The organism is Chryseobacterium sp. HNCC26DJ241 (assembly GCF_057180505.1).
Genome location: NZ_JBXUGL010000006.1, coordinates 1 through 57,671 on the forward strand (window position 1 = coordinate 1; position 57,671 = coordinate 57,671).

Below are 57,671 nucleotides of genomic sequence, written 5' to 3' on the forward strand. Positions count from 1 at the left end.
GAACAACACCAAATATTTCTACCGGGCGGATGGTGTAAAAATTAAGAAAACATTTACGTTAAACAATGCAACGGGAAGTACCGTAATCGACACCGATTATTTGGACGGCTTCCAATACGGCACCGAAAGTACGGCAATTGTTCAGGCGCTCAGACAAACGGATGACACCACGCTCAGTGCCAGAACAGCAGGTGAAGAGGAGGCTTTCAGAGCGGTGGAAGAAGCCAATGCCGTACCGCAAACACAAGCCAGTCAGGTATTGCAGTTTTTCCCCACTGCGGAAGGATTTTATGATTTTAAGAAAAAGCAGTATATTTATCAGTACAAAGACCACCTTGGAAATGTGAGACAGAGTTATACTAAAAATACAGCCACCAATACTATAGACATTTTAGACCGAAACGACTATTATCCTTTCGGGATGAATTTCTACAGCTACTATGGTTCTGCGTATGATGCAAAGGGAACGGCTTTCAACTACAAGTATAACGGTAAAGAACTGCAAGAGACGGGAATGTATGATTACGGAGCAAGGATGTATATGGCGGATGTGGGACGGTGGTTTAATATAGATCCACTCGCTGAAATCTATCGTCGTCATAGTCCTTATAATTATGCTGTGAACAATCCAATAATGTTTACTGATCCTGATGGAATGCAAATTAATCCAGCTAATCAAAAAGAATGGGATGGATTGAAAGAATCTGTAACTTCTAAACGAGACGAATTACAAAAAGATGTTGATAAAATAAATCAAAAAGCTAAAGATAAAGGATGGGATGCCAAAACTCTGGCTTCAAAAATGGGAGACAAGCAGGACAGATTAAATAGCCTTAATCAATCTCTAAGCAATATGTCTACATTAGAATCAAGTGATCAGATGTATGGTTTGAATAAAATAGAAGGAAATGAAGGAGTTACGACATATGATATGAGCACAGATCAAATAAATATAGGTTACACTAATGATGCTAATTTTGTTCACGAAATGACACACGCTTCTCAATTTGAAACGGGAGATATTGGATTTAGTGAAAGCGGTGGTTCTGTAGCTCAAGATTTAGATGATGAAGCGGCAGCTTATAGAGCACAAGCCGCATTCGATCCATCTTCAATCGGAGGCACATCTATAAGTAATATAAACAATAATTGGTTAACTACTTTACGCAATTCTTCTGGTCAGCAAGTTTACGGAGTTGGTGGGACATCTAACTCTGGATTATTTGGAGTTACTATAAATTCAACTGTAGGTCAGCTCAGATTAGCATATCCGGCTGTAAAAGAATCTATGAAAAATTTAGATCAAACTATGAAATTGAGAGAGTTACAAGGAGTAAAATATAAAAGGTAAATTATGAAACAATTAATATTTAATTTAATGATTGGTGTTTTCTTATTTTCTTGTAATGCTCAAAATAATATTACATTAGGAGAAAAATATCAATCTATTGAAAAACCTTCAGAATATATTTTATACTTAAAAAAAGATTCCACATTCTCTTATAATATTGGGTTTAATGGGAGTTTAATTGCTAAATGTAAGGGAAAATGGGCTTATGATAAAGTTGAAGATTCTATTAAATTGTATTGTGAAAAAGAATCTGCATTAGAAAGTTTGACTAACACTTATATGTCTAATAGAATCAACACTTTTAAGATTATAGAAAAAGGCAAGAAATTAAAGAATAGAAAAATAATTTTAAAAGTAGAATAAATTCAGATAAATAAATAACCCTTGCAAAATTGTGAGGGTTTTATGCTATAAAGCGACAATATTTTTAATTTTTACGGTTTTAATGAAGTTGTCATGAAATTTGACCATATAAGGACTTACAGTAACAACGGTTTTGTACAGCCTCTTTTGTTTATTCTTTGAATAAAATTTAACATTATTTTTAAAAGTATGCTTTATATGATTTCAGGTAAAAATTGTAGAATAAAAGGTGATTTCACCCTTTTTTGTTAAAAAATCTTAATAAATAAAAAGCCGCAATTCTTTAAATAAAGGGATTGCGGCTATAAATTCTTTAACATACGATAAAAATATGTTAAAGTGTGTTAAAAACCTGCGTCCAGACATTCATATTAATAGCTAATAAAACGTCTTTATTTATTTTTGTTCTGCATTTGAAAAACAAGTTCTTAACACAGATAATCAAATATATGAAGAAAAGAGTTCTGTTCTATATAGTTGCTGCTATTACTACTTTATCATTACAATCATGTGTTACCAATTATGTGGTTTCAAAACCAGCAACCTACGAAAATGTTTACAAAACAAATGCCAAACTGGCATCTTTAGATCAGCAAAAATTAGATAAAGCAAAAAGACAATTACTTAGTAATTTTAATAGCAAAGACGCACAATTAGAAAGTCTTGAATCATCTTTGAAAAATGAAGATATTGCTAAAAATCTAAAACATTCCAAAACAATTGACGGACTTTTAAGCGAAGCAGAAACATATCTTGGAACTCCTTATAGATTCGGAGGAACTACAAGAAATGGTATCGATTGTTCTGCTTTTGTTTTGTCAGTATTCGGTGCTACATTAGGATTACAGTTACCAAGAGTTGCAGCAGCACAATCTCAGCAAGGAGAAAGAATCGAAAGATCTGACCTTCAAAGAGGCGATTTGATTTTCTTCTCTCATGGATCAAGAATTTCTCATGTCGGAATTGTATATGATGTAAATGAAAGCGGAGAGATAAAATTTATTCATGCAGCTACTTCAAAAGGAGTTATGATTTCTTCACTTAATGATTCTTATTGGGCTCCAAAATATCGATTTGCAAAAAGAATAATCAGCAATAAAAATGATGATACTAATTATGCTCATAATAATTAATATCAACGAGATAATAAATTAAAAAAATCTGTTAGAGATTCTAGCAGATTTTTTATTTATACCCATTTAACTTTGAATTTTCTTGAGCCACGAAGTGGCGAATTAACGAGGAGAATAGGATGCAATCCTATATTTTCAAAATATTATTATACTAAACTGTTCTTGTCGGTGTAGTTTAATTTGAAAAAGATAAACGTCATAATAGAAAACGCAAGTAATGAACTTCCACCATAACTAAAATATGGAAGCGGAATACCAACCGTAGGAAATAAGCCCATTACCATTCCTAAATTAATACAAAAATGAAGCAATAAGATGGAAGCAAAACAATACCCAAAAACACGATTAAATATTGATTTCTGTCTTTCAGAAAGGTAATAAATCCTGCCAATAAATATTGCGTAACAAAAGATCAGAATTGAACTTCCAAGAAATCCCCATTCTTCGCCAACAGTACAGAAAATATAATCCGTTTCTTGTTCCGGAACAAATTTTCCTTGGGTAACGGATCCTTGCTTATATCCTTTCCCTAAAAATCCACCGGAACCAATGGCTGTTTTAGAATATAATAGATTGTAGCCAATATTATCTCTGAATTCTTTTCTGCTCTCACCTTTATATAAAACTTCGATTCTTTGTCTTTGGTGTTTTGGAAGTTTTTCAAATATTTTAGGAGAAATAAAAGACAAAGTGCAAAGAGCCAAAATACTTACAATCACCATTGATAATGCATAAATATTTCTTCTAAGACTGTTAAATGTAAAAAATATAAATAAGAGTCCTACCAGTAAAATAAATCCAATTAAATACCATGGGCTTAATTCTAAAGGATCATTAAGATAATTTGAAAGAAGAAAAACGAATCCTAAAGTAAAGATAACTCCAAAAATCCAACCACTCAATCCTTCTCTGTACAAAGCAATGAAGAATGCACCAAACACCAGTAAAGATCCAATATCCGGAATAGCTAAAACTACAACTCCGGGAACTCCGATAATAGCGAGAGAAGTCCATAAAGATTTTTTGTATTTCAGGTTAAAATCCGGTCCGGAAACATAATTAGCAAGCATTAATGTTGTACCAATTTTAGCGAATTCCACCGGTTGCATTGTAAATCCTCCGAATTTATACCAGTTTCTCTGTCCCAGAATTTCAGTTCCGAAAGGAAAAAGACCAACTAAAAGCAATACACCGAAAATGTAAATAATTCCGGACATATTCTCGAAAAATTTACTTCTGGTAAAAAATATAATAAGACCTACAAAAATGGAAATGCCAAAAAAAATCATCTGTTTTTTTCCTAATCCGGCATCCACACTATGAATATTTACAATAGCGAATACACAAAGCAGGAAATACAAGCCAAGCCCAAGTCTATCTATACCTTCTGCCCATCTCATTTTTTTATATTTATAGGTTTATCTTTCTGATTTTCTTTTTGTTTCAATTCATCAAGAAGTTTAAGACTGTCTTGCTTTTTCTTCAATTTTGCAGAATCAATAGCAGGTTCTTTATACCATCCTTTCCGTTTCATTTCAGAAATATACTGCCTTTTATATTCGGGCATAAAACTGGATGAAATCATTTTTTTGTAAAGATTTTCACGTTTCAAGTCTCCCATAATATATTTCTCAGCAATTACAGTTGCAGCAGGACCTGCCCAAGTTGCCCCAAAACCGGCATGTTCCATTACGGCAGCCACTACAATTTTAGGCTTGTCCGCTGGAGCAATAAGTACAAAAATAGAATTATCTTTTCCTTGCGGAACTTGTGCTGTTCCTGTTTTTGCCAATTGTGTGAAATCGCTGGATTTTAAACCTCTTGCTGTTCCTGCAAGAACTACAGCTTCCATTCCTTTAAGGACAGGATCAAAATGTTTTGGATCTACTAATGTTTTATGTTTTACTTTGAATCTTGGATCTGGATTTGGCTTTCCATCAATGCTTTTTACAATATGAGGAGTGTAATACCAACCTTTGTTTGCAATTGCAGCAGTATAATTGGCAAGTTGTATCGGGGTTACCAATACATCACCTTGTCCCATTCCGTTAAAAACGGCACCTGTTGCAAGAGGATCCCAATTCCTAGGATCTTTAGTAGAACCATTTGCTTTATAGATGACCTCCATTCTGTTTTCATAAAATTCTCCTGACGGAATTCTACCTTTTGAACCTACAGCCAAATCATTATTCAGAAATTCTCCCACTCCAAAACTACTCATGATTTTTTTCCATTCATCAACTCCTTTTGAAGGATTTCCAGGATATTTATTCACGATCGCCAAATAAGCATAACTAAAATAACAGTTACTCGAAACCTGAATAGCCGGAACTAATGGATCTGCACCTCCATGTCCTTTGATTCGTAAACCTCTGTAATTGAAACCGCCACCACATGGAAAAATGGTTTTTTCATCCATTACTCCCATTTGCATTGCAGATAATGCCGTGAGTAATTTAAATGTAGAACCGGGAGGATAAGCTGCCTGAATGGAACGATCAAAAGTAGGTTTGTTTTCGTAGATTGTATCGTTTGCTAATTTGTAAAGATTTTTAGATTTTTCAGGACCGGTAAAAAGATTGGGGTCAATATCAGGACCGGTTGCCATTACCAGAATTTCACCATTATTGGGATCTAATGCTACAATAGCTCCATGCTTATTCACCATCATTTCTTCAGCAATTCTCTGAAGATCGTAATCAATAGTGAGAGTAATATCTTTTCCGGTTATTACTTCTTTATCAAGTTCACCATTTTTATAAGAACCTACATTGCGAAGTTTGATGTCTTTCTGGATATATTTCATTCCCTTCTCTCCACGCAGCGCCTTTTCATACGCTTTTTCTACTCCTGTTTTTCCGATGAGATCGCCGGGAAGATAATAAAGGGAATCTTTTTTTATTTCTCGGTCATTCACTTCGCTTGTGTAGCCCAACAAATTTCCGGAAGTAAAAACTTCATATTGTCTTTGAGGACGGGAAACGATTCCAAAAGCAGGGTATTTAAAAATGATTTCCTGAACTCTTGCAATATCATCACGACTTAAATTTTTCATAAAAGTCATGGGTGTAAGTTTGGAATAGTACTTTTCCTTTTTAATTAAAGCAAGTCTATTGATAAAATCTTTTTTACTGATCTTCATCAGATTGCAGAAACCGACAGTATCAAAATCCGGTTTCATAAGAGCCTGCGTAAATGAAATTTCGTATGAAGGCTGGTTTCCTACAAGAATTTTTCCATTACGGTCAAAAATTACACCTCTCTGCGGAATAATATATTCAATCTTGATAGAAGTATTGGCGGCATTCAACGCATAACGATCTGTAAATAATTGCAAATAAGCGAGCCTTGCTATAAAAATTAAAGCAATGACTGAAGTAAAAATGGTGATTTTAAGGTATTGTGGTTTCAAACTTTTTGCTTGATTTTAAATATCAGTGCGTAAAGCAATATAAAAATAAACGAAATACCACTGGTGGCCAAAATATTAACAAAAATTTCAAAAAAACGACTGAACTTAAAAAATTCAAGATACTGAACAACAGTCTGATGCAGAAAAATACTCGAAAAAATGAACAATAAAAACTGTGCCCATTGCAAAGACTGAAACGAAAAAAAATCTGTAGAAGTATCAGTAGAAGTTCTGAAAATCAATGTTCTGAAATAGGCAATCAAAGTAGTGGCAAATGCATTTATTCCCCAAGTATAGAGAAAAGAATCAACTCCCAAACCAAGTAAAAAACTCAATGCTAAAAATTGGTAACGATTCCTAAAAAAAGGATAAAACATTACAAATACCGGATATAAAACCGGAGTGAATTTTCCGAAAAGAGTAATTCTGTTCAGCACAAAAATCTGTAATGCAACCAGAAAAACAATGATCACAATGTCGGTAAGTAAAGTTCTGGTTATCATTTTTCTCTGTCAATTGTTGCCTGTAATGTATCTTCTATTTTCTGAACCTCAGCTTTTTTCAGGTTTTTCACCACATATACTTTACTGATTGTTCCCATTTTTTCGCTCAATTCTACTGCGATATCCCAAAATCCGGTTTTACTGTCTACTTCATATCCTGAAATAGTCCCAATCATCACACCTTGTGGAAAAATTGCTGATTTCCCGTCGGTTACTACCGTATCTCCCACTTTTAATGAGACATATTTTGGAATATCCGAAAGATGCATCACTCGGGAATTATCCCCTTTCCAAGTTAATGTCCCGAAATATCCGGAATTTTTCAAAGCGGCATTAATTCGGATTTTATTCATACTTAATACCGATTGTACAAGTGAGTATTTATCGGTAGTATTGATGACGATTCCGGCGATTCCTCTTGGTGCCATTACTCCCATTTTTGGAAAGACACCGTCTCTTTTTCCTCTGTTTATGGTGAAATAATTATCCTTTCTATTGATACTGTTGAAAACAATATCTCCATCTACAAAAGTATAAATCTGCCCACCTCCAATAGTATCATGAACTTTTCTGAACATAGGTTTTTTCAAAGCACCTTTTCCATAAAGAGCCATCATAAGTTCTTTATTTTGGGCTACAAGTTCTTCATTTACCTGTTTCAATTTGAGGTAGGAAGTTCCTTCATCAATTTTTCCGGAAACCCAAGAATTGAAAGCAGCTGTCTGTGCAGAAAACCATGATTGCTGCATAGAATTTCTACTGAAAATTAAAACCAATGCGATCATTTGCAGGAATAAAAAGAACATGAATAATCCGTTCTTTGAAAAGAGTCGCAACAAAAATCCCACAGTTTAAAAAATTCGTAAAAGGTTAATTAAAAATTACTTGATAAGGAAATTGAATTTATCCATGTTTTTAAGAGCAATTCCCGTTCCGCGAACTACCGCTCTCAACGGATCTTCTGCTACAAAAACAGGAAGTCCCGTTTTTTTGTGAAGTCTATCTGCCAATCCTCTCAACAATGCACCACCACCGGCTAAATAAATTCCGGTTTTGTAAATATCGGCGGCAAGTTCCGGAGGTGTAAGAGAAAGGGTCTCCATTACGGCATCTTCAATTCTGATGATGGATTTATCCAAAGCTCTTGCGATTTCTTTGTAATTTACCATGATTTCTTTTGGTTTTCCCGTAATCAAATCACGTCCCTGAACCGGAATATCTTCAATTTCTACGTCCAAATCTTCTACTGCAGAACCCACTTCGATTTTTACTCTTTCAGCAGTTCTTTCACCGATATAAAGATTATGATGAGTTCTTAAATAATATGCAATATCATTTGTGAAAACGTCTCCTGCAATTTTTACAGATTTGTCACAAACAATTCCGCCAAGTGCAACCACTGCAATTTCTGTAGTTCCGCCACCGATATCAATGATCATATTTCCTTCTGGTTTCTGAACATCAATTCCAACTCCTATTGCCGCAGCCATTGGTTCGTAAATCAGACGTACTTCTTTTGCATTTACTTTTTGGGCTGAATCTCTTACTGCTCTTTTTTCCACTTCAGTAATTCCGGATGGAATACAAATTACGATTTTAAGAGCCGGCTGAAATAATTTTCCTTTGATTCCGGGAATTTGTTTGATAAATTCTTTGATCATGTGCTCGGAAGCATGAAAATCTGCAATTACACCATCTTTCAAAGGACGAATGGTTTTGATATCTTCATGCGTTTTTCCCTGCATATGCTTTGCCTGTTCTCCAACTGCAATTGGCTTTCCTGTGGAGCGTTCTATCGCCACAATGGAAGGTTGATCTATTACAATTTTGTTATTGTGTATGATAAGCGTGTTGGCAGTTCCTAAGTCAATCGCAATGTCTTGCGTGAACATATCAAATAATCCCATTAGTTTTTCAAAAATTTTAAGTGTACAAAGATATAAATTTAGAGACATTCTAAGAATTAGAATTCTCAGAAATTTGGTTAAAATTTTATTAAATTTTCAAAATGAAAGAAATTAAAATTGCTCTCTATTTTTTAACTAAAATTTTTTAAAATTATTGTTGCAAGTTATAGGCTTTTGTGTGGATTTTTAAAATTTAATTTTTTGACTATCAATAAGTTTTTATTAAAAATCGTCATTGGGAGATATAAATCGTAAAAAATATTTTGAATACCTAAGGAAATTAGTAAATTGTACTTTGAATATCTAATAAAAAACATCATGAAAATAATCAGAATAGGAACCCGAAATTCGCCACTTGCACTTTGGCAGGCAAGAGAAGTAGCAAGATATCTTCAGAATCATAACTATAAAACCGAAATTACCCCGATCGTTTCTGATGAAGAAAATTCTAATATTCACAATTATAGTGATGAGGATAAAGAATTGTTTACCAAAGATTTAGATGTTGCTTTGCAAAATGGGAATGTAGATATTGCCGTACATTCTTTAAAAGATATTCCGATGCAGCTTTCTAAAAACATCACAATTTTGGCATATTTAAAAAGAGATTATTTGCACGATGTTCTTGTAAAAAAATCAGCAGATAAACCTTTGCACGAATTAAAAATTGCCACCAATGATAGACGTAGAAAAGCATTTTGGTTGAAAGAATTTCCTAACGCCGAATTTATTGAAATAGAAGGAAATGCAAATACCCGTTTACAAAAAGTAGAAAAAGGGGAAACGGATGCTACAATTATTTCTTTGGCAAGATTAAAAAGATTAAACCTAAATCTTGAGTATGAAAAAATTCCTTTTATGGTTCCGGCTCCTGCACAAGGAATTGTGGTGGTGCTTGGTAGAAAAGACAATGAAGATATAAACAAAATCCTTTATCCACTGAATGATAAAGAAACGCAATATTGTGCTGAAAATGAAAGAAGTTTTCAAGAAATTCTAAGTAACGAGAATGCGGTTTCAATTGGAGCTTTTGCTGAAATATTGGAAAATCAGATTCGTTTTAAAGGCATTATTTGCTCTGAAGATGGAAAAAACAGCATCGACACAGATGACATTTTTCCCTTGGATATGAACCGAAATATTGGAGAAGAAATGGCAAAAGAAATCCTGAAAAGAAAAGATTTCAGCATATTCCAATAAACAGAAAAATCATATTTTTTTAGCCGATGGAGTTTCTGTCGGTTTTTGTTTACTCAAGTGTATGATAATTTTTAAATATCTTTGGCAAACTTTTTATTGTAATAAAAAAGTCTCTTTTTCAAAAATTAATACGGCTTTAGGAAATGAATACTTTCAAACTTTTTCTTTTCTCCCTTTTTACACTACTGGTTACCACTTTTAATGCACAAATAAAAGATCCTGTAAAATTCAAATTTGACATCAATCCATCCAAAGACGGAGAATATGAAGCGGTTCTTTCTGCTACTATTGATGCAGGTTGGCATATTTATTCTCAGGATTTGCCTCCGGATTCCGGAATTCCTACAGCATTTAAAATTTCTTCCAAACAGCCAATTCAGCTTTTGGGAAAAGTGCAGGAAATGGGAAAAAAGCATGATGAATTTTCGGAAGCATTCGGAGTACAAATTGTGTATTATTCTGATAAAGTGCTTTTTAAACAAAAATTTAAAATCAAAGACACTTCCAAACCTACAAATATTGCGGCTGAAATTACCTATCAAACTTGTAATGACAGAACCTGTCTTGCTCCAAATACTTTAGAATTTGAAAAAATAATAAGTACAGCTTCCAAAACGGAGGATGCAAAAATTACAGATAATAAAGAAGAGATTCCCACAAAAGATTCTTCAATTTCAGTTGCAAATATTTCGGAAACAAATCCTAAAACAGCCGCTATTACTTCTCAACACGAAGAACAGAAAAAAGCACTGAAAATCAATTCGCTGGATTTTAAAAATCCTTTGACGAATTGTGGTGAAATTGGAAGAAAAACCAAAAATGACAATTGGATGGTTTTAGGTCTTGGATTTATTGGAGGGCTGATTGCTTTGCTTACACCTTGCGTTTTCCCGATGATTCCTTTAACCGTTTCTTTCTTCACAAAAGGAACTAAAAACAAAGCAAAAGGAAAACGAGATGCTCTCATTTATGGATTTTTTATTTTATTGATTTTCGTAGCACTGAGCGTTCCTTTTCATATTATTGATGGGATTTCAGGAAATATTTTCAACCAAATTTCGACCAATATTTGGCTGAATATATTCTTTTTTGCCATATTTCTATTTTTTGCGCTGAGCTTTTTCGGATATTATGAAATCACGCTTCCAAGTTCCATTGCCAACAAATCTTCAAAAGCGGAAGATGCAGGAGGAATTGTAGGGATATTTTTTATGGCACTTACTTTAGTTATTGTTTCGTTTTCTTGTACCGGTCCTATTTTGGGAAGTCTTTTAGGAGGTGTAGTTTCGGGAGCGAAAAATGTTCCCGTTTTGCTCACTTTTGCATTGGCTGGTTTTGGTTTGGCTTGGGCAATAGTTTTCGGATTATTGGCTTTGTTTCCGCAGGCTTTGCAAAGTTTACCAAAATCTGGCGGTTGGATGAATACCGTAAAAGTTGTTTTAGGATTTATCGAACTTGCTCTTGCTTTAAAATTTTTATCAAAAGCAGATTTGGTTTCCAAAACATTTTTGCTGAAGAGAGAATTGTTTATCGTTTTATGGATTTTGATTACCATTGGATTGGTGCTTTATCTTTTTGGGAAAATCAGATTTCCGCATGACGATCTGAAACCGAAAATTTCCTTAACCAGAAAAATATTGGGCTTTTTAGGAATTGGATTTATCGTTTATCTGATTCAAGGATTGATTCCTTCCGAAAAGCCAAAACTTCAATTATTGAGCGGAATTCTGCCACCTATTAATGTAAGTTATTTTCATAAAGAAGAAGACGGAATTTTAGGACTTAAACTTTATCACAATTATTTTGAAGCTATTGAAGAAGCCAAAAAACAAAATAAGCCGGTTTTGATTGATTTCACAGGTTATGGTTGCGAAAATTGCCGAAAAATGGAAGAGTTTGTCTGGAGCCAATCGGATATTTTACCATTGATGAAAGATGATCTGGTGATTGCTTCTGTATATGTAGATGATAAGGAAGAACTTCCTGAAAATGAACAAACAAAAATAGATTTAGGAAACGGACAAATAAAAAAAATAAAGACAGTTGGAGATCGTTGGTCCATGTTTCAACAAGTGAATTTTAATAATAATTCGCAACCGCATTATGTTTTGGTAACTCCTGACCAAAAAGTAATCAATACTCCGGTTTCCGGATATATGCCGAAAGAAGATTTTAAAAAATTTCTGAAATGTGGAATAGACTATTTTAATTCAAAAAAATAAGAAGATAAATGTGAATTTAAAGCACTTCGACTACGCTCAGTGTGACATCTCTAATACTTGAAATGCTTTTGTAGCGTTGTCAGTCTGAGCGTAGTCGAAGACTTAGATGTAAAGTATAAACAATTTCTCCTATTTACTTTTTGAGTTTCTTTCCAGAAAAGCTGCCATTTCAGGAATATCCCCTTTTGGAAATTCGTGACCGGCATCTCTTTCCTGAACCACTAATTCAGTATTTTTGATTCCTTTATAGATATTTTTGTCACCTTTTATTTCGAGGGATTTTTCATTTGTTTTCAGATTTTCCTTTACAATAGGAATGGATTCTTTTTGACTGTCATACGAAACAAGAGGGTCACTTTTTCCCATGCTCATCCAAACAGAAATAGGTTTTGATCCTCTTATCATTTCTCCTCCTTGTGCTGCAACAGAGATTATTCCTGCCAAAATATTTTCTCTTTCTTTCCAAAGAACGTTTACAAATCGTGCTCCGTTAGAATGTCCGACAGCAAAAATTCTATCGTCGTCAATCTTGTATTTCTGATGAAGGTCTTTCAAAACAACATCAAAAAATTTTATATCTCTTCCTTCTAAATCATTCGGAAAAATTTGCCAACCGTTCATTTTTCCGTTTGGATCTATGCTGGGAACTTTTCTTCCGGGAATTCCTTCCATAAAAACAACAATGCTGTTTTTACAATAATTCTGAAAATCTATCCTTCTGCTCGCAAATCGTGCAGTTCCTCCATGTCCGTGAAATACAAAAATTAAAGATGGTTTTTCTGTTTTTTCGGAAGGTTCATAAATGATTGCTTTTCGGGATATTCCGTCTACACTGTAATTCTGAAAAATTTGACCTTTCAAGAAAGCGATAAAAACTAAAAAAATGAGAAAAATAAAACGCTGCATAGATTTGTTTTTCTTATGATACAATTTCAGATAAAAAGTTAAAAAACTTTGTCAAACCTATAATTTTGACAAAGTTTTGTAAATGGTAAAAATGAAAAAATTGTCTTTATGCTTCTTCCAATATGGAGTGTTTTTTCACCAATTCTTGCTGAACATTCGGGGGAACCAATTGATAATCTGAAAATTTCATGGTGAATTTTGCCTTTCCTCCTGTTATGGAACGGAGACTGGAACCATAATCATGCAATTCCGCTAAAGGAACTTCAGCTATAATTTTTTGATAATGTCCTTCTGTATCCATACCGGAAATCATGGCTCGTCTTGTCTGCAAATCTCCCATTACATCACCTGTATCTTCATCGGGACAAAGAATTTCCAAATGGTAAATTGGTTCTAAAAGTTGAGGTTTTGCATTCTGAAAAGCCTCTTTGAAAGCTCCGGAAGCAGCAAGCTGAAACGAAATATCATTGGAATCCACACTATGCATTTTTCCGTCATAAACAGAAACTCTGATATTTTGGCAACGAGAACCCGTTAAAGGACCTTCACTCATTTGCTGCATAATTCCTTTTCTAATAGCACCAATATATCTGGAATCAATCGCGCCACCAACAATGCACCAGTAAAAAGCCAGTTTTCCGCCCCAAGGTAAATCTTCAATTTCTTTTTGACGAATATTAAAACCTTCCGGTTCCGGCATTCCATCATAAAAATTTTCAACAACCATATGTATTTCTCCGAATTGCCCGGCTCCACCCGATTGTTTTTTATGTCGATAATCGGCATTGGCTTTTCCTGTAATAGTTTCTCTGTACGAAATTTTAGGATCGGCAAAATTCATTTTTATTCCGAATTCTTTTTCTATACGTTGTTTTACCAAATCCAGATGAAGCTGACCTTGCCCATGAAGAATGGTTTGTTTCAATTCTGAAGATTGTTCCACTTTCAGAGTAGGATCTTCTTCTTCAATTTTATGAAGTGCGGCAATTAGCTTTTCCATTTCGGTGGTGGAATTGGCGGAAATTGCTTTCCTGATTCTGCTTTCAGGGAAAATCATTGGACGAACTTTTCTATTTACTCCTTTAGAATTTAATGTGTTATTGGTGTGAGTATTTTTTAATTTAACCGTAACTCCCAAATCCCCCGCTTCTAATTGATTTACAGAAATTCTGTCTTTTCCTTCAGCTACAAAAATTTGCGAAATTCTTTCGGCTTCTCCATTGTTTGCATTAATCAATTCATCTCCAGGTTTTAAAGTTCCTGTTAGTATTTTGAAATACGAAATCATTCCTACCTGCGGTTCGGAAGCTGTTTTATAAATGAAAATTGTGGTTTTTTCATTAGAATCATAAGCGACTTCTTCTCCACTTTCCATTATACGTTTTGGACGATCAACAGGTGACGGAGCAATATCATCAATAAATCCCATGATTCTTCCGCTTCCCATATCTTTCAAACCGGAAGCTACAAAAACCGGAAAAAATTGCTGATGTGCCAAAGCAATCGTAATTCCTTTTGCTAATTCTTCTTCGGAAAGAGAACCTTCTTCAAAATATTTTTCCATCAATCCTTCTTCGTTTTCGGCTGCAATTTCTACCAAAGCATTATGCATTTCTTTGGCTCTTGGTAATTCACTTTCAGGGATTGATTTTTTCTCTGGTTTTCCTCCGTCTTTTGGAAATTCGTACATCACCATTCGCAATGCATCAATAATCTGATTAAAATTTTCACCGGAATTCAAAGGATATTGAATGGGTACTAATTTATTTCCGAATCTTGATTTGGCTTGTTCTAATGTTTTTTCATAATCCGCTTTTGGATGATCCATTTGATTGATGACAAAAATAGCCGGAGTTTCATATTTTTCAATATATTCCCAAACCAATTCTGTCCCAACTTCCACTCCATTTGCAGCATTCAGAACAACTAAAGCTGTATCTGAAACTTTGAGAGGAGCTATTACTTCTCCTACAAAATCGTCAAAACCGGGAGTATCCAAAATATTGATTTTATTATTTTTCCAGTTCACGAACATTTGATGTGAGAAAATCGTGTTTTCGCGTTCGTGTTCAATATCGGTATCGTCGGAAACAGTGTTATGACCTTCTATAGTTCCCCGACGCTTGATCGCTCCTCCTTCATAAAGCATTGCCTCTATAAGTGTAGTTTTGCCACTTCCTGAATGTCCGAGCAAAACTACATTTCGTAAATCTTTAGTTTTAGCACTCATAATATGATGATTTTAAATAAATTATATCTTCGGAATGCTAAAAAGAAAATGCAGAGCATTTGGTTTTTAGGAACTTAAAGTTAGTGAATTTTTAAATGCAATACTTCATTATTGTATAGATTTTTCTTTAAAGTTGTTCAACCAAAGTGAAACTTTTTTCCCTATTTTTAACAAAATTTTCTAAGAATGGTTTTAAGCAGAATTTGGTCGGCATTCATTATTGTGGCTATTTTAGTAGCAAGTATCAAATATCTTACTTCGGATAATTACAAAAGTATTTACAATGATATGGTAGTCGGGAAAAGTGGAGACACTATTAAGATAGCTTCTCAAAAAATGATTACCCTTTCTTCTGAAATACAAAACGGGCTTTCTAAAGAATCAGACTTTAAAAAGAATAGAATTTCTTATAAAACAGACTCATTAAAACAAAATGTGAATGTTTACAGAATTCAGGAAACCGACGGAGTTATTGGAACCAGTAAAACAGCAGTAGAAATTTGCATAGGATTAATAGGAATCATGACTCTTTTCATGGGATTTATGAGCATTGCTGAAAAAGCAGGCGGAATTAATTTGCTTTCCAGATTTATTCAGCCGTTTTTCTCAAAATTATTTCCTGAAATTCCTAAAAATCATCCCGCTTTTGGTCATATGTTAATGAATTTTTCTGCTAATCTTTTAGGTTTGGATAATGCGGCAACCCCATTTGGTTTGAAAGCAATGGAAAGCCTACAAACCTTAAATCCTGACAAAGAAAAAGCAAGCAATTCACAAATTATGTTTTTGTGTCTTCATGCAGGAGGAATGACGCTGATTCCGGTTTCTATTATTGCGATTCGTGCATCCATGAATTCCAAAACACCGACTGATATTTTTCTTCCTTGTATGATCGCTACTTTTGCTGCAACAATGGCTGCAATGATTATTGTTTCCATTTATCAGAAAATTAATTTGCTTCAGCCGGCCGTTATTGCATATGTTGGCGGAATTTCTGCAATTATCGGACTTTTGGTTTGGTATCTTGTAGGTTTAAGCAAAGACGAGTTGGACACTTTTAGCAAAGTATTAAGTAACGGACTGATTCTTTTCATCTTTTTTGCTATTATTCTCGGCGGAATTTATAAAAAAATAAATGTATTCGATGCCTTTATTGATGGTGCAAAAGAAGGGTTTTATACCTGTGTGAAAATTATTCCTTATTTAGTCGGAATGTTGATTGCAATTTCACTTTTAAGAACTTCCGGAGTTTTTGACGTATTAATTGACGGGATGAAATGGGTGGCTGCTGTTGCTAATCTTGATACCCGATTTGTGGATGGCCTTCCAACTGCATTGATAAAACCTCTTTCCGGTTCCGGAGCAAGAGGAATGATGGTTGATACCATGAAAACTTTTGAAGCAGACAGTTTTCAAGGAAAACTTTCTGCAATTTTGCAAGGAAGTTCTGATACTACCTTTTATGTGATTGCTGTTTATTTTGGAGCTGTTGCTGTAAAAAACACACGATATACAGTTGTAGCAATGCTTTTGGCAGATTTGGTGGGAATTATTACTTCTATTGCTTTAGCATATTTGTTTTTTGCGTAAAATATGGAAAGAGAAAACAAGAATATTTTTGAGGAAGGAACAGAAATCGTTGGTTGGTTACAGAGTTTTCTTTCGCCTTTTCTCTTGAGTATTGTAATTGCTGCAATTATTTATTTTCTAAATCCATCCTCATTTACTTTTATTTTAGCAATATTGGTTACTTTGTCCGGAATTTTTATTGGTGTGAAGTTTGCGACTAAGAAATACAAAAGCAAGGAAGGAACAATCCATTTTATTTCCAGAGTGGATGAAAGCTCGGAACTTGATGAGAAACTTCAAAACAAAAACTCCAAAAATTATGATACAAGATAAAGACTTCACATTACGATTGATTCGCCAACTGACACAGGCATTAGAAAAACTGATTTTGGGAAAACCGGAAGAAAGCCTGATGCAGAAAGAATTGGATTATGATTCTTTAATGAAAGATATTTTTAAAATTGATTTCAATGATTTAGCTTCTAAAACAAAGGAAGAAATTATAGAAATGGTGAATTTGCGTGAAGAAAAAGACCATAAAGATTACTACGAAATGCTTGGAAATCTTTTTTATCTGAAAGGAAAAGAATCTGCAAATTCTGATTTTTTGGAAAAATCCAAAACCTTTTACGAACTTTATCTTCAAAAAAGCGGAATCTTCGCACTTCCGATTATCAATAGAATTAATGAAATTAAAAACGAACTGTAACAAAACGCCTTATCGAACGTCTTATTATTAAAATTTTTCAATGAAGAAATTTGGGATTCTTTTTTTCGGGTTATATTTTCTAATGGCTTCTGCACAGAAGAAATGGACGCTTCAGGAATGCGTAGATTATGCAGTAAAAAATAACCTTCAGGTTTTACAAAGTTCTTATAATAAAGATATTCAGGACAAAAACTTAACAATTTCAAAAAAACAAAAATTACCCGGAGTTTCAGGAAGTATCAGCAATAGCGCAAGTTTTGGGCAAACTCAGGGATTTCAAGGAGGTATCGGTAGAAATGATAATTTTAATAATAGTTTAAATATAAGTGCAGATATTCTTGTTTATAATAATGGAAGATTAGAGAAAAATGTTCGCAAAACTGAATTTGATTTAGAAGCAGCCAACTATGATATAGAAACCATTAAAAATAATATCTCGCTCCAAATTGCTCAGCAATATCTTTCAGTTCTTCTGAATAAAGAAATTGTGAAAATAAATGAAAGTGCTTTAGCAAATGCTCAAAAACAATATAATAGAGCAAAAATCACTACAGATGTCGGAACAACCCCACAAACTACTTTGGCAGAAGCTCAAGCTGCACTTGCAAGAGAAAAACAAAATTTGAAATCGGCACAAGTAAATGTAAACCGGGCATTGTTTAGCCTTGCACAACTTTTACAGCTTCCGAATTATAAAGAATTTGATATAGAAAATATTCCAAATATTAATACTGTTAATGCTCCATTACTTTCCGCAGAAAACGTTTTGGAAACTGCATACACTTTGCAGCCACAAATAAAAGCAGCAGAAAGCAGAATAAAATCTGCAGAAGCACAAACAGAGGTTACAAAAACTGCATTTTGGCCTACCATTACAGCTACTGCCGGAATTGGAACATTTTATTTTAATGCCCTAAACAGCGGTTACGATTACGGTTTTACAAAACAGTATAAAGACAATTTCGGACAACAACTGGGATTATCTGCAAATATTCCGATTTTTAATAAAGGGATTACAAAACTTCAGGTGGAGCAATCCAAAATTAATGAAGATATTGCTAAAATGACACTTCTACAACAAAAGCAGGAAGTGAAGCAGAATGTTCAGGGAGCTCAGTTTGATGCAGAAAACAATTTCGAAATTTATACTGCGGCTTTAGAAGCTGAAAAAAGCTCGAAACTGGCATTGGATTTTGCAGAAAAAAGTTTTGAAGCAGGAAGAACTTCCATCTACGATCTGAATATTGCCCGAAATAACTATGCAAACGCTCAGGGAAGTACAGCTCAAGCAAAATACAATTATTTGTTTAGTATGAAGCTTTTAGAATTCTATTCCGGAATTCCATTATCTTTGTAGCATGTCTGTTAATGTTTTACAGAAATATTTACCAGAGAATACAACACCTTTTCTCAGGAAATGGTTTGCAGATTTTTATATTCATATCAGAGTGACAAAAGGAAGAAATTCCAAACTGGGAGATTATAGAAGAATGCCCGATAAAACACACCAAATTACAGTAAATTCTACACTTCAGCCTCAACTTTTCTTTTTTGTGCTTACGCATGAGTTGGCCCATCTTATTGCTTTTGAAAAATTCGGTTACAGAATTTCTCCTCACGGAATGGAATGGAAAAATACTTTTCGGGAGATGCTTTTGGAAAGTATTTCGGTTTATGAAGAAGATTTGAAACCCATCATTTTAAAATTTTCAAAATCGCCGAAAGCTAATTTTATGGCAAGTCCGGATTTAGTGAGATACTTTCATATTGAGAATGAAAATGATAACACTCTTTTTTTGGAGAATCTGGATGAAGGACACCAATTCGGCTATCGGAGAGAGAAATATATTATTACCGAAAAAACTAAAAATAATTATATTTGTAAGAATCTTAATAATGGAAAAAAATATGTTTTTAAACCATTAGCAAGAGTAACAAAAATTAGTGTATGAACAGCAACAATTATTGTGTAATAATGGCTGGAGGAATCGGAAGCCGATTTTGGCCATTAAGTACACAGAAATTTCCTAAACAGTTTCAAGATATTTTAGGTACCGGAAGAACGATGATTCAGCAGACGTATGACCGGATTTCTCAAGTTATTCCCCATGAAAATATTTATGTGATTACCAATCAGGAATATGTAGAGGTAACAAAATCCCAACTTCCGGAAATTCCCGAAGAAAATATTGTAGGAGAACCCATGATGAAAAATACTGCTGCCTGCAATATCTATATGGTGAATAAAATTGCCCAAAAAAACAAAGATGCAAATCTTATTGTTTTACCGGCAGATCATCTTATTCTGAAAGAAGAAGCATTTCTTGAGAAGCTAAATTTAGCTTTGGATTTTGCTTCCAAAAACGATTATCTTATTACTTTAGGAATTCAGCCGACTCGTCCTGATACTGGTTATGGATATATTCAATTTATTGAAAAAAAGGATGAGAATATTTTCAAGGTGAAGACCTTTACCGAAAAACCAGATCTTGAAATCGCTAAAAGTTTTTTAGAAAGTGGAGATTTCTTGTGGAATGCAGGTATTTTTATTTGGAATGTAAAATCTATTTCGGAAGCATTCGAAAAATATCTTCCGGAAATGAGCAAACAGTTTGTAAGCTGCGAATATAACACCAACAAAGAAACGGAGTGTATAGAAACAATATATCCAAAAGTGAATAAAATCTCTATTGATAACGGCATTCTGGAAAAAGCTCAGAATGTATATGTAATTCCGGGAGATTTTGGGTGGAGCGATTTGGGAACTTGGACATCAGTCTATGAAAATGCGGAAAAAGATGATAATAGCAATTCTGTACAAAGCAGACATGTATTGGCTTACAATTCCAACGGAAATGTGATCCGTGTAAAAAAGAACAAAGCATTAATTATTGACGGTCTCAAAAATTATATCGTAGTAGATACCGAAAAAGCACTTTTAATCTGCCCAAGAGATAATGATCAACTGATAAAAGAGTATGTAAACGATCTTAAAAGTTTAAAAAGAGGAGAAAAATACATGTAATTTTTTTCAAATTTTGAATCTTTTTTTAAGAATTGTATAAAGAACGGAGTCCTTTTTTAGAGTAATTTTACAAAAATTAAATAGATGGATACTCCAGATCGTATGCTTACACTTAGCCAGATAATGGATAAATTGGCATCAGAAAGAGGAATACACAGAGAATTTCGGATGAATGAAAATGGAGAAATGCTGCTTCAGGATTTGGATAAAGTGTACCTGCCTTCCGATTTGCAAATTATAAAAGTGTACCGTTTTGAAGGAGATAGCAATCCGGATGATAATGCTGTATTATATGTAGCAATGGATGCTTTAGGAAATAAAGGAATTATTATTGATTCTTATGGAGCAGAAAGCAATTATTCAGGTGAAAAATTTGACAAATTTATCCGAGAAATTCCGGTAGAAGAGTCTGAAGAATATAATTGGGATTGAGATAAAAAACTTAAAAATAAACTATTAGTGGAGAAGAGGCAAGAAACTAGTTTTCGGTCTCTTCTTTTTTCTTGAATATCCTTTGAAAAATTTTCTTTTTTTCCTTTTTTTCAGACGGTTGTGTGATTTTTTTTGTTTCCTGCTTTATACCATTTTTGAGATCCCGTATTTCGCTTTTAGCATCCTGAACAGCATTTTTCACGTCTTTGGAAATAGCTTTTGCCTCTTTTATGGTGTTTTTTACTTTCTTTTCAGTCTTTTCAACGTTTTTTCCGATTAAGGTTTTTTTCAGTCCTTCCTCAATTCCTTTCCAGAAAAGATTAAAAAAAGATCGGGTAGGATTTCTTGGCACGTTGTCTACTGTTACACTTTCAGGGAAGTTTCCGGAATTGGTTTTTACAAAAATATTGGCTACTGCAGAAAGAATCTTGTTTTGTTTTCCGTCTTCTTTTAATATGGATACCTTCAGATCTTTATGCTTTAGATTAAAAGTTCCGTTTAAACCATTTTTATTTCCTTTAAAATTAAAATTTAAATTCTGGAAATTCCCTGTTGTACGAATTTTCAGGTAAGGTTCTACAAACGGATTGATTCTTGAAGCTGGAAGCGAAGAAATACTTCCGGAAATAGAAAACGCATCCGACATATTTGCCGTATTGAAATTCCATTTTACATTCATTGGGGAAACATCAAAAAATTTACAGTTTATTGATATCGGAACTTCAGTAGGTTTTCCTTTCATCTTTCCTGAATTCAGGTTTTTAGCATTCAGATTAAAATTAGAAAAAATGAGCTTTCCGGGGCCATCACTTTTTTTGGTATCTTCTTCATACTCCAGTACAGAATTTTTTAAATCCAGATTCTGAATGAACATTGGAAATTTAATTTTCCTCAATAATTCGGAATAAAGAGGTTTTATGGTAGGATCATCTTTTGGAAGTTTGCTTCGGAAGATATTGGCATTTGCGTTTTGAATGGTGACATTGGTTGCTTCCAGATATTTATTTTTGGAGAAAAGATCCCATTTTCCGGACATGGAAATTTGTGCGGCTTTTAGAGTATACAGATCTTTTTCCGTCGGAATCATTTTGATGAATTGTGCTCTGGAAACAGTTGGAAGCATACTAAACGTATTGATCTGAATTCCATTTTTATTAAGTTTAAGAAGACCAACAGACAGATCATAAAATTTCGTTTTGTACTTAAAATTCCGTGTCGTTGCAGAATAATTACCGAGATTGAAATCCAAACCATTTTTATCATTCTTTGGAGAGATTTCAATGGCGTTCAGATTCACATTCAAATCATTGAAAACGAGCGGTTGCTTTCCTTTATCAAAAACGATATTGGAATTTTTCACTATAACATTTTTTACTTTTACAGGAAACTGAATTCCTGAAAAATCGGATTTGTTTTTTTGTGGAGTTGAAGCCGGCTTTATAGTTCCGTTGAGTGCATTTGCAAAAATAGTTTCGATGTTGATATTCAGTTTATTGTCTTTGAAATTCCAATTGTCGATTTTGAAACTTAATTGTTCACCTGTCAGTTTTACATAGCTTTTTTGAGGATTATTGGAGATAGGATCAATGCTTATATTTTTTAATTCGCCATTTTTCGGATTTAAAGCAACAGCTTCTATTTTGAATTTTTGCTCCTGTGTGGAATAAAGAATTTCATTCCCCGAAATCAAAAAATCTGCATAAGCAAAAGGAATTTTTTCCTTTGAAGTTTCTTTGTCAAAGACGAATTTGTTAATGCTTACCTTAATGTTTTGCCCCTGAAATATGGTTTTTTCATCAATGCTTTTCATTTGGATGGTTGCATTGTTGAGAAGAATATCACCAAGATCAATCTCAAAATTATTTTCTTTTTTCTCCTTTTTTTGAGGCTTGGCATTAGTGGAATACATCAATAAGTTTGGATTCTGGAAAGTCATATTCGTAAGAGAAACTTTACGTTTTTCCAGATTGATATCCGTAAAATTCATTTCGTCGGCACCAAAACGGAACATGCTTTTTTTGTCAGGATAAAATTTTGCAAACTGAGCAGGTGAAAGCAACGGTTCAATCTGAAAATTTCTAACATCTATTTTTCCATTGACAGTAGTAATTTTTTGAGCTAAAATGGCATAAGCATTCTCCGGACGGAAATAAAAATGATCGCCGTTTATAATATATTTATCAAAAATAACAGGCAATTCATTATCAATAGATTCTTCCGGAATTTGCAGATTTTCAATTACCAAATTAAAATGATTTACGGAAAAATACTTTTGAAGGTTAGGCTTTAGAATGGTAATTTTTCCGTTGCGGATATCGATGTTTTCAACATTTACCGGATTTTGTTTTTTTCCGTTTTTTTTCTCTTTCGGAAAGGGGAGGGTAATGTTGAGATCTGGACTTGCCAAATACAAATGGTCTGAAGAAATCTGTTTACGAAACAGAGCATCAAAAATTCCAAAACGGGTAATTTTCAGGGAGTCAATAGAACCTTGTAATCCAATGACTTTGTGGTTTTTAGGGTTTTTATTGTTTACAGAAATTCCGATTGCAAGAATGTTTCCGGTTTCTACATCTACATTTAGAGATTTGTAATGGATAATATAATCGGTATTCTTTTTTAGATATTCGGGAAGTTTGTTTTTTATCCAAAAATTGAGTCCAAAGTTTGCGAGAAGTAGGACTGCAAGAAAAATTCCTGCAAAAATTATAAATCTTTTAAACCATTTGTTTTTTATCATCCGTGAAGAATTTCTCAAAAAACCGAAAAGAGAATTAGCTGATTTCCATTTCTATTACATATCCTTCATGTCCTCTTACATTTATAAATTTTCCACCTTCAAAATGAAGATATTGACCTTTAATCCCTTTCAAAACGCCTTCAAATTCAGGGTTTTTGTCGAGCGTAAATACATTTATTTTTTCGGGTGCAGTATAGGGAAAATCCAAACTAAAAATTTCTCCTTCCTCGTGATAGAACTGTGAAAAATCTGTAGGAAAATGTTCCTTGATTTTATTTCGGAAATCGATGAGATCCAATTCGCTTTCAAAATCATCCTGAAGCATTTTTTTATAATTGGTTTTGTCGGGAAGATGTTCTTTTAGAGCAACTTCTATCATTCCGGCTTCATATCGGTTTTCAGTTTTTGCAATAGGTAAAGCGAAAGTGGCACCCTGATCAATCCAACGTGTCGGTATCTGCGACACTCTTGTTACTCCTACTTTTACATCACCGGTATAAGCAAGATAGACAACGTGAGGCTGCAACTGAATTTCTTTTTCAACCTCCAAATTTCTTTCTTCAATTCCCAAATGTGCTGTGGAAAGTTCCGGACGAATAATGGTATCACTTGCATAAGGACTTTCAAAAAAACATTTTTTACAAAATCCCATTCTGTATATTTTCTCGTCACTGCCACAATTTACACATTGATAACCAGTGTGTTTTATGGATATTTTTTTTTCAAGAAGCTGATTTATATTAAGCAGATCTCCCGAAAGATTAAAATAATATTGAATAGGTTCCGCCAAAACGGTAGACATTTTTAAGATTTGTCCTTTGAAAAGCATTTTTTAAAATTTTATCTAAAGATAAAGATATATTGAATTTTCACCAACATATTTTTAAATAGCTTTTTTGTAGTAACGAATATCTTATTCGCAGCGAGTCATTTCAAACTTGCAACTATCAGCATATACAAATATTATACATGCTTATAGTAAGCAACTTACATTATCAAAACTCTCTTGCCATGAATTCCTCTTTTGCAGAGTTTTTTATTTCAAATCCTGTTTGTGGAAGAAAATTTTTTCAAATTTAAAATGATTTTATTTGAATCTCAAATTCAGGGAAATAATATCGGACTTCATTCCTACTGACTTTGTGTAATGTCCATATCTGATTTCTAACATATTCAGCCTTTCTACACCAAATAGACCGTTCTTCGGATTAATTCTGATTCCTGCTCCATAAAAATGACTGTCAAATTTAGAAAGATCATAATTACTCGTATAGAAATCTTCAAAAGCCGTATGTTGCTGATAAGGTGCAAAATATTTAACCGCAGTTTGCGAATAATAACGATAGAAAGGACTTACCGAAACAAAAGGAGAAACTTTCACAGGCGTTTCCAGACTGAAAGTATTGGATTTTAATCCCCAATCATCGGTATAATAACGATAATAAGCTCTTAAAATGACTTTATCTCCAAGAAAATAATTTGCTCGTACTCCCAAAGGAATTTTAAATCGTTTATCCGGCAATGCTTCCTGATGAACAGAATTATCAGTAAAATATACACGATGGAAGGGCAAACTTAAATATCCCGTCTGCTGAATACCATCCGCCAAAAATTCAACTTGAAAGTTCTGATTAATAATCTGAGAGTACGACAAGGATAGTGCAAAAGTATTTCTTCCGCTTGTTCCATAATTTTCGTGTTCGCCACCTGTACTTCCGTTGGTTCTCAGTTCAATCGGAGCAATCAGTTTTACCTGATCGATATATGCCTGAAATTTAGCAGTAAATTCTCCCATTTTGTTCGCAGTTTTCTGTGAAAACCCGATGTTTGCACCATAAGAGGTGTAATCGAACTCGAAAGAGGTAGAAACACCTGCCATCAAAGTTGTTCCTTTCTCAGTATTTTCACGACTCCAGCTGAAAGCGGGATAAATTCTGTTATCTGCGTGTGATGCTGATGAATTTGCCTTAAGATCAATCATATCCGAAGATGCGGAAGTATAATGATCGATCCCTACACTGAAGTTGAATTTATTTTTACGGTCTTTTTTATCGTATTTCACCATCGTCACATCGATAGTATTGGAAATATCTGTTAATTTTTCCGAGCCGACTCCGCCTGTAACGGCAGAATTGTTTCCGTCCTGTTTGTAGTAACTAGAAACTAAATTAGCTTCATCAAAAGTCAGCTTTTTTGGTTGTTCGTTATTGGTGTTTTCCTGTGCTTTTGTGTTAAAAATTCCGAAAAGAGCAATAACACTTATGATTATTTTTTTCATTTTAGATCAAATTAAATTTTATAATTCCTCTTTTCTTAATTACATCCGCAACCACCTCCAACTTTTCCGGCATTGGCTCCTGAAGATCCTTCTCTGTAAGATTGAAAGCTAAGTTCTGTTTTTTCAATCGTTCTGTTTCCAAGAACCATTTCGGCATCGTTGAGTTTATTTTTTTCGTATTCTTTTACGGTGGTGCAGGAATTCAGCAAAGGAATCGTACATAATGAGACAATAGCAACTGCTCTGTAAGGTAAGCGGCTGAATCTTCGCAGCCCGGCTTGAACGGAGCTCTTTTTGTGAGGAACGAGCAAAAAAGCGGGAGTGGAAGACGGTGAAAGCTGCCCAAATAAATTTTGAACGACATTTCTGGTATTTTTAATTGTATTTTTCATTTTAAGTTAATGTTTTGAGATGAATAGATTTTGTTCTGATCGTCAATAATGATGCATTCCAGATGATTGATCTGGTTGATCATATTGAGAGCCGCATCGATTCCCATAATACTGACGGGAGTCGCCATTGCGTCGGCAATTTCTGCATTGGGACAAAAAATCGTAACACTTTTAACACCCGAAACCGGCATTCCCGTTTTCGGATTAATGGTATGAGAATATTTTTTACCATTAATGATGACGAATTTCTCATAACTTCCCGAAGTTGCAACTGCCATATCTGTGATATTCATATAAGAAAACGGTTTTTTGGCATTGTCTGGATCGGCAATTCCTATTGTCCAGAGTTTTCCGTCCGCCTGATTTCCCCAAGTCGTTAAATCGCCTGAAGCGTTTACAATTCCGGAAGTAACACCTCTGTTTTGAAGCATTTGTTTAGCCATTTCTGCAGCATATCCTTTTCCGATTCCGCCGAAACCAATTCGCATTCCTTTTTCTTTGAGAAAAACGGTCTGATTTTCATGATTGAGAATAATATTCTTATAATTAACCAATTTTAGATGATTTTTAATCAGTTCGGGATTTGGAAGTTCTTTCATTTCACGGTCAAAATTCCAGAAACTTTTATCAATTCCGCCATAAGAAATGTCGAAATATCCGTCTGTTATTTTACTGATCCTGAGACTTCTTTCAATCAGATCAAAAATCTCCCGATCTACTTTTACAGGTTGTATCCCTGCATTTCTGTTGATGAGATTGGTCTGGCTTTCATCACTGAAGGTTGTCAGAAGTTTTTCGATTCTCCGGATTTCATCAATGGCAGTGTCAATATGACTGTAAGCGGATTTTTCATCGTCACTTACAACAGTAATTTCAAAAGCGTTCCCCATTAATTTTTGAGGTCTTTTGAATTCTTTTAGCATATTTTATTTTTGATTTTCTTTGATACTTCTTATCTCTTTACTAAAAGCCAATACATTTTGCGAAGGCAAACCTTCCCAGCTTTTCAGGATTTTACCTTCCGAATTCAGCAGTAATGTGTAAGGAAATAATCCTTTTTTATTATACTGATCAGCAAGTGAAGCGTTTTCTTTTTTCAGCTTTGGAGAGAGCTGATTTTTTTTGTTTCTTGGGAAATCTGCATTGATGTAAACGACTACATTTTCTGTTTCCAGCTTTTTGAATTCAGCAGTTTCAATAATGTTTTTATGAAACTTGATACACGGAATACACCAGTCTGAGCCCGAAAAATTCAATAAGATAAGTTTTTCATTTTCTGATGCTTGTTTTTTGGCATTTTCCAAACGGCTTTGTGCATGAATGCCAACAGCGAATACAACCATTAAAATGGCTGAAAATAGTGTTTTCATTATTCTGAAAATTAAATATAAATAATTGATGATTTTGATCTGTGAGTACGAATTAAATTATGAAAAATGAAGTCTTGGTGGTTCCCAAACGGAATTCAGAAAACCTTTATAGCAAAGATCCTCATCTTTGAAAGGAATTTTATGCAAAAAAATTGACTCGAAATTATTCATTATAAATTCAATGCTAAATTCCTGATTAATTGTAAAAATCAATGCCAAAGGTGCAGAATGAATAATAAATGGTAATCGTTGATTCTTACCATCATAATCTTTAACCGAATGATTATAATGCATTTTTAGAAACGCTGTTATTGACATTTCAGGATTATGCCCTTTGTGCTCCTTGTAATGCTCAATCAGTTCCGGAATTTTCAAAAACTGATACAATTCAGTTGTAGAAAGCAAATAAAGTGTCAATAATAATATGGAAACCAACTTTTTCACTATATCAAAGGTATAAATTCTTTTATTAAGAATGATTTTAAATAAGATAACCACCATTATGTATCATGAATCAAAAAAGAAAAAATTATTTTAACATAAATAAAGAATAGAGATCTGCTTATGATCAAATGTAACTATGCTAAAACTTTTAAAAATTTAAAACCAGAATATTAGCCGAAATTACTACCCTCAAAGTGGTTCAGTGCGTCAATCTAAAATAACCTCACTTAAAACGCACAACTTAAAAAATCCTGTAAACTAAAATTGTACAAAAGAATCTTGATTTCGGGATTTTTTTTGTTTAATTCTTATCTTCGCAGAATAAATCAAGGAACAATGAAATATCTTGTTACAGGAGGAAGTGGGTTTATAGGTTCACATCTAGTAGAAAGTTTATTGAAAAATGGACATTCTGTCATCAATATTGACAATTTTGATAACTTTTATGATTATAAAATAAAAATACGAAATACTCTCGAAAGTGTAGAAAAGCCGTTTGAATTTCACTTTAATGATAAGGAAACGGATATTCAGAAACTTATTATTGAGACGACTTCTAAAAATTATCAACTTTATTATCAGGACATTCGTGATATTGAAGGATTAAAAAAAGTTTTTGAAAATCATAAAATAGATGTAATTATTCATCTTGCCGCTTTAGCAGGTGTTCGTCCTTCGATAGAACGACCGCTTGAATATGAAGAAGTCAATATTAAGGGGACCATGAATCTTTGGGAACTTTGCAAAGAGTTTGGGATTAAAAAAATTGTTTGCGCCTCATCTTCAAGCGTTTATGGAAACAATGAAAAAGTTCCATTTTCCGAAACAGACAATGTAGACAATCCGATTTCGCCTTATGCTGCAACAAAAAAATGTGGCGAAATTTTAGGACATGTTTATCATCATCTCTATAAAATTGATATGATTCAGTTGCGGTTTTTTACTGTTTACGGGCCGAGACAAAGACCGGATCTTGCCATTCACAAATTCACGGATCTGATATCTGAAAACAAGGAAGTTCCCTTTTATGGAGACGGTTTTACAGCGAGAGATTACACGTATATAGACGATATTATCGATGGAATTTTAAAATCTATTCATTATGTTGAAACGCATGAAGATGTATATGAGATTATTAATTTAGGCGAAAATGAGGTAATCAGCCTTAATGAAATGCTCTATACTATTGAAGAAACGGTCGGCAAAAAAGCATTAAAAAATAAATTACCAATGCAGCCGGGAGATGTACAAAAAACCAATGCAGATATAACGAAAGCTAAAAAACTGATAAACTATCAACCTTCTACAAAATTCCAAAATGGCATAAAAAAATTTGTGGAATGGTTTTTGAGAAACTGATGACAAATTAAGCGATAGATGAGAAGTAGATGATTAAAATTCTGAAATGAAAAATTTGTATTGAAAATTTTGATAAAAAGAATTGAAAATCAGGACAAAAAAACTTTGAAATCTCATCTAAATTTTTACTTTTGCAAAAAAAAATAGAATTATGTACTGGACATTAGAATTAGCTTCATATTTAAGCGATGCACCTTGGCCAATGACCAAGGCTGAACTTATCGATTATGCTATCAGAACAGGTGCGCCAATGGAAGTTGTGGAAAATCTTCAGGCTATTGAAGATGAAGGAGAAATCTATGAATCTATTGAAGAAGTTTGGAGTGATTATCCTACAGACGAAGACTTCCTTTGGAATGAAGACGAATATTAATAAAAGCATTGAGCTTTAGGCATTGAGCTTAAAGCTTTTTTCACTTTTTTTGAATACCAAATTTACACGATAGGCGTGTTAATAAAAACGCTTAAAGCCATAAGGTTTTAAGTTTAAAGCAAAAATTTATGAGTTTTTTAAACAAAGTTCTCAAAGGTTTTTTAGGCGACAAAAATGCCAATGACCTGAAAGAAGTAAAAAAAGTTGTTACCAAAATTAAAGCAGTAGAACCAGCAATTAATCAATTGTCGGATGAAGGACTTAGAGAAAAAACTGCTGAATTCAAAGAAAAAATAAAATCATCTTCTGCTGATGTTACTTCTCAGATTAATCAGATTAGAGAATTAATTAGCTCAACATCAAATATTGATGAAAAAGAAGCTCTGTTTTCTAAAATAGAAGTCTTAAAGAAGGAAGCCTACGAACTTGAAGAAAAAGTACTAAACCAAATTCTTCCGGAAGCGTTTGCTTTAGTAAAGGAAACAGCGAGAAGACTTGCTCAAAACGGAGAAATTCGAGTTAAGGCAACAGAAATGGACAGAGAATTAGCTTCAACTAAAGATTTCGTTCATATTGAAGGAGATACAGCTATTTGGAAAAATTCTTGGGACGCAGCTGGTACAGCTGTAACTTGGGATATGGTTCATTATGATACTCAGTTTATTGGTGGTGTCGTTCTTCACTCCGGAAAAATCGCAGAAATGGCAACCGGAGAAGGTAAAACTTTAGTTGGGACTTTGCCTATTTATCTTAATGCACTTCCGGGAAGAGGAGTTCATGTAGTTACAGTGAATGATTATCTTGCAAAAAGAGACTCCGCTTGGATGGGACCTTTGTATCAGTTTCATGGATTAAGCATTGATTGTATTGATAATCATCAGCCAAATTCTGATTCAAGAAGGAGAGCCTACAATTCTGATATTACCTACGGAACAAACAATGAATTCGGTTTCGATTATTTGAGAGATAATATGGTAACTTCTCCTGAAGAATTGGTTCAGAGAGAACTGAATTTTGCAATTGTAGATGAGGTAGACTCAGTTTTAATTGATGATGCAAGAACTCCGCTCATTATTTCAGGGCCTGTTCCTCAAGGTGATAGACAAGAGTTTGATGTTTTGAAACCTTCAGTGGATAGAATTGTTGAAGTTCAAAAGAAAACAGTTTCAGCAATTTTCAATGAGGCGAAAAAATTAATTACTGCCGGAAATACAAAAGAAGGCGGATTCAAACTTCTACAATCATATAGAGGGCTTCCAAAAAATCGCCAGCTTATAAAATTCCTTTCCGAAAGTGGAAATCGTGCATTGCTTCAGAAAGTAGAAGCACAATATATGCAGGATAACAATCGTGATATGCCGATTGTAGATAAAGATTTGTATTTCGTAATCGACGAAAAAAATAATCAAGTAGATCTTACCGATAAAGGTGTAGAATATATGTCTCAGGGAAATTCTGATCCTAATTTCTTCGTACTTCAGGATATCGGAACTGAGATTGCAGAACTTGAAGCAAAAAATCTCGGAAAAGAAGAAGAGTTTGCTGAAAAAGAAAGACTTTTTGCTGATTTTGCTGAAAAATCAGAACGTGTCCACACCATGAATCAGCTTTTAAAAGCATATACATTATTTGAAAAAGATGATGAATATGTAGTAATGGATGGTGAAGTAAAAATCGTGGACGAACAAACCGGTCGTATTATGGAAGGTCGTCGTTATTCAGACGGACTTCACCAAGCAATCGAAGCTAAAGAAAATGTAAAGATTGAAGCAGCGACACAAACATTTGCTACGATTACTTTGCAGAATTACTTCCGTATGTACAACAAACTTGCAGGAATGACGGGTACTGCGGAAACAGAAGCAGGAGAATTCTGGCAAATTTATAAATTGGATGTTGTGGTCATTCCTACCAACAGACCAATTCAAAGAAACGACAGACAAGATTTGGTTTACAAAACCAATCGTGAAAAATACAACGCAGTAATTGAAGAAATTGAAAATCTGACTTCACAAGGAAGACCTGTTTTGGTGGGTACAACTTCTGTAGAAATTTCGCAATTACTTTCCAGAGCATTGCAATTAAGAAAAATCCAGCATCAGGTTCTGAATGCAAAACTTCACAAAAAAGAAGCAGAAATTGTAGCAGAAGCAGGAAGACCTGGAGTGGTAACCATTGCTACCAATATGGCGGGTCGTGGTACCGATATTAAATTGAGAGAAGGCGTAAAAGATGCAGGTGGATTAGCAATTATTGGTACAGAAAGACATGATTCCAGACGTGTAGACAGACAGCTTCGTGGTAGAGCAGGAAGACAGGGAGATCCGGGAAGTTCACAATTTTATGTTTCTTTGGAAGATAATCTGATGCGTCTTTTCGGTTCTGAAAGAATTGCAAAAATGATGGACAGAATGGGTCATAAAGAAGGTGAAGTTATTCAGCATTCCATGATTACGAAGTCCATTGAAAGAGCTCAGAAAAAAGTTGAGGAAAACAATTTCGGAATCAGAAAAAGACTTTTGGAATATGATGATGTAATGAACAAACAACGTGACGTTATCTACAAAAGAAGAAAAAATGCGCTTTTCGGAGATCATTTGAAGTACGATATTGCCAATATGATTTATGATGTAGCTCATTCTATCGTGAATAAAGCTAAAATAGAAGGCGATTACAAAGATTTTGAATACGAAATCATTAAAAACTTTACAATGGCTTCTCCTATTTCTGAAAGTGATTTTAAAACAAAACCAGTTCAGGAATTAACCAATAGTGTTTTCAAAGCTGCTCAGGACGATTATCAGATGAAACTGAACCTGATGAAAGAAAAAGCGTTTCCAATTATTGAAAATGTGTATAAAAATCAGGGGCAAATGTTCAAAATGATTCAAGTTCCTTTTACAGATGGGCACAAAACAATGACCATTGTTACAAATCTTGAAAAAGCTCATGAAACTCAATGTGAAAGTTTGATTAATGATTATGAGAAAAATATCACTTTAGCTATCATTGATGAAAACTGGAAACAGCATTTAAGAGAAATGGACGATTTGAGACGTTCTTCGCAAGGAGCTGTATATGAACAAAAAGATCCATTGGTAATTTACAAACAAGAATCTTTTTATCTTTTCAGTGAAATGGTCGATAAAATGAACAAAGAAATTATTTCTTTCCTTTATAGAGGAGAAATACCGGCCTAATAAATTTGATAAATTAAAAGCAGTTCCAAAATTAAAGAACTGCTTTTTTTATTTAATTTGATGAAATACTAAAGAATAATCTTATAAGCAATTCAAAAATTTCTTCTTAAAGTTTTTTATATTATTGAATTTGCGATTTAGATGCAGTAGGAATATACAAATACAGATAAAGAAAGTATCTGATCAAATTGAAATAATTTGTAAAAAACTGATTTTTAGCAGTTTAAATTTTCGACAGATTTTTCGTTTAATATTAATTTTTTATTAAATTTAGGAACTCAAATAAACATAATGTCATTAGTCGATTTGTCAAAACAAGTAGCTTTAGGAATAGACATTGGCGGGACGAATACAAAGTTCGGACTAGTCAATCATCGAGGAGAAATTCTTGATAAGGGTAGCATCAAAACAGATGAATACGAAAAGGTTGAAGATTTTATTGATGCCTTATATGCAAAAATTGCCCCTTTAATTAATAAGCATTGCAGTAAAAAAAATTTTGATGGAATTGGTGTCGGAGCGCCCAATGCAAATTATTATCGTGGTACAATAGAACATGCCCCAAATTTAAAATGGAAAGGAATAGTTCCTTTTTCGGAATTAATGTCCAAAAAATTTGGTGTTCCTTGTAAGATGACAAACGATGCTAATGCAGCAGCACTTGGAGAAATGATGTTTGGCGCAGCAAGAGGAATGAAAGATTTTATTATGATCACCCTTGGAACAGGTGTGGGAAGCGGAATAGTTTCTAATGGACAATTGGTTTATGGACATGATGGTTTTGCAGGAGAATTAGGACACACAGTTGTAAAACCAGGAGGAAGAAAACACTGGAGTACGGGTTCAGAAGGTAGTTTGGAAGCTTATGCTTCAGCTACGGGAATTTCCATTACTGCCAAAAAATTTCGTGCAGAATTTCCGGAATCTATGCTCAATCAATATCCTGAAGAAGAAATTAATTCAAAAACAGTTCACGAATGTGCTAAAAAAGGAGATCCAACCGCTATTGAAGTGTTTCGTTATACAGGACAAAAATTAGGTGAAGCATTAGCCAATTTTGTGATGTTCTCATCACCGGAAGCCATTCTCTTATTTGGAGGAGTCATCAAAGCGGGAGAATTTCTTTTAAAGCCTACAAAACTTCACATGGAAAGGAATCTTCTTCCGATATTTAGAGGAAAGGTAAAACTAGTTTTTAGTGAACTAGATGAAGCGGATGCTGCTATTCTTGGTGCTAGTGCACTGGTTTGGGAGAATAAGAAATAAAGTTAAGAACGTCTGAGAAGATATATTTTTGATTGGAAATTAATTTTGCCTTTATTCAGCATAATACTAGAAAAATGTTAGTAAAATATTTTGTAAGTTTTGTGAATAAAGAGATAGGATAAAGTTTTATGAACCGTGTTTCATAAAACTTTATCTTTTCCTGAAAAATGGTAAAAAAGCGATGTTGATCTTGCAAAAGTTTAGATGTAACTGGTTGGGAAAAAAGGAACAATAAGCAATGATTTAAGTGTAAGAATTGTGGATTATTGTTTACCTGCAACTGCCCTGAAAAAAAATTAAAAATAGTTTGGTTTGGTTTAAAAAATGGACATTAGAAAGACAAACCCATAAAACACTTTTAAGAGACAGTGGTTGTCCAAAAGAGACGCATCAAAGGACTTTTTATTCATTTTGGAACAGTCCATAGATTAAATTATCAAAGGGAAAAGGTAAATCTAAGAATGTATACTATCTATTTTTCTAAATCCTGTCCGTTTGTCTATCAGGATGATCATGACGGCTATACACAATTGATTCACTTTTCAGATGATGAGTATTATGAGGAAGTTAAAAATGTCATATCTTAAAAATAACTTAGATTTACACAGAGGCTTAACCATTAAGAATAGGATAAATTTCATTAAATGGTATATTTATTTTTCAAATGAGAAATAGATTTTTTAGCCATTTTGCTTGCCAAAGAATATAAAAAAGGACGACTTTTAAGATCGTCCTCGTTCTTCGTATAAGCATTAATCTTATTGCTGGTTGGTTGCTCCTCAGTAGAGCCAATTTCCTCTTTGGATTAATACATGAAATATAATAAACTTTTTTCTAAATAATCCAAGTAAGTCATTACCTATAAATGAAACTATGAGAAAAGGGAAGAAAATATCATTATTTTTGGTGGCCAAATAGATTACAATAATATTTTCTCCCCAATCAAATTCCATTTTCCATTAAAATGCTTATAAAGTCCGACAGTTCTTATTTCAAATGAAGTATTGAAAATAACATTTTTATATTCATTCCAAGCTTTTTCAAAATTTGCAAAAGAAAGATCCCGATAAGCAACGGTAAGATGTGGATTAAATCTTTCAGGATAATTGAATGGCATTCCATTTTTGATCTCCATATACAATTTTTCCAGATTAAAATGAGGTTTGGGCTGAATGAAAATAACAGGATGTTTTTTATTAGGAAAACAATCAAAACCGTCAAGAATTATTTCAAATTTTGGAGCTTCTAAATGTATTTTCTTAAACCTTCCAATAACTTCACTTTCATTGATTTCATCATATTTAAAAGGTGGGATTATCGTAATATGCGGAAAATTTTTAAACGCTTTTTCAGAATTAAATCTATCTGCAAAATCCTTTTGAATCAAACGAATTTTTTCGCTCAATTCACAACTGGGAACAATGGCTACAAAATATAAACTCATAAAAAATTCATCCTGAACTTCAAGATGGAATTTACGATATTTTGCTTAAATTATCTTAATAATTGATTGAAAGTATCACCTTGTCTTATATCACCAGTGTTATATCCTTTCATAAACCATTCTTTTCTTTGAGCCGAAGTTCCGTGTGTAAAACTTTCCTGATTTACATATCCTTGCGCACGTTTCTGAATATTATCGTCTCCAACAGCTTCTGCAGCTGAAATGGCAGACTCTATATCTCCCGGTTCAAGGATTTTTTCACGATTGTCGGTCTGTTTTGCCCAAACTCCTGCATAAAAATCGGCTTGAAGTTCTGTTGCTACAGAAACTCTGTTTATTTCAGCTTCAGAATATCTTCCGCTTTGTCTCAGCTGATCTACTTTTTGTGTTGTTCCTAAAAGTGTCTGGATGTGATGGCCGTATTCATGTCCTAAAACATAGGCAATTGAAAACTCTGTAACCTGTGCTCCGAAACGTTGCTGCAATTCTTTAAAAAAACTCATATCCATATAAATGGTTTGGTCGGCAGGACAATAGAAAGGACCCATTGAAGATTGTGCAGTTCCACAACCGGATTGTGTAACACTTTCAAAAATAACCACTTTTGCAGGACGGAAATTCATTCCGTTTTCGGCAAAAACTTTATTCCAAGTTTGTTCATTTTCGGCGGTTACCATTTGTACAAATTCTCGAACTTTCAATTCGTTTGCACTCAAATCTCTTTGTTCAGTTGTGGAGCCTGAACTCACACCCGAAGAAAGAATGGAAGATGGATCACCTCCTAAAAAAAATATAATTGCCACGATAATAAGAGTGCCCAGTCCGCCTCCTACAAGCATACCTCCACCTCCTGATCCTCGTCTGTCTTCTACATTACCACTTCTGTCTTCTGTCCATTTCATAAAAATAAAATTTTGATAAAAGTACAAAAACTAATAATTCCTTAAAAAATATTTTCTCTTCAATTTTATTTTAATGCGTCAATTTCTGTCGTATCCGGTACATACATTTGCTTCATAAAAATTCTAAAATTATGGATAAAATAACTGTACAAAGGATCGAAAAGCTCCATCCTTTGGTAAGAGAAGAAGTAAAAAAAATTATTGAAGAATGTGATCTTGCACTTACAGGTCGTGCAAAAATAAGAATTACGCAAGGATTGAGAACCTTCAAAGAACAAGATGATCTTTATTCACTTGGAAGAACAAAACCCGGTAAAAAAGTGACCAATGCAAAAGCGGGACAAAGCATTCATAATTACGGACTTGCGGTAGACATTTGTTTAGTAATTGATGGTAAAGTAATAAGTTGGGATACAGCAAAAGATTGGGATAATGACCGAATTGCCGATTGGTATGAATGCGTGAAAATTTTTGCAAAATACAGCTGGGATTGGGGTGGAAACTGGAAAACCTTCAAAGATCTTCCTCATTTTGAAAAGAAAAGCCTTAAAACTAAAAACGGAGAACTAAAAACATTGTGGCGAAATCTTATGAAACTTCCGAAAGATAAGGAAGGATATGTTTTTATATAATTTATTGTTATAAAATGCCAAATTTCTTTTGATTTTTTTCTCAAATTTTTTTTAATGCGCCAACTTCTGTCGCTTCCTCCATCTACATTTGTTTTAAAGATAACACTCAAAAACAATGAAAAAGATTACAATACTTTCGTTGGATGGAGGAGGAATCCGGGGAATTATTTCCTGCATTATCCTTCGCTATATTGAAGAACAACTTCAGAAACACCACAATCCGGATGCAAAATTAGGAGATTATTTTGATATGATTGCAGGAAGCAGTACTGGCGGACTTATCACATCAATTCTTCTTTATCCGGACGAAAACAGAAAAGCAAAATATTCCATCCAAAAAGGATTGGAGCTTTACTCTGAAAAAGGAGGAGATATTTTTCAGGTTTCTTTCTGGGAAAAATTGATTAACCCTTTCGGTTTATTCAATGAAAAAATCTCAGAAGAAGCACTGGAAAAAAACCTGAATGAATTTTTCGGAAAGCTGGAGCTAAAAGAACTAATCAAGCCTTGTCTTATTACAAGTTATGATATTGAAAATCGTAGAGCAAAACTTTTTAATTCTATTGAAGCAAAACTAAATACGGATAATTTTCTGGTAAAAGATGTTTGTCGTGCTACTTCTGCAGCACCCACATATTTTAGTCCGGCTCGGATTACCTCTATGTACGGACAGGTTTTTGGTTTAATTGATGGAGGAATGTTTGCTAATAATCCATCACTTTGTGCTTATGCAGAAGCCAGAAAAATGCCTTTTGCAGAAATTTTCAAAAATTCTTCAAAACCTAATTATCCTTCTGTAAATGATATGATTATGATTTCTATCGGAACCGGTGCAGAATCTAAGACATACCATTACAATAAATTGGTAAAAGCAGGAAAAATTGGTTGGGTCTCTCCAATTATTGATATTTTGATGTCTTCCAATGCAGAAACTGTTGATTATCAGCTTTGTCAAATGTTTCAAACTTTAGGACAAAGAAATCAGAAAAACTATTACAGAATCAATCCTTCGCTTAAAAACGCTTCGCCTTCAATGGATAATGTGAAGGAAAGCAATATCCGCGAATTAATTCAAGCAGGACTTCATTATATCGACGAGAATAAGGAAATCCTGAACCAAATTGTACAAAAACTCATCAAAAACAAAATTTAATTTTTTCTACATACAACAAAAAAATGTGAATAAATTATTTTTAAAACGACAAGTTTTGGCGTCATCTGAATTTATTTTTGGATTATAATTTAAAAACAAAAGCAATGTTTTTATGCATCTTAAATGATAAAAGTTTACCAAAAAAAACAAAATAACAATCTAAAAAATAAAATATGGAAACAAAGAATACACAAAATGATTTCGTCTTTGATGAAGATTTATATACCTTCAACTGGGATGATATAGAAAATGTAGAAATGGATTATGATTTCTATCTTGATGAGATCGAAAATTTTTTCAAAGAAGATTTTGAAAACGATATCATTGATAATGAAATTTTATAATTAAAGTGAAAAAATTTTTTATTGCGTCAAGTTTTGTCGCCCTCTGAAATTATCTTTGTAATAAGAAAAATAACCAAGAACTAATAACCAAAACTTCCGTTTAGTTTTTTAATAACAACCAAAAATTTTAACAATTATTTGATTTTCAGTTTCTAAAAATTACTGAACAGGATGTTTTATGACTTGATTTGGGTATTTGATTGCTAGCAACACCAAATATTATCAATTATTTATTAACCTTTTAAAATTACAATTATGCCAAATTTAGTACAAGAATTAAACAGTTTAGATTTCAGCGTTTACATTGGTGGTCCTTTGCAAGCAGCTGTAAAAGCACAACATGATGCTTCCATTTCTCAAGTAAATTTCATTAAGGAAGTAGGTTTTGAAGATCCAGATTCATCCGGAAACAGACCTTTGAGATATGTTGATTTCAATTACACAAAATCAGTTCCAAACCCGGATTATCCTACAAGTGGAGGACAACCTTTTAACGAATCTGAAGTAAATCTGAAGGTTCCATTCCTCACAATGCTTACAATTCCGGCTTTGAGAATTGACGAAATTACCATTGATTTCAACGCAAAGTTGAATTCTGTTGAGACTCAGAATATTTCAAGCGAGTTTGCCGGAAGTGCATCTATCAGTGCATCTTTTTGGAAAGTAAAATTCAATGCGACTGCTTCTTACAAAAAGACAACATCTAGTACTTCTACTACAGAAAGAACGTATACTTTAGGTGTACATGTAAGAGCTGTAAATGATGAATTACCTGCAGGTCTTGGAAGAATCCTTGATATGTTAGAAGATAGCATTGCGTCTGTTTAATTAATCCATTTTTCAGGATGGCTGCATTTGTGGCCATCCTTTTCAAACTTTTTATTAACAATTTAAAATTTTATATCATGCCAAAATTAAATGAATATTTAGGAGGTCTATTTTCAGAAATCACTTCTGCCAGAAGATTGGCAGATTTACAAACGGTGCAGATTGCACAAGAATATGCACAGAATGATTTGCTCAAGCATTTTTCTATTCCAAGGATGAGAATTGGCAATGTGGATCTCACGATTCCTGTTGCAAAGGCGGGTTCTGGTAATGTAAAAATGAAATTTAAAGAATATACTTATGACGAGATTGTTAAAGTTGCTCAAAGCGATTATAATGCAGCAGATCAGGAAAATGATAATTATTTGAAGTCTTTTCTTCAGGAAAAAGAATATGCTTATGATAAAAGGATGTTGGAAATTAATCAATATCTACCAAATACACCAGATATATATGATTCTCTTTTAAATGAATTTGCCTATGATTTATCAAAATATATTCTTGAGTTTTGCTTAACCTTAGGTAATTTCTATTGGAAGGTTACACCCCAAGATGTATTTATGCAAAGAATTCAAGATAGAATTATAAGAGAGACGAAAGCGCCTGCATCGGAAGTAATTACAGGAGATCAGGAAGTAATAGTAGAAGCAAGCAAGCTGATGGAACTGAATCCGCAATGCATCACTTACATTAAAATGAATGTAACGGAAGCCGGAATGGAATGGTCCCGATATGAAAATATGAATGGCGAAATTGTAGAAACCTTAATGCCGGAATAATCATGAAAAAGTCAAAATACATTCTTGTAAAACAATTAAAAGAGAGACTTTTGGAATTTCCTACCATTGTTTCTTCTCTTGAAAAAAAAGATCCGGCTTTCCTCGAAAAAATAATGGTTTGGCTAAAAATAATTGAAGAAATTTTTACAACCTACAATATCAGTGAAATTTCTGAAATTGCCGGATACAGAAGCAAAATCCTTACAGCAAAATTTTCCGAAGAAAGAGGAGCAAACAGTAAAAAAAATCAAATAAAAGCTGCAGCAGGATTATTATATGAAGCGCAAAATACGGTTTTAAATATTTTAATGCCGCACGAACAAAGACTGAATGAATGCAGAGAGCTTGTTAATCAGCTTTTACTGTTAGTCGCACAAACCAAAACCCAGAAATATAACAAGAAAATACGTTTTGAAAATTTTGTGAAAAAAGTCTGGCATTTTATTTCATCGGATGAAAACTTAAAACCTGGTGGAATAAAGCTGAAATCACAACTCTCGGAAACGGATATTATCATGCTCATGGCCGAAGAAATAGAGCTAAAAGACTTTTCTTAAATCTAAAAATAACTCAATTTTTTTGAGTTATTTTTTTTAATACGTCAAGTTTTGACGCTTCCGACTTGGATATTTGCCTCATGAATATGATGAACGCTTTTAAAGCAAAAGGTGGATATCCATTTAGCCGGACACCACCTTAAAAAATACGACTAAAACCTGAAGTTATTCTACTAAAAAGAACCTTCAAAATTTTAATTTTTAATAGCAAACAAAAATACCAAAATGAAAATAGAAAAAGAAAATCTTAAACAATTATTTGATGACAACATAAAACCAACAGGAATTGATTTTGCTAACTGGATGGATTCTTATTGGCATAAGACAGATTCACAAGATATAATTCCTGCAGATAGGCTAGATTTATCCTCAAAAGCAGATTTAATTGATGGAAAAGTTCCAGCATCTCAATTACCGAGTTATGTGGATGATGTTTTGGAGTTTACAAATCTAGCTTCTTTTCCAACAACTGGGGAAACAGGTAAGATTTATGTAGCATTAGATACTAACAAACTCTATCGTTGGAGTGGAACCAAGTATATTGACATAACGCAAAACGTAGGAACAAGTAATTCTACAAACGAACTTACCAACAGTTATTTACCAAAATGGAACGCAACAGGTAATAAATTTGTAAATTCAATAATTCAAGATGATGGAACTAAAGTTGGAATAGGTGTAACACCAAATACAACTACTAATTCAGCCCAATTAAACTTTAAAGCGACTGATAGAAAAGTAATGAATATTCCTAAAACATCTTTTTTAAGTAGTTACACTAATGGTGCTCCAAATAATAATCAACAAAGTGGAGACGTATATAGTAACGGAGACAATTTGTTTTGGATAAGAGGTAATGATAAGTGGAAAAAATTAGTTGGGTTTGATGTCGATTATATCTGTCAATTACCTACGGATTTTAATTCATTAAAAACGCCTTATTCTGATTCTGCTACAAACGCTAACTTTGACATCTTAGATAAGTATGGCTTTGCTACTATATGGACATCTGATTATTTGTATGGAAGTACCTTATTAACAGCTAAACCATCAACCTTAAATGCAGATTCAAGAATGTATGAAGGGGTTTTGACCAATATTAATTTGGGAATGTATTGGTATAACGGTTCTGTTCAGCAGTATCAAGATATAAAAGGTAATTTATTTTTAAGAGGAGTTAATGGTTGGGCTGGTTATGGAGAAACCGATTGGAAGAAAGTAGTTACAGACAATAATAACAAATCTACAACCATAGGCTCAGAAACTAATTATCCTTGTGCTAAACTAGCTATAGATTCTACTACAAGAGGGCTTCTATTACCTAGGATGACAAAAGCACAAAGAAACGCTATTGCAACACCAGTTGCAGGATTGGCTGTTTTCCAAACGGATAACACTCCCGGTCTTAGAGTTTACAATGGCTCCAATTGGGTAAAATATACTGAAACCATAGATTAAAATAATTAAAATTTTAAAAAGATAATTTAAAACACGACGAGTTTTGTCGCATTAGCGATTGATCTTCGTCATAGAAACACAAATCATGAAACGCAAAAATTTTAAGCCCGGTTCCGGCTGGCAATAATTAAAAAAAAACATCAGGTTAAAGCACAAATTCAATCTCAAAAAGGTATTGAACAGCCCGAATTATGCCTAAAATTTAGCAAAACAAATTTTTACAAACAATAATTAAAATTTTAAAACAATGACAATAGACAATACCGTGTTAGAAAACACAAACAACGAAGGAACAGATAAACCGGGAGATCCTGTTGCTAATACAAACAACCCGGTTTCACAAACATTATTTCGTTTTACAAGTTTGCGAAATCCACAGCTTACGGAGACAAAAGATAATAATCTTGGCTTTGTTTTCCGTCCGGAAAGAAAAGAGGTGAAAGGTATTTTTGATGAATGCATTAAAAACTGGACACCCGAAAGAGGATCCAAATTTGATGAATTACTAAGAGCCGCAAAAAGCTACACCGAAGCCTTTGCATCTGAAAAAGATATTGAAAGCGACGATAGTTTAAAAGACTTATTAAAAGTGGGAAGAGAAATCGCCAAACAAGAAAAATCGTTCTCTTTTAGTGAATCGTATTTAACGGCTTTATACAAAGCTTTTCCCGATGATAGCTTGAAAAAACTTTGGGATAACCTCATTTACCAAACCGTTACCCAAGAAAATTTTTATGTGAAAGAAGCAATTACTCATGTTTTAAAAGCACTTCACTATGCGTCTCTTCCTACTTTATTAGAAATGAAGGGAGATCAACTTGCCAAAGTAAACGGAGAAAAAAGTACTGAAAAAGCGTTACACGCCAAAGTAGTTTTGCCGGCAAGTCTTTTTATGGATGATGTAAAAGAAGATAACACTACTGCTCCCGAAGATCCCAGCAACGCATTTATTGTAAACCGTGGCATTATTGGTAGAGACGTTATCAATCCTCATGATACAAAGCTTACCCCTCGTCTTAGAAACAGGCTGGAAGCTGAAGCTAAGAAAAATCAGGAGATTTCTATAGCTCAATATATGAAATCAAATCTTGAAACGTTGAAAGCGGAATTGGAAAAACTTCAGAAAACGTATCACAAATCGTACTACAAAACGTATAAAAAAGCGTATGAAGCATACCAAGAAGAGGTTCAGCCAATGATTGATGCTAACGAAAAACGTTTAGCAGAAGCGGAAGCAACATTTGATGATACTACAACAGAATCTGCTAAGAAAGCAGCTTATGAGCAATTGCAATTGGTAGAAATTCCGAAGTTTGAATTCTCTTACAAGAAAGAGATTAATTTTCCGGATTTGCAAGCTAAACTCTCACCGGAATCTTTTGATTTGTTTTTGAGCTTGTTTGCAGAATCTGAAGATAAAGAAACACTTGCAAGCTTGGTACAAAAAAGAGAAACAGCACAAATGCGTGCAACTGCAGATGATGTTTTAGAGGTTGAAGGTGTAGAACTAACATTGGATGAAGACAACACACAATTTGCAAATGTGTTGGCATTGGTGCAAGAAAAAATTCAGGAGAACACCAAAGTGTTATTAGAAAAACAAACCATGCCACAAAAACAGTACGCGAATTTGGGTGGTGTTTTGGTGCCGGTGCAGAAAGCAATATCTAAAAGTGCATTAACATATACTTTCTCCTTAACAAGAGTTAGATTATTTTTTTCATCAACTTATTCTTCATCCATTCAGTTTGATGTTGAAGACTCTTCTTGGGAAGTAGATAGCATTGAATATTCTGCCACAGACAGTGCAGGAAATATTTATGAAGGTACAAAAACCCAGCTGATTCCTGATGCTGAAAATAAAATCAAAATTTCAGGTTTATTTACTTCGTCTGTTTCAAAGGTTATCAAAAATTTTTCTGCAACCGTTTATTTTAAGAACGGTAGGGAAGCCAGTATAAATACTGCTACTGCTACAAGTTCAACTGTAAGTACGGGAACAGTTTCAACGACTAGTTATAGTGGTACATACAACTTAAAAGCGCTATCAACCAACAGCTCTGGAAGCGGAAATATGATTCCTAAAAATTTCGGAATCAAAAGATTGGGGATTGCCGATTATCTGAAAGTAGAACAAAGCGTTCATGCCTATGTTCCGGGTGAGGTATCGAATATTGAAAACGTGATGGCAAGAGAGTTCAGGCAAAAATCAACCCGAAGACTTAGAAAAACAGAAAATCAAACCACCCTTTCTCAATCAACAGAAAAAGAATCTTTAAATGACACTACAACTACGAATAGGTATGATATTCAGACAGAGGTAGCCAAAGAATTGGAAAGACAACAAAGCATTGAAGCCCACACCAATTTTAATGCAAAGGGAATAAGATGGACGCTGGATGTTGGTGGAAGTTATGCCAATAATACTGCACAGCACGACAGTACCAGACAGGCGGTAGCAAAGTCTCAAGAAATTACTGAAAAAGCATCTGAGAAATTAGTTACAAAAATATCTGAAGAAAGAATTGAAAAAATCATTGAAGAATTTGAAGAAAACAATTCGCATGGTTTCGACAATCGTGCAGGTGACAAGCATGTTACCGGTGTATATCGTTGGGTAGATAAGAAGATGAAAAACCAGATCTACAACTACGGAAAACGTACCATGTTTGAGTTTATGATTCCCGAACCGGCACGTTTGCATGTTTTGGCTACCAAATCGGCAGGAGTTACCTTTAATGCTCCTATTGACCCAAGAAGCGAAGAAGCCAAAGAATGGCAGATGAAGGACTACAATGTGGAGGAATCTATGCTACAACATTGGGCGGATATTTATTCTGTAACAATGGATGAGAAATTAAAAAATATTGAACATAAACACGTTGCAAGTGGTAATCCGAATACTGATGATGATTTTGGTACAGACATTACCTCTATACAAATAGAAGACAATTATGTTGGCAGAAGTGTTATATTTTCAGGATATGCAAACAGGGCGAGACAAAAAGGCAGTGTTTGGCAAGGATCTCCAAGCCTTTCTGCAACAATTCATTATTCTAATTTAGCAGGTGCAGATTTTTGGAAAACGGCACATGGAAATTTAACTACAGATGGATCTAGTAATGGCCTTGATTTAAAAGGAAATATTGATTTTAATGTGGGAGGAAATAACATATCTAGCTATTCTATTACTGCTAGAATTAGTTGCGAACCAACTGATGAGTACAAGAATAATTGGAAAAAACAGCAGTTTACAAAAATCATCACAGCCTACATCGAAGCCAAGAAAAAATTCGATGACGAGGTAAAAGCTGCACAAGAAGCCGCAGCAGCCGACAACGACACCAAAAAAGCCACTTTAGCTTCTTTTTATAGAGAGATAGAAGCTACAGTAATAAAACAAAACTGTATTGCCTACCTGTTGCAGGATTATCTCAATGTTTTGGGAACAGGTTTCGATACGGGCGATACTATGGAGACTTTTGCCATCAAACTAAGCGACGATCTGGATGCTTACACTTCCCTTGCCAAATTTATAGAACAAGCTTTCGAGTGGAGCGTGATGGATTATACCTTCTACCCTTATTACTGGGCAAACCGCACCCATTGGCAAGATATATATATGAGCCAGGAGACCGATCCTTTATTTAGGAATTTCTTACAAGCAGGGATGGCAAGAGTAATTGTAACCGTAAAACCGGGCTTTGAAGATGCCGTACAGTTTTTCATGACAACAGGCAGAATCTGGAACGGAGGAGAAGTACCGGTAATTGGAGATCCAATGTATCTTTCTATTGTGGATGAACTGAGACAACCTTTAGGAGTGAAGCAAGGAAATGCATGGATTACCAGAATCCCAACAATGCTTACCATTCTTCAGGAAGATTCTGCAGGACTGAAAACAACCACTGCATTGCCGTTTACAAAAGAAAACCCGGATGATTTTGAAAACCCGGATGATGTGGTTACTGCTTCTGAGTTTACAATTAATGGTGCTAAACTCACCGCTCCTGAACCAACTCCTAAATCTAATTCTATTGTAGGATAACAAAGTTTTTTAAGCGAGTATAACCCGCCATAGGCAGATAGGCAGTAAGCAAGAGGCTTACTGCTTATAGCCTAAGGTATAAAATAAAAAATTATGACTTACGAAGAATATTTAAAAGAAATAGAAGACTTTGACGAGATTACAAAGCAAGAACTTCTGGCGGATTTTCACAACCATATTCCACTGGACAATCCCTCCATGATGCAACAAATGGGATATGGCGGTTTTCAGGATTTTATGAAAGTAAAAGATGCGGCACAAACCATGCAGCTCGGTGAAACCATAAGAGGAATGAACAATGTGAGTCCGTTGGTCACGATGAAACTGACTAATCAAACCCCAAAAGATATTGCATCCAAATACTTTGTAGATGGTAAAACAGTTCAGAAAGGAAATACCAGCATTACTGAAGATATTGATAAAAATGGGTATACGTTTAATGTCTACGATTATTATTTCGATAATAACCACAACGGAATTTATGGAGACGGACAAGATGTACTTGCCTTCAAGCTTTTGCTGTTTGTTTCTACAGACGGAAACAAAGTGAAAGAATGTTATGAGGTGGTAAAGCCAGCAGATGATGAAGTCATCCTATTTTTAGAGTCAGATAAAGATATACTGACCGAAGGTATACTTTATGGAAGAATGTCAGAAAAAGTGCGAAAACAATTTACCGATGAAAAAGGAAATCTGAAAAGCAACCTTTTCAATAACGAAATCATGAAGACGGTAAGCAAATATGCAGACATCAACCAAGACGTTGTAGAAGAACTCATGAAAAAGGGCTATATAGAAAATAGCGCAATTGAAGAAGGTTTTTTCATCTTCATCAAATATGTAATGATGGGTGTTTCCGCACCTGCAAAAGCCTTAGGATGGGTGTGCAAAAAAATAGGAAATGGTTTGGATTATCTTAATATATCTGATGATTTTTGGGATACTCAAAGCGAAGATTACTTTTTTGATAAAGATAATCTTATCAAAAAAATCACCATTTCTGAAGATCTTATTAATGATATTGACAAACTTTTTGAAGATAAAAAAGGGTTGGACTTACAGGATATTATTCCCAATACATTAGAAAAGTATATTAAAGAATATTCAGCAGCTATAAAGCATTTTATAAGAGATTATAACGATTTTATTACCCAAGAGATAGAAACCTTTTATCAGCTTGGTAATAATACGGTTGTTGATCTTATGGCCGGAGCAACACAAATGTGGGTTGCTTATAGATGTGGGCTGTGGAATGGTATTGTAGATTTTGTATCTTCGCTGTTAAAATTTGCAGGGGAAATACTGGAAGCTCCTTTTAATGCAGCTCAGGATTTTCGGGCAGCAATGGAAACATTAGATAATATCTATGATTTCCTGTTTGGAGGACATTTTAAGGAAAATCTTAAGGCAGCGGTTAAGGAAATGTATAACCGGCTGTTGGATTTCTGCAAAACCCACAATAAGGAAGATTACGACTGGGTAAGGGTTTCTTATGTTGCGGGAAGTGGAGTTGCTTTTATTGCGAGTTTTTTTATACCTTTTACACAGGTTTTGAAAGCCGCTAAACTGGGTAAGATTGCCGAGATTATAGGAGCAGTAAACAAGGAAGTAGGAGCAGCACTTTCGGCTACAGCAAAATATGGAAAAGACCAGGCATACAAAGCAATAAGTGCTTTGCTGGAAATCTTTTCAAAAGGTGGCAAAGCATTTTGGGACTTTTTGAAGAAAGTTTGGGATGAGCTGGAAAAATGGTTTTTGAGCGCAAGGTATAAACTTTCCAAAGCCAAAGAATTTCTGGGATTAGGCTTTAGTAAAGAAACTTCAGAAACTTTAGGCAATCTTGGATTGAAACCTAAACTTGATGGTTTCCGATCGACTGCAGCCCCAATGAATGTTCCGTATGGAAACTTCATAACCAGATTGGAATATAAAGGTTTTACAGTTTTTAGGGGTAGCAAAAAACAGGTTGCTGCTTTTGCCAAAGAACTGGAAGAAATGGGTGAAGAGGCTGCAATTAAGTATTTGGATGATTTATTAGAAAAATCTTTAGATGACTATATTAATTCTCAAGGATTTAAATTTTTGAAATTAGGCTATAAGTTTAGCCATAGCTTTACTATTGCAAAAGATGGAGTAAAAGAAATCACCCATTATCTTATAAATAAATCGGGAGAAAAACTATGGCAAGGTATATCCACTATCTCTGAGGAAGGTATCTTATTTAACATGTTTGAAGTTTCTATACAACAGCAAGATGTTTCAACAGCGATGTATAAATTATTAGATAAGATAGGGTTTGAAAAAATTGAAGCAAGTTATGGATCGGGTTCTTTAGGTACTAATTTTAAAGAATTTATGAAAGTATATAACGTTTCAAATAATGCTGTTGAGGCAGCATATTCAACTCCTGCTGGTAAAGCAATAGTTAAATCTTTGGATAACAAATATAAACCGGTCGACATTGTTATTACAGAAAATAAGGTAAAAATGTATTGGGTTAAAAAATAAATTATATTATGAAAAAAATTTTAATTAAAAGAAGTGAAAATAAAGGTCTTATTCTTTTGAAAGTTCTTTCGTTGTTTAGAGACAGAGATATTATACATTCATTACAAGAAGTTAGTGAATACATGAAGGCTTATGAAAAAGATGACCAAATTGTTATAGATTGTAAAATGTCAGAATTTAATGCTATTATACAAGAACTTGAAGACGAAAATGTTAATTACAACATTATGTAAAGATGTTAAACCTACTAATATTGTTATAGAGAAAACAAATAAAAAAGTAATTGTTGAATGGTTAATAAAATAAATGAAAAAAATTATTATTAAAAAAAATGCTAATCCAAACATGAATATTTTATCTGTTCTCAAATCATTATATATGGAAGGAAGTGAAATAAATTCGTTAGAAAAATTGCAAACTTTAAAAAAACATATGAAGATGTAGGGGAGGTAAATATTGTTGTGACAAATGAAGCTTTAAACATATTTAAAGGATATTTTTCTGATGGCAAAATTAACTACGAGATAGAATAACTTTAAAGCAGTCTTCGGGCTGCTTTTTTCTTTTTCAAAAAAGGTTTAATTGTCAAGAATTTTTGGAATTTCTTAAAGAAAGTTTGGGATGAGCTGGAGAAATGGTTTTTGAGTGCACAGTATAAGTTGTCTAAAGCCAAAGAATTCCTAGGATTAGGCTTTAGTAAAGAAACAGCGGGGACATTGGGTAACCTTGGATTAAAGCCTAAACTTGGTTTCAGGCAGACCGGATTTGGAGCCTTTCTTCCTTATGGAAACTTTATAACAAGGTTGGAATATAAAGGTTTTACGGTTTTTAGAGGGAGTAAAAAAGAAGTGGAAGCTCTTGCTAAAAAGCTAAAGAATATGGGTAAAGATGATGCCGTTAAATACTTAGATGATTTGCTGGAAAGAATTTTTATCATAGGCAGAAGATTTGAACAGCATATAGAAGATGGGCATATCCGGATAAAAAAATATAAAGCCGATAATCTGGTCGAAGAATATGAATATCTTGCAAGCAAAGGAGGAAAAGCAGCGGAGACTGGATATAATTATAGCGGAGTTCCTTCAGGATTTCATATACTGTCTAAACTGAATAACAAACTGGTAAGAATTGCAGAAAACCTTGGTACAAAAGTACTCCCAACAGGAGAAACAGTACGTCTTACAAAAATAGAATACTGGATTGATGAGATGGGAAAATGGAAATTAAAACCAGACACTCATACATTTTTCCCAAGTAAATGGGATATTAATAAAATAAAAAAAGTAGTACAGGAAGCGAGTGAAAATATTATTAAATCAAAAGGTAATAAATTTATTGGACAAACGAAAAATGGAATATTAATAGAATTTTATATAGATGAAGCGACTAGAGAGGTTAAAACGGCATACATTGTTTTTGAATTTTAAATTAAAAAGAAATGAAAAAAATAGAATTAAAGAAAATAGAAGGTAACTTTAGAATAGCAGAGCCTACTGATAAAAAATATTTGCTGTTGGCATTATTTATTGAGCAAAAAAGGTATTCTTGGGATGCTCAAGAAACTATAGATTTGTTAGAATCTGTAAGAAGCGGGAGTAAAACATGGAAAGAAGCAATAGAACCTTATGACGAAATGTTCTTGTATGTAGGATATGATTGTGGTCATCTAAAGTGTGATAAAGACGTAGCTTATTTTTTTGCAGATAATCCCATCTATCAAGATTTAGAAATGCCTTTGCAAGAAGTTATTGACTTAATGAAAGATTGGAAAGCATTTTGATTTTACAAATGAACAAGATAAACTTTAAAACAAACAGCTTATTAGATGGAAAAGAAATTGCAGGTCCAATAGCAACAGATGATAAATACTTATTATTATCGTTATTCGTTGGACAATTTCGTTTTCCAGACAACATTCAGGAAATTATAGATTTGCTAGAATCTGTAAGAAGCGGGAGTAAAACATGGTTAGAAGCAAATGATGATCTTATGTTCATGCAAATTGGATATGGTTGTGGAGATTTTAAATGCGATAAGAATACTGCCTATTTTATAGCAGATGAAAAAGATTATCAAAACTTAGAAATGCCTCTACAAGAAGTCATAGACTTAATGAAAGAGTGGAAAGTATTTATGAGCTAAATAGTAAGGCAGTCTTCGGACTGCTTTTTTATTCTCTAAAGAGCGGAAAACCTTTAAAAACTTCTTAAAGAAAGTTTGGGATGAGCTGGAGAAATGGTTTTTGAGCGCACAGTATAAGTTGTCTAAAGCCAAAGAATTCCTAGGATTAGGCTTTAGTAAAGAAACTTCAGAAACTTTAGGCAATCTTGGATTGAAACCTAAACTGGATGGTTTCCGATCGACTGCAGCCCCAATGAATGTTCCGTATGGAAACTTTATAACCAGATTGGAATATAAAGGTTTTACAGTTTTTAGAGGGAGTAAAAAAGAAGTGGAAGCTCTTGCTAAAAAGCTAAAGAATATGGGTAAAGATGATGCCATTAAATACTTAGATGATTTGCTGGAAAGAATTTTTATCATAGGCAGAAGATTTGAAGAGCATATAGAAGACGGACACATCCGGATAAAAAAATATAAAGCCGATAATCTGGTAGAAGAATATGAGTATCTTGCAAGCAAGGGAGGAAAAGCGGCGGAAAGTGGATTTAACTATAGTCCAACAGTGGGAGGTTTTCATATTCTAAATAAGCTAAATAATAAACTGGTAAGAATTGCAGAAAACCTTGGGACAAAAGTATTACCTACAGGAGAAACTGTACGTTTAGCGAAAATAGAGTATTGGATAGAAGAAATGGGAAAATGGGTTTTGAAAAAAGACACTCATACTTTCTTTCCTAGCAAATGGGATATTAATAAAATAAAGAAAGTAGTACAGGAAGCGAGTGAGAATATTTTAGAACGAGAAGGAAATAGATATATTGGGAAAACCAAGTCAGGAATTAAAATTGAAATGTACATTGATCCCAAAACAAGAGAAGTTAGAACGGCATATATAACCTTTAAAAATTTATAAAATGAGTAAAGTAGAATTTAAGATAGTAGATAATGATTTTCAAGTTGTAAAGTCAACAAATGATAAATACTTATTATTATCTTTATTTATTGGACAGTTTCGTTTTCGAGATAATATTCAGGAAATTATAGATTTGCTAGAATCTGTAAGAAACGGCAGCAAAACTTGGTTAGAAGCAAATGATGATCTTATGTTTATGCAGATAGGCTATATGTGTGGAGATTTTAAATGTGATAAAGACACGGCTTATTTTATTGCAGATAGCTCTACTTCTTATCAAAACTTAGAAATGCCTCTACAAGAAGTCATAGACCTGATGAAAGATTGGAAAGCATTTTAATTTAAAGGCAACCTTTTGGTTGCTTTTATTCTTTTAGATAGAAAGAATGGGAAAATGGGTTTTGAAAAAAGACACTCACACATTCTTTCCAAGCAAATGGGATATTAATAAAATAAAGAAAGTGGTAAAGGAAGCGAGTGAGAATATTACCTTTTCAGATGGAAGAAAGTTTGTTGATATTATTGCTGAATATGAAAAAAAATTAGTAGATGCTATTGTAACCCATAACCACCCAAGAGGAAATAGTTTGAGTACAGGTGATATTAGGTTATTTATGTTTAAAGGTTTAAAAGAATTGCGTGCCGTAGCGGGAACAGATGGAAGTGTATTCGTATTACGAAATTTAGGTGAGAAACTAAGCGCATCGGAATTAAGGAATATTCAAAAGGCAGTTGTAAAAGCTATCGCAGATAAAAAAGGTGCTAATGTATTTAGTAATTCTTTGGATGTAGCAGATGAATACATAAAGGAGTTAATGAAATACAAAAATAGATTTGAATATATTCACTATAAAAAATTATAAATTATGATAACAGAAAAAGATTTAGAAATACTGTATTATGTTATTCCAAAAAAATACAGACTAACGGCATTGGATCAAGAAATATATGATCCTAATACTCAAGAAAATTTTGAAAAAGAAGAGAAATTAGAAGAATTATTATATAAAAGTTCTTTGAATGAATTAATAGTTACTATTATTAAAGTATTCAAAGAAAAATATGCTAATCCAATGCCTATTTGGAGCGGAATTGTTTCTTATGAAAGAGATACCAAAAAAGAAAACTCAAAAAGATCAGATATTAAAAATCTAAAGTTTGATTTTAAATATGGAGTAGAAAGCATATTTGGTGGAGATACAGAATATTTGGATAATTTGTTTTTAGAATTTACAGTTCCATTTTCAGGTTTAAAAACAATTGTAAAAAATACTTTACAGGCAAACAATTTACAGAAACTACCCATAATGGCAAAACTGTTTTTACCATAGACGATAGTCCTATTCTGAAAATAGAAATCACAGATACTACTTTCCAGATGTTTATTGACAAGGATTCTTTTATAGATTACGGACAATAGATTAAAGCAGCTTTCGGGCTGCTTTTTAATCCAAAGAATTCCTCGAGGCTTGCCTCGGGGTAAAAGAGGAAAAGTTTGAAAAACGGATGGTTTTTCATCAAACTAAAAAATAAGTTCCACTAATACCTCGTGGGCTTGCCCCGGGGTTGTTTATATAATTTTCTGCAAAAAAGAAATAAATTTTGCAAAACCAAAACTTATCCACAAAAATAAAACACGACACGTTTTGTCGCCTTAAGACTTTATCTTTGTTTCAAATAAAAAACGAACAAATAGCAAATGAAAAAGGACTTTTATCTTACAAGATATGCACTCATTATCAAAAGGTTGGAAAGCTCACCGGCAACGTACAAACAATTGGAAGAGTACCTGCTCAATTCTTTTGAATTTCAGGATGCAGGAATTACAAGCTATTCCATCCGTACTTTGCAGAGAGATATCAAGGAAATTTCAAGTCTTTTCAATCTCAACATTCACAATAAAAAGAAAGGTGACAATTGCTATTACATAGAAAGCAGACCCGTAATGGAAGTGGACGAATACAACCAGAAATTGTTGGAATCGTTCCAGATAAGCAGTGCCCTGAATCTCCACCCGGATTTTTCGGAATTTATTTTTTTTGAGTCCAGAAAGCCGACAGGTTTAGAAAATTTTTACGATCTGTTTTTTGCTATCCGCAACAAAAGAATAGTGACATTTGAGTATTATAATTATCAGAATCATCTTATTTCTGCAAGAAAAGTTCATCCGTTGGCTTTGAAGGAATCTCAAAGCAGATGGTATCTTATAGCTATTGATACCAAAGATAAAATGCTTAAATCTTTCGGATTAGACAGAATGCAGTTTCTTGATGTAAGCAGTGGAAAATTCAGGGAAAAATATAAGTATAATTTCAAAGAGCATTTTAAATATGCTTTTGGAGTGATGAATCTTTCCGAACAAAGCCCTCAGAGAATTGTATTGAAATGTACCAAACAACAAGGAGAATATATTAAGAGCTTTCCGCTCCATCACTCCCAATCTGTTTTGAAAAAAACGGATAAAGAAATATTTTTTGAATTGTATCTTCATCCTACCTACGATTTTATTCAGGAGATCTTATCTTATGGCAAAGAAGTAGTAGTTTCAGAACCTGAAAATCTAACAAAAGAAATCAAAAATCATCTTTTGGATGCCATCCAAAATTATGGATAAAAATAGTTTATCAATATTCTCTAACGATTGAGTTGGTTTTTCTTCAGCCAAAAAGAAGTTGCCTGATAAGCAGAAATGGTTTCATTTACTAAAGAAACATCCGGTTTTTTTACAAGATTTTCTTTGTAATAAATATTGATCGCATTGGCAGGTAAAGCGTCTTTCTGTAGAGTTAGAGAATATTGTTTTATTTTTTGGGGAGGAGAGATCACTGTAAGATATCCATCCTTTACAAGTCCTAAATCCTGATAAGTTGCAATGTAAGCTCTTGGCTGAAAATTATCTTTAAAAACATCCTGACCCAAAAATTTGGAAGTATAATTAAAATTCAGTAAACCGAAAACGGTAGGCATTATATCAATTTGTGACATCAGCGTATCCAATTTCTGAGGCGCAACAAATCCTTCGGAAAAAATCATTGCCGGGATTCGGTATTTATCCATCGGAAGCTCTGTTTTTCCGGCGCTTGAAGCACAATGATCGGCTACAATCACAAATACCGTATTTTTGTACCAGTCTTGTTTTTTTGCCATTTCGAAAAATCTCTTTAGAGCATAATCCGTATATTTTACACCTCCTTCTCGGGATTTTGATTTCCCTGAAATATCAATTTTTCCTTCCGGATAAGTAAAAGGACGATGATTGGAGACCGTCATCCAATGGTTGAAAAAAGGTTTTCCGGATTTTGCTTCACCATTCATTACTTGGATGGCTTTTTTTGCCATATCTTCATCGCAAACTCCCCACACATTTGCAAACGTGATTTCCTCAGGTTTAAAATTATTTCTATCAACAATTTCATATCCATTTCCCGAAAAGAAATCTTCCATATTATCGAAATAGCTGTATCCTCCGTATAAATATTTTACATCGTAGCCTTTGGATTTAAAAACACTTCCTGTCGTAAATTTATTTTTATTGTTATTTCGTTTAATAATGCTTTCTCCGGCAGTTGGTGGTATACAAAGCGTTAATGCTTCCAATCCTCTTACAGTACGGTTTCCGGTAGCATATATATTGGTGAACAGCAAAGATTTTTCAGCAAGACTGTCCAAAAAAGGAGTAATTTTTTGTGTATTTCCAAAATGTTCCAGAAAATCAGCTGAAAGACTTTCGATAGAAATTAAAACAACATTTTTTTTAAGTTCTGGGGAAGATGAGGTGATTTGATGACTTAATTGTGGAGCGCTAAGATTTTTGAGAAAAATAGCTTCCGCCGTTTTTTGAGGAAGAGTGGGATAGAATTTAAAAAAATCCAGCTCGTTATTTGTAAAGGCTTTATAGAATTTTGGAAGTCCGTTTGATTGGATTTCTTCAGCAAATATATCGGGAGATTTGGCATCCGATAATTTTTCTATTCCGAAAACTGAAATTCCGCAAATGACAATAAAAGAAACAAGAAGCCAAATTTTTTGAAAAAAATCAGGCAATTCTAAAAGCTCATTTTTTGTTCGTTTAAAAATAAAATAGGCTACTAAAGCCGTTAAAATGAAAATCACTGAAAATAACGGAATAATGGGATAACTTTCCATAATATTTCCGATAACTTCATTGGTATAAATCAAATAATCAACAGCTATGAAGTTGTAGCGTACTCCGAATTCATTCCAAAAGAAATATTCGCTTACTGCATTGAAAATAATGAGTAACACATATAAAAATAGTGTAATGAAATAAAGGATATTTCTAATCTGTATCCTTTTTGAAGGTAAAAAAAGCAGCAATCCAAACAGCAGGGTTTTCAATCCTACAAAGGATAATCCTACTTCCGTTGCCGAACCACCGTATTGCTTCAAAATATTATTGGGAACCAACCATATATAAAGGAAAAGCAAAATGAAACCTGCAAAAACAATATATCCGTAAGGTTTCTTGTATTTGGAATCTGAAAGAAATAAAAAATATAGAGCAAGCAAAGAACTTGCTAATGAAAAAACAAAAATATCATTCAGTATTCCTACTGATACTATTTTCAGAATTTCTGAAATGCTGAAATGAGAAGTAGTTATTGGATGAAAAATAAAAATTATTCTCAAAATAAAAGAAACCAAGAGGTAAAATATACCGACATACAAGAATGGTTTTGTTTTGTTTAGAATAGCTTTCATTTTAAATTGAATTTAGGGTTTTCCAAAGCCAATGCTTCCCTTTTTGGAAGAAAGATTTTTTTTGAAATGAATCATTTGTAAAGCACTAACCGCAGCTTCCACTCCTTTATTTCCAAGATTTCCTCCGCTTCTTGCAATAGATTGCTCTTTTGTATCATCAGTAAGCACACAAAAAATAGTAGGGACATTGGTAAGTACGTTACAATCTTTAATCCCTTGTGCAACGGCAGAACATACATAATCAAAATGTGGAGTTTCTCCACGGATTACACAGCCTATAGCAATTACCGCATCATATTTATTTTCTTTACAAAGCTGCATAGAAGCATAGCAAAGTTCGAATGCACCAGGAACTTGGAAAAGTTTTATATTTTCAGATTTTACGCCTTCCTTTTCTAAAATTTCTACACAAGCATCACGAAGGTTATGTGTTATAAAATCGTTCCACTCAGAAAACACAATGCCGATGTTGAATTCATCGGCATTTGCTATATTCAGTGGTTTGTAATCAGAAAGATTTACAGTAGCCATTTTTAGTAATATTTGGTCATTTCAATGTATGCATCACTCATTCCATTGTCATAGTCCTGATATTTTTCATCAATGCTTGAAAAATATTTTTTAGCGTCAGCATTTTTTTTCAAAGCCAGTGAAAGAAGTCCTGCTTTTTTAGTAAAATAATAGGAAGTATAAGGATCATCTGATGCAGAAATAGCTTTTTCTAAACTAGCAAGAGCGTCTTCATTTTTATTTAAATTACTTTGACAATCTGACATTGCTCCATACTTCATAGCCATAAGAATTTTGTTGTCGGAAGAAAATTTATCCAAAAGATCATACGCTTCCTGATATTTTCCTTCTTTGAATTTCAGTAAACC

54 protein-coding genes (1 of these 54 running past the window's edge) are annotated in these 57,671 nt (G+C 33.6%); 35 read left to right on the forward strand and 19 right to left on the reverse strand.

All coding sequences use genetic code 11. The annotated features are described in order from the left end of the window. The 3 genes from AC2A1C_RS05180 to AC2A1C_RS05190 all read left to right on the forward strand — a co-directional run. Positions 1 to 1,351 (forward strand): RHS repeat-associated core domain-containing protein (locus AC2A1C_RS05180; RefSeq protein WP_484024059.1); only part of this gene is annotated, 1,351 nt, incomplete at its 5' end. 3 nt (positions 1,352 to 1,354) lie between these two features. Further along, a complete protein-coding gene (locus AC2A1C_RS05185; protein ID WP_484024061.1) occupies positions 1,355 to 1,714 on the forward strand; it encodes a hypothetical protein in 360 nt (119 codons plus the stop codon). A gap of 449 nt (positions 1,715 to 2,163) precedes the next feature. Beyond that, positions 2,164 to 2,847 (forward strand): C40 family peptidase, encoded by a 684-nt coding sequence (locus AC2A1C_RS05190; RefSeq protein WP_484024063.1) that lies wholly within the window; start codon positions 2,164 to 2,166, stop codon positions 2,845 to 2,847. A 146-nt stretch (positions 2,848 to 2,993) separates the two neighbouring features. On the opposite strand, the gene rodA is transcribed toward AC2A1C_RS05190, so the two are convergent. From rodA to AC2A1C_RS05215, 5 genes are read right to left on the reverse strand one after another with little or no spacing between them, the layout of a single operon-like run. Next, positions 2,994 to 4,247: a rod shape-determining protein RodA gene (gene rodA, locus AC2A1C_RS05195; RefSeq protein ID WP_484024064.1), complete on the reverse strand. Its 1,254-nt coding sequence runs from the start codon at positions 4,245 to 4,247 to the stop codon at positions 2,994 to 2,996. Beyond that, complete coding sequence (locus tag AC2A1C_RS05200; protein ID WP_484024065.1) at positions 4,244 to 6,259, reverse strand: peptidoglycan D,D-transpeptidase FtsI family protein; 2,016 nt, start codon at positions 6,257 to 6,259, stop codon at positions 4,244 to 4,246. The genes rodA and AC2A1C_RS05200 overlap by 4 nt, the downstream gene beginning before the upstream one ends. After that, the gene (locus AC2A1C_RS05205) at positions 6,256 to 6,762 is read right to left on the reverse strand and encodes a rod shape-determining protein MreD (RefSeq protein ID WP_484024067.1); all 507 of its coding nucleotides are present in this window, start codon (positions 6,760 to 6,762) and stop codon (positions 6,256 to 6,258) included. The genes AC2A1C_RS05200 and AC2A1C_RS05205 overlap by 4 nt, the downstream gene beginning before the upstream one ends. After that, a complete protein-coding gene (gene mreC / locus AC2A1C_RS05210) occupies positions 6,759 to 7,610 on the reverse strand; it encodes a rod shape-determining protein MreC (RefSeq protein WP_484024068.1) in 852 nt (283 codons plus the stop codon). The genes AC2A1C_RS05205 and mreC overlap by 4 nt, the downstream gene beginning before the upstream one ends. A gap of 33 nt (positions 7,611 to 7,643) precedes the next feature. Beyond that, complete coding sequence (locus AC2A1C_RS05215; RefSeq protein ID WP_484024219.1) at positions 7,644 to 8,669, reverse strand: rod shape-determining protein; 1,026 nt, start codon at positions 8,667 to 8,669, stop codon at positions 7,644 to 7,646. Between the two features lie 318 nt (positions 8,670 to 8,987). On the opposite strand from AC2A1C_RS05215, the gene hemC reads away from it, so the two are divergent. Together hemC and AC2A1C_RS05225 are read left to right on the forward strand one after the other, a co-directional pair. Further along, positions 8,988 to 9,869, forward strand: a complete 882-nt coding sequence (gene hemC, locus AC2A1C_RS05220; RefSeq protein ID WP_484024070.1) for a hydroxymethylbilane synthase — start codon at positions 8,988 to 8,990, stop codon at positions 9,867 to 9,869. 143 nt (positions 9,870 to 10,012) lie between these two features. Next, positions 10,013 to 12,091 (forward strand): protein-disulfide reductase DsbD family protein, encoded by a 2,079-nt coding sequence (locus AC2A1C_RS05225; protein ID WP_484024071.1) that lies wholly within the window; start codon positions 10,013 to 10,015, stop codon positions 12,089 to 12,091. 129 nt (positions 12,092 to 12,220) lie between these two features. On the opposite strand, the gene AC2A1C_RS05230 is transcribed toward AC2A1C_RS05225, so the two are convergent. Further along, positions 12,221 to 12,997, reverse strand: a complete 777-nt coding sequence (locus AC2A1C_RS05230) for an alpha/beta hydrolase family protein (RefSeq protein WP_484024073.1) — start codon at positions 12,995 to 12,997, stop codon at positions 12,221 to 12,223. Between the two features lie 106 nt (positions 12,998 to 13,103). Continuing rightward, positions 13,104 to 15,227, reverse strand: a complete 2,124-nt coding sequence (locus AC2A1C_RS05235; RefSeq protein WP_484024075.1) for an elongation factor G — start codon at positions 15,225 to 15,227, stop codon at positions 13,104 to 13,106. A gap of 186 nt (positions 15,228 to 15,413) precedes the next feature. Between AC2A1C_RS05235 and AC2A1C_RS05240 the strand changes: the two genes are divergently transcribed. From AC2A1C_RS05240 to AC2A1C_RS05270, 7 genes are all read left to right on the forward strand, one after another. Beyond that, positions 15,414 to 16,817, forward strand: a complete 1,404-nt coding sequence (locus tag AC2A1C_RS05240; protein ID WP_484024076.1) for a nucleoside recognition domain-containing protein — start codon at positions 15,414 to 15,416, stop codon at positions 16,815 to 16,817. Positions 16,818 to 16,820: 3 nt separating this feature from the next. Then, complete coding sequence (locus AC2A1C_RS05245) at positions 16,821 to 17,129, forward strand: YrzE family protein (RefSeq protein WP_484024078.1); 309 nt, start codon at positions 16,821 to 16,823, stop codon at positions 17,127 to 17,129. Then, a complete protein-coding gene (locus tag AC2A1C_RS05250) occupies positions 17,116 to 17,505 on the forward strand; it encodes a hypothetical protein (protein ID WP_484024080.1) in 390 nt (129 codons plus the stop codon). Before AC2A1C_RS05245 ends, AC2A1C_RS05250 begins: the two co-directional genes overlap by 14 nt. A 40-nt stretch (positions 17,506 to 17,545) precedes the next feature. Then, positions 17,546 to 18,862, forward strand: coding sequence for a TolC family protein (locus AC2A1C_RS05255; RefSeq protein WP_484024082.1), 1,317 nt, complete (start codon positions 17,546 to 17,548; stop codon positions 18,860 to 18,862). Position 18,863: 1 nt separating this feature from the next. Then, a complete protein-coding gene (locus AC2A1C_RS05260) occupies positions 18,864 to 19,457 on the forward strand; it encodes a SprT-like domain-containing protein (RefSeq protein WP_484024084.1) in 594 nt (197 codons plus the stop codon). Further along, positions 19,454 to 20,530, forward strand: a complete 1,077-nt coding sequence (locus tag AC2A1C_RS05265) for a mannose-1-phosphate guanylyltransferase (protein ID WP_484024086.1) — start codon at positions 19,454 to 19,456, stop codon at positions 20,528 to 20,530. Before AC2A1C_RS05260 ends, AC2A1C_RS05265 begins: the two co-directional genes overlap by 4 nt. A gap of 84 nt (positions 20,531 to 20,614) precedes the next feature. Next, complete coding sequence (locus AC2A1C_RS05270) at positions 20,615 to 20,962, forward strand: hypothetical protein (RefSeq protein ID WP_484024087.1); 348 nt, start codon at positions 20,615 to 20,617, stop codon at positions 20,960 to 20,962. Between the two features lie 46 nt (positions 20,963 to 21,008). Here AC2A1C_RS05270 and AC2A1C_RS05275 read toward each other — a convergent pair whose 3' ends face one another. The 7 genes from AC2A1C_RS05275 to AC2A1C_RS05305 form a co-directional block, all read right to left on the reverse strand. Further along, a complete protein-coding gene (locus tag AC2A1C_RS05275; protein ID WP_484024089.1) occupies positions 21,009 to 23,702 on the reverse strand; it encodes a hypothetical protein in 2,694 nt (897 codons plus the stop codon). Between the two features lie 34 nt (positions 23,703 to 23,736). Next, positions 23,737 to 24,531, reverse strand: a complete 795-nt coding sequence (locus AC2A1C_RS05280) for a DUF2797 domain-containing protein (protein WP_484024090.1) — start codon at positions 24,529 to 24,531, stop codon at positions 23,737 to 23,739. Between the two features lie 258 nt (positions 24,532 to 24,789). Continuing rightward, on the reverse strand, positions 24,790 to 25,980 hold the full coding sequence (locus AC2A1C_RS05285) for a DUF3570 domain-containing protein (protein WP_484024091.1): 1,191 nt from the start codon (positions 25,978 to 25,980) through the stop codon (positions 24,790 to 24,792). A 35-nt stretch (positions 25,981 to 26,015) separates the two neighbouring features. Further along, positions 26,016 to 26,372 (reverse strand): DUF4266 domain-containing protein, encoded by a 357-nt coding sequence (locus tag AC2A1C_RS05290; RefSeq protein ID WP_484024093.1) that lies wholly within the window; start codon positions 26,370 to 26,372, stop codon positions 26,016 to 26,018. Further along, positions 26,369 to 27,295: an FAD:protein FMN transferase gene (locus AC2A1C_RS05295; protein ID WP_484024095.1), complete on the reverse strand. Its 927-nt coding sequence runs from the start codon at positions 27,293 to 27,295 to the stop codon at positions 26,369 to 26,371. Before AC2A1C_RS05295 ends, AC2A1C_RS05290 begins: the two co-directional genes overlap by 4 nt. A 3-nt stretch (positions 27,296 to 27,298) precedes the next feature. Further along, a complete protein-coding gene (locus AC2A1C_RS05300; RefSeq protein ID WP_484024097.1) occupies positions 27,299 to 27,742 on the reverse strand; it encodes a thioredoxin family protein in 444 nt (147 codons plus the stop codon). A 57-nt stretch (positions 27,743 to 27,799) separates the two neighbouring features. Continuing rightward, complete coding sequence (locus tag AC2A1C_RS05305; RefSeq protein ID WP_484024220.1) at positions 27,800 to 28,186, reverse strand: hypothetical protein; 387 nt, start codon at positions 28,184 to 28,186, stop codon at positions 27,800 to 27,802. Positions 28,187 to 28,522: 336 nt separating this feature from the next. Here AC2A1C_RS05305 and AC2A1C_RS05310 point away from each other — a divergent pair, with 336 nt between their 5' ends. The 5 genes from AC2A1C_RS05310 (at position 28,523) to AC2A1C_RS05330 (ending at position 34,971) form a co-directional block, all read left to right on the forward strand. Continuing rightward, positions 28,523 to 29,545: a GDP-mannose 4,6-dehydratase gene (locus AC2A1C_RS05310; protein WP_484024098.1), complete on the forward strand. Its 1,023-nt coding sequence runs from the start codon at positions 28,523 to 28,525 to the stop codon at positions 29,543 to 29,545. Between the two features lie 151 nt (positions 29,546 to 29,696). Further along, positions 29,697 to 29,918: a DUF2795 domain-containing protein gene (locus AC2A1C_RS05315; protein WP_002662059.1), complete on the forward strand. Its 222-nt coding sequence runs from the start codon at positions 29,697 to 29,699 to the stop codon at positions 29,916 to 29,918. 128 nt (positions 29,919 to 30,046) lie between these two features. Continuing rightward, positions 30,047 to 33,118 carry a preprotein translocase subunit SecA gene (gene secA, locus AC2A1C_RS05320; protein ID WP_484024108.1) on the forward strand — a complete coding sequence of 1,024 codons (3,072 nt, stop codon included), beginning with the start codon at positions 30,047 to 30,049 and terminating at the stop codon, positions 33,116 to 33,118. 291 nt (positions 33,119 to 33,409) lie between these two features. Further along, positions 33,410 to 34,384: an ROK family protein gene (locus AC2A1C_RS05325; protein ID WP_484024110.1), complete on the forward strand. Its 975-nt coding sequence runs from the start codon at positions 33,410 to 33,412 to the stop codon at positions 34,382 to 34,384. Between the two features lie 461 nt (positions 34,385 to 34,845). Beyond that, entirely contained in the window at positions 34,846 to 34,971 is a 126-nt protein-coding gene (locus AC2A1C_RS05330; protein WP_484024111.1) for a hypothetical protein, read from the forward strand. Positions 34,972 to 35,303: 332 nt separating this feature from the next. Here the strand turns inward: AC2A1C_RS05330 and AC2A1C_RS05335 are convergent, their stop codons facing one another. Both AC2A1C_RS05335 and ypfJ read right to left on the reverse strand, forming a co-directional pair. Next, a complete protein-coding gene (locus tag AC2A1C_RS05335; protein ID WP_484024113.1) occupies positions 35,304 to 35,828 on the reverse strand; it encodes a 2'-5' RNA ligase family protein in 525 nt (174 codons plus the stop codon). Between the two features lie 50 nt (positions 35,829 to 35,878). Continuing rightward, on the reverse strand, positions 35,879 to 36,730 hold the full coding sequence (gene ypfJ, locus AC2A1C_RS05340; protein WP_484024114.1) for a KPN_02809 family neutral zinc metallopeptidase: 852 nt from the start codon (positions 36,728 to 36,730) through the stop codon (positions 35,879 to 35,881). A gap of 131 nt (positions 36,731 to 36,861) precedes the next feature. Here ypfJ and AC2A1C_RS05345 point away from each other — a divergent pair, with 131 nt between their 5' ends. From AC2A1C_RS05345 to AC2A1C_RS05430, 18 genes are all read left to right on the forward strand, one after another. After that, a complete protein-coding gene (locus AC2A1C_RS05345) occupies positions 36,862 to 37,362 on the forward strand; it encodes a M15 family metallopeptidase (RefSeq protein WP_484024116.1) in 501 nt (166 codons plus the stop codon). A gap of 115 nt (positions 37,363 to 37,477) precedes the next feature. After that, entirely contained in the window at positions 37,478 to 38,515 is a 1,038-nt protein-coding gene (locus tag AC2A1C_RS05350; protein WP_484024118.1) for a patatin-like phospholipase family protein, read from the forward strand. Positions 38,516 to 38,688: 173 nt separating this feature from the next. Beyond that, positions 38,689 to 38,859: a hypothetical protein gene (locus tag AC2A1C_RS05355; RefSeq protein ID WP_484024119.1), complete on the forward strand. Its 171-nt coding sequence runs from the start codon at positions 38,689 to 38,691 to the stop codon at positions 38,857 to 38,859. A 255-nt stretch (positions 38,860 to 39,114) separates the two neighbouring features. Beyond that, positions 39,115 to 39,687 carry a DUF2589 domain-containing protein gene (locus AC2A1C_RS05360; protein ID WP_484024120.1) on the forward strand — a complete coding sequence of 191 codons (573 nt, stop codon included), beginning with the start codon at positions 39,115 to 39,117 and terminating at the stop codon, positions 39,685 to 39,687. A gap of 77 nt (positions 39,688 to 39,764) precedes the next feature. Continuing rightward, positions 39,765 to 40,466, forward strand: a complete 702-nt coding sequence (locus tag AC2A1C_RS05365; protein WP_484024121.1) for a hypothetical protein — start codon at positions 39,765 to 39,767, stop codon at positions 40,464 to 40,466. 2 nt (positions 40,467 to 40,468) lie between these two features. Beyond that, positions 40,469 to 41,023, forward strand: coding sequence for a hypothetical protein (locus tag AC2A1C_RS05370; RefSeq protein WP_484024123.1), 555 nt, complete (start codon positions 40,469 to 40,471; stop codon positions 41,021 to 41,023). A 303-nt stretch (positions 41,024 to 41,326) separates the two neighbouring features. After that, positions 41,327 to 42,481, forward strand: a complete 1,155-nt coding sequence (locus AC2A1C_RS05375) for a hypothetical protein (protein ID WP_484024125.1) — start codon at positions 41,327 to 41,329, stop codon at positions 42,479 to 42,481. 247 nt (positions 42,482 to 42,728) lie between these two features. Further along, positions 42,729 to 46,529, forward strand: coding sequence for a hypothetical protein (locus tag AC2A1C_RS05380; protein WP_484024126.1), 3,801 nt, complete (start codon positions 42,729 to 42,731; stop codon positions 46,527 to 46,529). 93 nt (positions 46,530 to 46,622) lie between these two features. Beyond that, complete coding sequence (locus tag AC2A1C_RS05385; RefSeq protein ID WP_484024128.1) at positions 46,623 to 49,037, forward strand: zincin-like metallopeptidase toxin domain-containing protein; 2,415 nt, start codon at positions 46,623 to 46,625, stop codon at positions 49,035 to 49,037. Between the two features lie 8 nt (positions 49,038 to 49,045). Continuing rightward, a complete protein-coding gene (locus AC2A1C_RS05390; protein WP_484024129.1) occupies positions 49,046 to 49,270 on the forward strand; it encodes a hypothetical protein in 225 nt (74 codons plus the stop codon). A gap of 408 nt (positions 49,271 to 49,678) precedes the next feature. Beyond that, entirely contained in the window at positions 49,679 to 50,464 is a 786-nt protein-coding gene (locus tag AC2A1C_RS05395) for an EndoU domain-containing protein (protein ID WP_484024131.1), read from the forward strand. Between the two features lie 11 nt (positions 50,465 to 50,475). Beyond that, the gene (locus AC2A1C_RS05400) at positions 50,476 to 50,817 is read left to right on the forward strand and encodes a hypothetical protein (protein ID WP_484024132.1); all 342 of its coding nucleotides are present in this window, start codon (positions 50,476 to 50,478) and stop codon (positions 50,815 to 50,817) included. A gap of 8 nt (positions 50,818 to 50,825) precedes the next feature. Further along, entirely contained in the window at positions 50,826 to 51,179 is a 354-nt protein-coding gene (locus AC2A1C_RS05405) for a hypothetical protein (protein ID WP_484024133.1), read from the forward strand. A gap of 100 nt (positions 51,180 to 51,279) precedes the next feature. Then, on the forward strand, positions 51,280 to 52,071 hold the full coding sequence (locus tag AC2A1C_RS05410) for an EndoU domain-containing protein (protein ID WP_484024134.1): 792 nt from the start codon (positions 51,280 to 51,282) through the stop codon (positions 52,069 to 52,071). A gap of 1 nt (position 52,072) precedes the next feature. Beyond that, on the forward strand, positions 52,073 to 52,411 hold the full coding sequence (locus AC2A1C_RS05415) for a hypothetical protein (protein ID WP_484024136.1): 339 nt from the start codon (positions 52,073 to 52,075) through the stop codon (positions 52,409 to 52,411). Between the two features lie 46 nt (positions 52,412 to 52,457). Continuing rightward, entirely contained in the window at positions 52,458 to 52,934 is a 477-nt protein-coding gene (locus AC2A1C_RS05420; protein WP_484024137.1) for a hypothetical protein, read from the forward strand. A 3-nt stretch (positions 52,935 to 52,937) separates the two neighbouring features. Further along, entirely contained in the window at positions 52,938 to 53,402 is a 465-nt protein-coding gene (locus AC2A1C_RS05425) for a hypothetical protein (protein WP_484024138.1), read from the forward strand. A 368-nt stretch (positions 53,403 to 53,770) separates the two neighbouring features. Continuing rightward, positions 53,771 to 54,685: a helix-turn-helix transcriptional regulator gene (locus tag AC2A1C_RS05430; RefSeq protein WP_484024139.1), complete on the forward strand. Its 915-nt coding sequence runs from the start codon at positions 53,771 to 53,773 to the stop codon at positions 54,683 to 54,685. A 20-nt stretch (positions 54,686 to 54,705) separates the two neighbouring features. Here AC2A1C_RS05430 and AC2A1C_RS05435 read toward each other — a convergent pair whose 3' ends face one another. The 3 genes in view from AC2A1C_RS05435 to AC2A1C_RS05445 are tightly spaced (at most 12 nt apart) and all read right to left on the reverse strand, a layout consistent with a single transcriptional unit that may run on beyond the window. Continuing rightward, positions 54,706 to 56,793 (reverse strand): LTA synthase family protein, encoded by a 2,088-nt coding sequence (locus AC2A1C_RS05435; protein WP_484024140.1) that lies wholly within the window; start codon positions 56,791 to 56,793, stop codon positions 54,706 to 54,708. 12 nt (positions 56,794 to 56,805) lie between these two features. After that, on the reverse strand, positions 56,806 to 57,324 hold the full coding sequence (gene ribH, locus AC2A1C_RS05440) for a 6,7-dimethyl-8-ribityllumazine synthase (RefSeq protein WP_484024142.1): 519 nt from the start codon (positions 57,322 to 57,324) through the stop codon (positions 56,806 to 56,808). A 2-nt stretch (positions 57,325 to 57,326) separates the two neighbouring features. After that, positions 57,327 to 57,671, reverse strand: the final stretch of a protein-coding gene (locus AC2A1C_RS05445; RefSeq protein ID WP_484024143.1) for a YfgM family protein. The gene runs 354 nt beyond the window's last position; only the last 345 of its 699 coding nucleotides appear in the window; the start codon falls outside the window, past its right edge — the gene reads right to left on this strand; it ends in the stop codon at positions 57,327 to 57,329.

Excerpts from the sequence above, each read along its gene's own strand:
- AC2A1C_RS05185 (WP_484024061.1), top strand. The coding sequence starts at position 1,355 with ATGAAACAATTAATATTTAATTTAATGATTGGTGTTTTCTTATTTTCT.
- AC2A1C_RS05190 (WP_484024063.1), top strand. The coding sequence starts at position 2,164 with ATGAAGAAAAGAGTTCTGTTCTATATAGTTGCTGCTATTACTACTTTA.
- rodA (WP_484024064.1), bottom strand. The coding sequence starts at position 4,247 with ATGAGATGGGCAGAAGGTATAGATAGACTTGGGCTTGGCTTGTATTTC.
- AC2A1C_RS05205 (WP_484024067.1), bottom strand. The coding sequence starts at position 6,762 with ATGATAACCAGAACTTTACTTACCGACATTGTGATCATTGTTTTTCTG.
- AC2A1C_RS05215 (WP_484024219.1), bottom strand. The coding sequence starts at position 8,669 with ATGGGATTATTTGATATGTTCACGCAAGACATTGCGATTGACTTAGGA.
- hemC (WP_484024070.1), top strand. The coding sequence starts at position 8,988 with ATGAAAATAATCAGAATAGGAACCCGAAATTCGCCACTTGCACTTTGG.
- AC2A1C_RS05225 (WP_484024071.1), top strand. The coding sequence starts at position 10,013 with ATGAATACTTTCAAACTTTTTCTTTTCTCCCTTTTTACACTACTGGTT.
- AC2A1C_RS05230 (WP_484024073.1), bottom strand. The coding sequence starts at position 12,997 with ATGCAGCGTTTTATTTTTCTCATTTTTTTAGTTTTTATCGCTTTCTTG.
- AC2A1C_RS05235 (WP_484024075.1), bottom strand. The coding sequence starts at position 15,227 with ATGAGTGCTAAAACTAAAGATTTACGAAATGTAGTTTTGCTCGGACAT.
- AC2A1C_RS05240 (WP_484024076.1), top strand. The coding sequence starts at position 15,414 with ATGGTTTTAAGCAGAATTTGGTCGGCATTCATTATTGTGGCTATTTTA.
- AC2A1C_RS05245 (WP_484024078.1), top strand. The coding sequence starts at position 16,821 with ATGGAAAGAGAAAACAAGAATATTTTTGAGGAAGGAACAGAAATCGTT.
- AC2A1C_RS05250 (WP_484024080.1), top strand. The coding sequence starts at position 17,116 with ATGATACAAGATAAAGACTTCACATTACGATTGATTCGCCAACTGACA.
- AC2A1C_RS05255 (WP_484024082.1), top strand. The coding sequence starts at position 17,546 with ATGAAGAAATTTGGGATTCTTTTTTTCGGGTTATATTTTCTAATGGCT.
- AC2A1C_RS05260 (WP_484024084.1), top strand. The coding sequence starts at position 18,864 with ATGTCTGTTAATGTTTTACAGAAATATTTACCAGAGAATACAACACCT.
- AC2A1C_RS05265 (WP_484024086.1), top strand. The coding sequence starts at position 19,454 with ATGAACAGCAACAATTATTGTGTAATAATGGCTGGAGGAATCGGAAGC.
- AC2A1C_RS05270 (WP_484024087.1), top strand. The coding sequence starts at position 20,615 with ATGGATACTCCAGATCGTATGCTTACACTTAGCCAGATAATGGATAAA.
- AC2A1C_RS05275 (WP_484024089.1), bottom strand. The coding sequence starts at position 23,702 with ATGATAAAAAACAAATGGTTTAAAAGATTTATAATTTTTGCAGGAATT.
- AC2A1C_RS05280 (WP_484024090.1), bottom strand. The coding sequence starts at position 24,531 with ATGCTTTTCAAAGGACAAATCTTAAAAATGTCTACCGTTTTGGCGGAA.
- AC2A1C_RS05285 (WP_484024091.1), bottom strand. The coding sequence starts at position 25,980 with ATGAAAAAAATAATCATAAGTGTTATTGCTCTTTTCGGAATTTTTAAC.
- AC2A1C_RS05290 (WP_484024093.1), bottom strand. The coding sequence starts at position 26,372 with ATGAAAAATACAATTAAAAATACCAGAAATGTCGTTCAAAATTTATTT.
- AC2A1C_RS05295 (WP_484024095.1), bottom strand. The coding sequence starts at position 27,295 with ATGCTAAAAGAATTCAAAAGACCTCAAAAATTAATGGGGAACGCTTTT.
- AC2A1C_RS05300 (WP_484024097.1), bottom strand. The coding sequence starts at position 27,742 with ATGAAAACACTATTTTCAGCCATTTTAATGGTTGTATTCGCTGTTGGC.
- AC2A1C_RS05310 (WP_484024098.1), top strand. The coding sequence starts at position 28,523 with ATGAAATATCTTGTTACAGGAGGAAGTGGGTTTATAGGTTCACATCTA.
- AC2A1C_RS05315 (WP_002662059.1), top strand. The coding sequence starts at position 29,697 with ATGTACTGGACATTAGAATTAGCTTCATATTTAAGCGATGCACCTTGG.
- secA (WP_484024108.1), top strand. The coding sequence starts at position 30,047 with ATGAGTTTTTTAAACAAAGTTCTCAAAGGTTTTTTAGGCGACAAAAAT.
- AC2A1C_RS05325 (WP_484024110.1), top strand. The coding sequence starts at position 33,410 with ATGTCATTAGTCGATTTGTCAAAACAAGTAGCTTTAGGAATAGACATT.
- AC2A1C_RS05330 (WP_484024111.1), top strand. The coding sequence starts at position 34,846 with ATGTATACTATCTATTTTTCTAAATCCTGTCCGTTTGTCTATCAGGAT.
- AC2A1C_RS05335 (WP_484024113.1), bottom strand. The coding sequence starts at position 35,828 with ATGAGTTTATATTTTGTAGCCATTGTTCCCAGTTGTGAATTGAGCGAA.
- ypfJ (WP_484024114.1), bottom strand. The coding sequence starts at position 36,730 with ATGAAATGGACAGAAGACAGAAGTGGTAATGTAGAAGACAGACGAGGA.
- AC2A1C_RS05345 (WP_484024116.1), top strand. The coding sequence starts at position 36,862 with ATGGATAAAATAACTGTACAAAGGATCGAAAAGCTCCATCCTTTGGTA.
- AC2A1C_RS05350 (WP_484024118.1), top strand. The coding sequence starts at position 37,478 with ATGAAAAAGATTACAATACTTTCGTTGGATGGAGGAGGAATCCGGGGA.
- AC2A1C_RS05355 (WP_484024119.1), top strand. The coding sequence starts at position 38,689 with ATGGAAACAAAGAATACACAAAATGATTTCGTCTTTGATGAAGATTTA.
- AC2A1C_RS05360 (WP_484024120.1), top strand. The coding sequence starts at position 39,115 with ATGCCAAATTTAGTACAAGAATTAAACAGTTTAGATTTCAGCGTTTAC.
- AC2A1C_RS05365 (WP_484024121.1), top strand. The coding sequence starts at position 39,765 with ATGCCAAAATTAAATGAATATTTAGGAGGTCTATTTTCAGAAATCACT.
- AC2A1C_RS05370 (WP_484024123.1), top strand. The coding sequence starts at position 40,469 with ATGAAAAAGTCAAAATACATTCTTGTAAAACAATTAAAAGAGAGACTT.
- AC2A1C_RS05375 (WP_484024125.1), top strand. The coding sequence starts at position 41,327 with ATGGATTCTTATTGGCATAAGACAGATTCACAAGATATAATTCCTGCA.
- AC2A1C_RS05380 (WP_484024126.1), top strand. The coding sequence starts at position 42,729 with ATGACAATAGACAATACCGTGTTAGAAAACACAAACAACGAAGGAACA.
- AC2A1C_RS05385 (WP_484024128.1), top strand. The coding sequence starts at position 46,623 with ATGACTTACGAAGAATATTTAAAAGAAATAGAAGACTTTGACGAGATT.
- AC2A1C_RS05390 (WP_484024129.1), top strand. The coding sequence starts at position 49,046 with ATGAAAAAAATTTTAATTAAAAGAAGTGAAAATAAAGGTCTTATTCTT.
- AC2A1C_RS05400 (WP_484024132.1), top strand. The coding sequence starts at position 50,476 with ATGAAAAAAATAGAATTAAAGAAAATAGAAGGTAACTTTAGAATAGCA.
- AC2A1C_RS05405 (WP_484024133.1), top strand. The coding sequence starts at position 50,826 with ATGAACAAGATAAACTTTAAAACAAACAGCTTATTAGATGGAAAAGAA.
- AC2A1C_RS05415 (WP_484024136.1), top strand. The coding sequence starts at position 52,073 with ATGAGTAAAGTAGAATTTAAGATAGTAGATAATGATTTTCAAGTTGTA.
- AC2A1C_RS05420 (WP_484024137.1), top strand. The coding sequence starts at position 52,458 with ATGGGAAAATGGGTTTTGAAAAAAGACACTCACACATTCTTTCCAAGC.
- AC2A1C_RS05425 (WP_484024138.1), top strand. The coding sequence starts at position 52,938 with ATGATAACAGAAAAAGATTTAGAAATACTGTATTATGTTATTCCAAAA.
- AC2A1C_RS05430 (WP_484024139.1), top strand. The coding sequence starts at position 53,771 with ATGAAAAAGGACTTTTATCTTACAAGATATGCACTCATTATCAAAAGG.
- AC2A1C_RS05435 (WP_484024140.1), bottom strand. The coding sequence starts at position 56,793 with ATGAAAGCTATTCTAAACAAAACAAAACCATTCTTGTATGTCGGTATA.
- ribH (WP_484024142.1), bottom strand. The coding sequence starts at position 57,324 with ATGGCTACTGTAAATCTTTCTGATTACAAACCACTGAATATAGCAAAT.